This window comes from Kitasatospora sp. NPDC054768 (assembly GCF_053612025.1).
Genome location: NZ_JBSHBN010000016.1, coordinates 1 through 56,768, shown reverse-complemented (window position 1 = coordinate 56,768; position 56,768 = coordinate 1). Strand labels below are relative to the sequence as shown.

Genomic DNA, 56,768 nt, shown 5'->3' with positions numbered 1-56,768 from the left:
GCGGCGACAAGGTCTACCGCCACCCGACCTTCTACGACATCCCCGAGGATGTCCCGCACATCTGACGGGGGAGCCACCGTGCACGACCACACCACCTCCACCACCGGAACCACCACCGGCGCCGGCCCGGGCGGCGGCCAGGACGACCACGTCTACCTCAGCCTCGCCGACGCCGCCCCCGGACCCGAGGGCGAGGGCCGCTGGGCGTACGGGACGGGCTTCGCCGACCCGCTGCTCGGCGTGGACACCACGCTGCCCGCCGGTCTGGACGGCGCCGACCTCGCCGCCTACTGCCAGATGCTGGGCGACGACGCCCTGGTCCTCGCACAGCGGCTGATCGAGTGGTGCACCCGGGCGCCCGAGCTGGAGGAGGAGGTCGCGCTCGCCAACCTGGGCCTCGACCTGCTCGGCCAGGCCCGTCTGCTGCTCACCCGGGCCGGGCAGGCGGACGGCACCGGCCGTACCGAGGACGACCTGGCGTACTGGCGCGAGGAGCACGAGTTCCGCAACGTCCGCCTGGTGGAGACGTCGAACGGCGACTTCGCGTACTCGATCGCCCGGCTGTTGCTGTTCGCCACCGCGCGCGGCGCCCTGTACGAGGCGCTGAGCGCGCACCCCGATCCGGTGCTGGCCGCGGTCGCGACCCGGGGTGTCAAGGAGCTCGCCTACCACCGGGAGTACGCGACGGCCTGGACGCTTCGTCTCGGTGACGGCACGCCGTACTCGGCCGAGCGGATGCAGGCCGGGCTGGACGCGGTCTGGCCGCTGCTGGAGGAGCTGTTCACGGCGCACCCGGTGGAGCTGCGGGCGGGTGTCGACCCGGCGACCCTGCGCGAACCGGTGCTGCGCTCGCTCACCGCCGTCCTCGCCGAGGCCGGGCTGACCCTGCCGGACGCGCCGCCGCTGGCCACCGTCCTCGGCCGGGCCGGCCGGGACGGCGTGCACACCGAGGCGCTCGGCCCGCTGCTCGCCGAGCTCCAGGTGCTGGCCCGAGCCCACCCGGGGGCGACATGGTGACCAACGACGTGGTGACCAATGACGTGGCGACCGACGGCATCGTGACCGACGAGGTCGCGACGGGTACGGCGGGCAAGGCGGGCGCGGCGGAACCGACGACCCGCGACGTGGCCTGGGCCGTCGCCGCGGCCGTCCCGGACCCGGAGCTGCCCATGCTCACCCTGGCCGACCTGGGCGTCCTGGCCGGGGTCGAGGTGGACGGCGGCAGCGGTACCGTCACCGCCTGGCTGACCCCGACCTACTCGGGCTGCCCCGCCGTCGCCGAGATGGCCACCGACGTGGACCGCCGGCTGCGCGCGGCCGGCTACCCGGACGTCCGGGTGCGGCTGCGGCTGGACCCGCCGTGGTCCACCGACCTGATCACCGCCGAGGGCCGCCGCAAGCTCGCCGAGGCGGGCATCGCCCCACCGCGCCCGACCGCCGCCGTCGCGGCCGCGGCCGGACCGGTGGCGCTCACGCTGGGCCCGACCCGCTCCGGAGCCCCGATCACGGCCGGGCCGGGCACCGTTCCCCCCGTGCCGTGCCCGCAGTGCGGCGGGACCGACACGGAGGAGCTGTCCCGCTTCGGTTCCACCGCCTGCAAGGCGCTCTGGCGCTGCCGGGCCTGCCGCGAGCCGTTCGAACGCGTCAAGGAGATCTGAATGCCCGCCGCTTCCGCCGCCGCCGGCTCCGCCGTTCCCGCCGCCGCTGTTCCCACGCCCGTCGACACCGGGTCCGTCGACACCGGGTCCGTGGTCTCCGCGTCCGTCGACACCGGGTCCGCGACCGGCATCCGCCCCGCCCGCCGTCCGACCTTCCACCGGTTGCGGATCGACCGGGTCGAGCGGCTCTGCGAGGACGCCGTCGCGGTGACCTTCGCGGTGCCGGACGGGCTGGCGGAGGAGTACGCCTTCCGCCCCGGGCAGACCCTGACCCTGCGCAAGCTGGTGGACGGCGCCGACGAGCGCCGCTCGTACTCGATCTGCGCCCCGGTCGGCGGGCCGCTGCGGATCGCCGTCCGGGAGGTGCCCGGCGGGTTGTTCTCGCGCTGGCTGGTGCGCGAGGCGAAGCCCGGCGAGGAGGTGGAGGTGCTGACGCCGTCCGGTCTGTTCACCCCCGAGCTCGGGGTTCCGGCCGACCACGTGCTGCTCGCGGCGGGCTCCGGCATCACCCCGATGCTGTCGATCGCCGCCTCCGTGCTGGCCGCCGACCTCAGCTCCACCGTCACCCTGCTCTACGGCAACCGGCGCAGCGACACCGTGATGTTCGCGGACGAGCTGGCCGACCTCAAGGACCGCTACCTCGGCCGCTTCCAGCTGGTCCACGTGCTCTCCCGGGAGACCAGGGACGCCGAGCTGCTCAGCGGCCGGCTGGACCCGGAGCGGGTACGCGCGCTGCTGGCGGCGCTGGTGGACGTCGGGAGCGTCGGGCACTGGTGGCTGTGCGGCCCGTTCGGCATGGTCACCGGGGCCAAGGACCTGCTCGCCGAACTGGACGTGCCGGGCGAGCGGGTGCACCAGGAGCTGTTCCACGCCGAGGACGAGCCGCTCCCGGAGCGCGACGAGGACTGGGAACGGACGGACGCCTCGGCCGACGGCGGGTCGGGCCCGCAGAGCGAGGTGACCGTCGTGCTCGACGGCCGCGGCAGCACGCTCTGCCTCCCGCGCGACCGCTCGATCCTGGACGGCGCCCAGCGCTCCCGGCCCGACCTGCCGTTCGCCTGCAAGGGCGGAGTCTGCGGCACCTGCCGCGCCCTGGTCACCGAGGGCGAGGTGGAGATGCGCCGCAACTTCGCCCTGGAGGAGAAGGAGCTGGCCGCCGGGTACGTCCTGACCTGCCAGGCCCGCCCGCTCACCGACCGGGTGACCGTCGACTACGACCGCTGAGCGAGCTCAGACGGCGGCGGGCTCCGCGGTCCGGTCCGCGAGCGCCGGGTCCCCGAGCAGCTTGACCAGGTCGTTGACGGCCGCGCGGCCGGCCCGGTTGGCGCCGACGGTACTGGCGGACGGACCGTAGCCGACCAGGTGGACGCGCGGGTCGGCAGTGGCGCGGGTGCCGGTGAGGGCGATCCCGCCGCCGGGGGAGCGCAGCCCGAGCGGGGCGAGGTGCCCGACCTCGGGCCGGAAGCCGGTGGCCCAGACGATCGCGTCCACCGCCAGCTCCTCGTGGCCCCAGGCGACCCCGTGCTCGGTCAGGCGGTCGAACATCGGGCGGCGGCGCAGCGCGCCCAGCTCCTGGGCACGCCGGAGGGCGACGGACGGGCCGAGCCCGGTTACGCTGACCACGCTGCGCACCGGCAGGCCCTGCCGGACCCGCTCCTCGACCTTGGCGACCACCGCGCGCCCGTACTCCGGGGTGAACGGTCCGTCGTGGTACAGGGGTTCGGCGCGGGTGACCCACACCGTCTCGCCGACGGCGGCGACCTCCGACAGCACCTGCACGGCCGAGGCGCCACCACCGACCACCAGCACGCGCCGGCCCGCGAACTCCTCGGGACCGCGGTACTCGGCGTAGTGCAGCTGGCGGCCCGCGAAGTGACCGGGGTAGTGCGGGAGGAAGGGCCGGGTCCAGGTGCCGGTGGCGTTGATCAGTGCGCGGGTGGACCAGACACCGTGGTCGGTCTCGACCAGCAGCCGGGCGTCCGGTCGTTCGGACTCGGCGCGAACGGCACGCACCGTGACCGGGCGTACGACCGGGAGCGCGTGCCGGACCTCGTACGCTGCGAAGTACTCCGGCACCACCTCGCGCGCGGGGGCCCCGGGGTCCGGCGGCGGGAGTTCGGCGTCGGGGAGGTCGTGGACGCCGTGCACGGTGGCCATCCGCAGGGACGGCGAGCGGTGCGCCCAGGCGCCCCCGGGGACGGCGTTGGCGTCGAGGACGACGAAACCGCCGTCGACGCCCGCCCGGTACGGGGCGAAACCGCGGCGGCCCAGGTGGTAGGCGGCGGAAAGGCCTGCCTGCCCGGCACCCACCACCAGGACGTCCACGCGTTCCGGAACGCTGTTCGTTGCACCGTAAACAGTCACGCCGCTGAAACATCAGGGGGTCGACGGCTGTTCCCGTCGTCCCGCCGGGGCTCCGCCGGCGTCCGTGGAGGAGCGAACGGTGGTCGCGAACGGGAGTGCGCGGGCGGAGGCGCGAAGGCGCGGATGTGGAGGAGCAGGAGCAGGCGCTGAGGAGCGTCAGGAGAGCGGGGAGATGACCGCGGCGGTGCCGTAGGCGCAGACCTCGGTGCCGACGTCGGCCGCCTCCGTGACGTCGAAGCGCATCATCAGGACGGCGTTGCCGCCGCGCGCCTTGGTCTGCTCGACCAGCCGCTGCATGGCCTCGTTGCGGCTCTCGACCAGGGTCTTCGTCAGACCGCGCAGCTCGCCGCCGATCAGCGACTTCAGACCGGCACCGATCTGGCTCCCGAGGTGGCGGCTGCGCACGGTCAGCCCGAAGACCTCGCCGATCACGTGGTCGACCCGGAAGCCGGGGATGTCGTTGGTGGTCACGACCAGGACGTCGGCGTTCGGGCCCTGCCCGCCGCCGTACTCGTTGATGTCAGCCATGGGACGCATCCTGCCAGTTCCTGCGTCCGAGTGACCGAGGCGTGGCCGGGCGGTGGCCGAGAACGCTTCCGGAAGCTGGTCCGGACCGGTGATCGGGGGGCCGAAAGGCCGTACCGTTAGCCCCATGGGCGAGCGAAGCGATCATCCACAGGGGCCGGGCGCGGCGGAGGACTCCGGCGCGCAGGAGATCGAGGCGACGGTGGTGCTGGGCCTGCGGATCACCGACTGGCCGGCCCTGCGCGCGGCCGCGATCAGGGCCGTCGAGGAGCTGGACTTCGACGGCATCGACCCGGCCGGCCAGCGTCGCGAACTGCTGCGCGAGATCGCCGAGGACGCCAACGCGGCGCTCGGCGCGCTGCTGCATCCGGACCGGCTGGTGGCCGCCATCCCCGGGGTCGAGGCGATGGGCGGGACGCTGGAGATCAGCGTCACGGAGGACTTCACACCGGACTTCGCCGACCTGTTCCCGCTGGAGGGCGACGAGGAGGACGGCGGCGCGGGCGCGGACTGGACGCTCACCCCGCGCACCGCCTGCCTGCTCCACGCCCAGCTGATAGGCCTGGCCGACGCCGCGTACGACGACTTCGACGAGCACGGGGACGAGGCGATCGTCGACGGCGAGGACGCGGACTGGACGGTCTTCGCCCGGCTCCCCGAACGCACCTGGCGGATGCACCGGAGCTGGCGCCGCGCGATGGCCCGGGCCTTCGACGACCTCGCCGACGACCTCGCGCTCGGCGAGTGGCCGCTGCCACGCTGCCTGGCCGAGGACGTGGCGCTGCGGATGGCCCTGGTGGACGCCCGGACGCTGCTCGGCGCCCAGCCCGAGTCGGTGGCGGACATGATGGGCGACCTCCCGGCCGACCTGTACGACTACGACTGGGACGGCTGCCACGACGAACTGTTCGGGGTCTACGGGCCGGACGACGGCGATCCGGAGCTGGGGGCGGAGCAGCGCACGGAGGTGCTGCTGGCGGCCACCCACCCGGAGGGCTGGTTCCTGATGTACGAGGACGCCGAGGAGCGGGACCCGCAGCGCGGCTACCGGCGCTGACGGGGCGCTGCGCCGTAGGGCGGGCGTCGGGCACTGGGGCGTCGGGTACCGACGCATCGGACGTCGAGGCGTTGGACGTCGGGCGCAGGGTGTCGGCCGCCGGTTCCGTGGCTGTCGCTCGGGCCGGGCGGGTCCGATGGGTGGGCGGTTAGGCTGCGGGCATGTCCGATGTGCGTGGCATGCGAGGTCCGTCCCCCGACGATCCTCTCGATCTCGACGGTCCCGACGATCCGGGTGGTCCCGAAGGGGGCGAAGGGACGGGCGGCGAGCCGGGCCATGAGCCGGGCGATGAGGACGAACCGGCACTGGCCCGGATCGCGCTCGGGCTGGACGGGGCAAGGGCGGCGCAGCGCGGCCGGACGGCCGAGGCCCGGGCCGGCTTCGAGGCGCTCTGGGAGGCGCTGGGGGAACGGGACGTCTTCCACCGCTGCCTCGTCGCCCACTACCTGGCCGACCTGCAGGACGACCCGCGCGCGGAGCTGGCGTGGGACCGGCGGGCCCTGGCCGCCGCCGACTCGCTGAGCGCCGAGCGTGCCCGGACGTACGAGTCGGCCCTCCAGGTGCGCGCCTTCTACCCCTCGTTGCACCTCAACCTGGCCTCGGACCACCTCAAGCTCGGCGAGCCGGACCTCGCCCGTGAGCAGCTCGAACGCGCCGTGCGCAGTCTGGACGCGCTGCCGGAGGACGCGTACAGCGCGAGCATCCGGACGGCGGTGGACGAGCTGCGGCAGCGGCTGCGGTGAGCGCGGAGGTGGACGCTGCGGCGGTCGGGCCGGGCCGAGTCGTCCGGAGTGGGGCTGGCATCCTGGACGGGTGACTGATCCTTCCGATGCCCCGACCCCCACTGCCCCGACCTCCACTGCTTCGACCCCCACTGCTCCGACTCCGGCTGTGGTTCCTCCGGCTCCGGTCTCCGGGCCCCCGGCCCCTGCGGCCGACCCCGGCGAGGCCCCGGAGCGAGAGGACCGCGAGGACCGCGACGAGCGGCCGCAGTACGTGCTGCCGCTGGTCGTCCGGATGGAGCGGGCCACTCCGCCGGGCCGGACGGACGCGCTGGAGACCTCGGCCCGGGCGGTGCTCACCCTGCTCGCCGACCCCCGGGTGACCGGGGCGGACGGCGAGTGGGCGGAGCGGGTCGCGGCCTGGGAGGACGCCCGGATCCGCAAGGTGGTCCGGCGGGCCCGGGGTGGGGAGTGGCGTCGGGCGGGCGAGCTGCCGGGCCTCACGGTGCACGGCCGGGAGGCCGAGGTGCGGGTGTTCCCGCCGGTCCCGCTGGACGGGTGGCCGAAGGACCTCGCCAAGCTCCAGGTGTCCGGGACGGACCTTGAGGAGACGGTCGAGGTCACGGCGCCCGAGCCGGGGCTGCCGGTGCTGTGGCTCAACCCCGAGCTGGAGATGAGCGCGGGCAAGACGATGGCGCAGACCGGGCACGCCGCTCAGCTCGCGTGGTGGCGGCTGGAGGAGGCGCAGCGCAAGGAGTGGGCCGAGGCCGGCTTCGCGCTCGCGGTCCGAACGGCCTCGCCGCAGGCGTGGGAGGAACTCGTCCGCAGCGGGCTGCCGGTGGTCCAGGACGCGGGCTTCACCGAGATCGCGCCGGGCAGCTGCACGGTGATCGCGGAGCACCCGGCGCTGCGGTGACGGCGGGGGCCGGGCGGCTGCCGGGCGGCTGTCGGGCGACGGGTGGCGGCGACGAACGACGGCGAACAGATGACGGCTAACAGATAACAGCGGACGGATGACAGAGTTTGAAATCTGTTATCCGTCCGCTGTTCCCCGTCGCCCGTCAGCTCGGCTCGTACCGCCGCATCGCCCGCAGCCCGCCGTAGACCGCCAGGGCGGTCCAGAGCGCCATGATCAGCAGCCCGGTCCAGTGGCCGTAGTGGACGCCCGGCTCGGGCTGGGTGCGCATCGCGTACAGGCCGGCCCGGTCGGGCAGGAACTGGCCGAGTTCGCGGACACCGGGAATGGCGGCCAGCCAGGTGGTGCCCAGGAACACCATCGGGGTCAGCAGGCCGAGCGCGGCGCTGAAGTTGCCCAGCATCGCGGTCAGTCCGAGGCAGATCAGCACCATCATCGGGTGGTACAGCACACCGGCCAGGAAGCTGCGGGTCAGGCCCGGGGCGGAGAGGTCCAGGCCGACGGTGGCGCCGACGACCAGGAACGAACCCGCCGTTGAGGCCAGGCCGAGCAGCAGGCCCAGCCCGGTGCCGAGCGCGAGCTTGGCGCCGTACAGCCGGCCGCGCCGGGGGACGGCGGTGAGCGAGGTGCCGATCATGCGGGTGTTGAACTCCTGCCCCATCAGCAGGATCCCGAGGCAGGCCACCGCGACGTGCCCGAAGAGCAGTCCGTAGAAGATCCCCCCGGCCGGGTCCTCGCCGGCCGTGTGGTCCTTCGCCCCGTAGGCGGCGTTGACGGCCGCCGTGACGCCGACCGTCAGCGCCAGGGCGACCAGCGGGGCCGCCCATTGCGACGGCAGGGTGGTGAACTTGACCCGTTCGGCGCGTACCGCGTCGGCCATCGTGCTCATCGTCGCTCCCATGTCCCGTCTCCCATGTCCTTTTCGCCCGTGCTCACTTGGCGCGCCGCATCGCCCGCAGGCCGCCGTACGCCGCCAGGGCGGTCCAGAGCGCCATGATCAGCAGCCCGGTCCAGTGGCCGTAGGCGATCTGCGGGTCGTCGACGTACCGCAGGGCGTACTGGCCGGCCCGGTCGGGCAGGAACTGGACCACCCGGCGTACCCCCGGGACGCCGCCGAGCAGTGGTGAGAGCAGGAAGAGGGTCGGGACCAGCAGTCCCATGGCGGCGGTGAGGTTGCCCAGCATGGCGGTCGTTCCGAGGCAGAGCACCACCACCAGCGTCTGGTAGAGCACCCCGGAGACGGCGGTGCGGACGAAGGCGGGCCCGTCCCAGTCGGCGGGGACGGAGGCCGCGTACCCGGCGAAGGCGCCCGCCGTGCCGACGGCGCCGACCGCCAGGCCGACCAGTGCCCCGAGCGTGAGCTTGGTGCCGTAGAGCCGGCCGCGTCGCGGGACGGCGGTGAGCGAGGTGCCGATCATGCGGGTGTTGAACTCCTGCCCGATCAGCAGGATGCCGAAGCAGGTCAGCGCCGCCTGGCCGAAGTTGAGGCCGTAGAAGACGCCGACACCTGGGTCGTCGGTGATGTTGTGGTCCTTGCCGCCGAGGGCCGCGCCGACGGCGGCGGTGACGCCCGCGGTGAGTACCAGGGCGAGCAGTGGGGTGATCCAGAGCGAGCGGAGCGTGGTGAGCTTGATCCACTCGGCGCGCAGGGCGTTGACGGCAGGGGACCCGGAGGACGTCACGACGGATGTCGCGGCGGACGTCACGGCAAGGGGCGAAGCGTTCACGCGGCGGCCTCCGCACGGTACTCGACGCTGTCGGCCGTCATCCGCATGAACGCTTCCTCCAGGGAGTCCTGTTGCACGGCGATCTCGTACAGCACCACGCCGTCGGCGGCGGCGAGCGCGGCGATCCGCTCGGGTTCGGCGCCGCTCACCTCCCAGGCGCCGCCGTCGACTTCGGTGGCGTCGAGGCCGTGTCCGGGGTCGCGGAGCAGGGCGGCGAGCTTGGTCGGGTCGACGGCGCGGACCCTGATCCGGGTCCGGCCGTGGCGGTCGATGAACTCGGAGGTGGCGGCGTCGGCCAGCAGTCGGCCGAGCCCGATCACCACCAAGTGGTCGGCGGTGAGCGCCATTTCGGTCATCAGGTGGGAGGAGACCAGCACCGCCCGGCCCTCGGTGGCCAGATCGCGGAGCAGGGTGCGGATCCAGCGGATGCCTTCCGGGTCCAGGCCGTTCACGGGCTCGTCCAGCAGCAGCACCGGCGGGTCGCCGAGCAGTGCGGCGGCCACCCCGAGACGCTGGCGCATGCCGAGCGAGAAGCCCCGGATCCGCCGTCCGGCCGCGTCCGCCAGACCGACCTGGCCGAGCACCTCGTCCACCCGGCGGGCCGGCAGCCCGTTGCTCGCGGCGAGCCAACGCAGGTGGCCGTGCGCGGTCCGGCCGCCGTGCAGTGCCTGGGCGTCCAGCAGCGCTCCGACCGTCCTCAGCGGGTCGGGCAGTTCGACGTAGGGGCGGCCGTCGACCAGGGCGTGCCCGGCGGTCGGCCGGTCGAGGCCGAGGACCAGGCGCATGGTGGTGCTCTTGCCGGCGCCGTTCGGGCCGAGGAAGCCGGTCACCACGCCGGGTCGCACCTCGAAGGTCAGGTCGTCGACGACGCGCCGGCCGTCGTACTCCTTGGTCAGGCCCTGGATCTCGATCACGGCCCGCTCCCCTCGTCTCGTCGTCTTGGCGGTCTCCGCCGGTGCTCGCTGTGGTCGGCCCCGGGCGGTGGCTCCATTCGACCGGAGCGGGCCGGTGCGGCGGATCCCGCCGGGGCGGGGAGCCGCCTCCCTCCCGGGAGGGAGATCGCGGGCGACCGGCGCGGGAGCCGGGAGCCGGGGGCGGACTGGCAGGATGGCCCAATGTCCAAGATCGCAGTGCTGAAGAGCGCGGTGCCCGTGACCGCGGCGCCGCTGAGCGCGGTGTCCGGGCTCTTCGCGCCGCTGGTGGCCGGCGCCACGTACGCACGGATGCTGCACCTGCTGGTGGGGTGGTTCTTCGCGGGCATCGTGCTGATGGTCTATCCGGGGACGTACCACAAGGGCCTCGGCGAGATCCTGATGGCGGGCGTCTCGGTGGACGTCGTGCTGCTCGCGCTGGCCGCGCTCATACCGGCCGCGCGCCGGGCCGAGGGAGTGCAGGCGCGGCTGCTGCTGGTGCCCTACCGCGAGGAGGACATCGCCGCCGAGCCCTCCCGCACCTGGGCCGACCGGCGGCGGACGGCGGGCTGGCTGATCGGGCGGGTCGCGCTGGGTTCGGCGGTCGGGTTCCCGCTGGTCTTCGGGATCACCGGGGCCTTCGACCGGCTGACCGGCCCGGACGCTCTCTGGTACCTCCCGCTCGTACCGTTGGCAGTCCTCGGCTTCGGCTGGTTCCTGGTGTGCGCCGGCCGCCTCCAACTCGCCATGGCCATACGGCTGCTGGGCCCCTCCCCGGCCGAGCGGCTGGCCGAGGCGGAGCTGCGGGCCGAACGGCTCCTGGAACGCAACCGCTTGGCCCGCGAGCTGCACGACTCGATCGGCCACGCCCTGACGGTGACCGTCCTTCAGGCGGGCGCGGCGCGCGAGGTCGGGGACCGGGACTTCGTCGCCAAGGCGCTCGAAGTCATCGAGGAGACCGGCCGGCAGGCCATGGAGGACCTCGAACGCACCCTCGTGCTGCTGCGCGAGACCCCGGCCGGGGCGAACGGCGTGGCCACCGAACAGCCCGGGATCGACCAGCTGCCCACGCTGTTCGACACCGCCAGGGCGGCCGGCAGCCCGGTGGAGGCGCGGGTCGACGTGAAGCCCGGCACCCTGCCAGGGGTGCTCTCCCGCGAGTCGTACCGGATCGTCCAGGAGGGCGTCACCAACGCGCTCAAGTACGCACCGGGCGAGCCGATCGACATCCGGATCGCCGTGCGGGACGGCCGGTTGGAGCTGCGCTGCGCCAACCGGCTGCCCGGCGCCGGACGTTCAGCGAACGGAGCGGCGCGGCCTCCGGCGGGCGGGGCGGGCAGGGGTGCAACGCGCAAGGGCGGAAAGGGACTGCGCGGAATCCGCGAACGCGCCACGCTGCTCGGCGGGGAGGCGGAGACGGGGCCTTCGGCGGCGGGCACGGCGGCAGGGGCGGGAACGGCGGCGGTGGGCACGGCAGCGGCGGGAACGGTGACAGGGACGGGGGCGACCGGGTCGATCGAGGAGGGGAGCGGGGAGTGGGTGCTTGCCGTGCGCCTGCCCCTACGCTTGGGCTCGTGACGAACGATCTTGCGATGGCACGTCCGGCCGGAGGAGCCGCCGGGATGACGGACATCCTGCTCGCCGACGACGAGGAACTGGTCCGGGCCGGTCTGCGGGCCGTCCTGGAGGCGCAGGGGGACCTGCGGGTGGTCGGCGAGGCGTCCGACGGCGCGGAAGCGGTCGCCCTGGCCCGCGCGTTGCGTCCGCACGTCGTGCTGATGGACGTCCGGATGCCGGTGCTGGACGGCCTGGCCGCCACCCGCGAGCTGCTGCGCCCCGGCGCACCGGGTGAGCGCCCGCCGCGGATCCTGGTCGTGACCACCTTCGAGAACGACGACTACGTCTACCAGGCGCTTCGCGCGGGCGCGGACGGCTTCCTGCTCAAGCGCACCCGCCCGGCCGAGATCGCCCAGGCGGTACGGCTGGTGGCGGCGGGCGAGTCGCTGCTGTTCCCGGCCGCGATCCGCCGCCTGGCGGCCGGGCACGGCAACCCGACCGCCCGTGCGGCGATGGAGCGGGCGGCGCTGACCGAGCGCGAGACGGAGGTGCTGCGACTGGTCGCGCGCGGCCTCAGCAACGGGGAGATCGCCGAGCGGCTGTTCCTCGGCGTGCAGACCGTGAAGACGCACGTCAGCAGCGTGCTGGCGAAGCTGGGCGCGCGGGACCGCACCCAGGCGGTGATCGCGGCGTACGAGTCGGGGTTCGTCGAGCCGGCGGAGTGATCGCGTCGGGGTGAGACCGCGCCGGAGTGACTGCGTCGGGGTGGCCGCGCCGGGGGGATCGCGCCGGGGGCGCCGGGGTGAGACCGCCGTGGGGCGTCAGGCCGGGTAGGCGTGCGTCTGGGTGGCCTTGACCGAGGCCCAGACCGCGGTGCCGGGCGTCAGCTCCAGCTCGGCGACGGCGGTCGGGGTGAGGTCGGCGGCCATCGGCAGGTCGCCGGCGAGCTCGGCGCGGACCCGGTCGCCGTGCAGTTCCAGCCCGGTGACCTCGGCCTTCCACAGGTTGCGCGCGCTGGTCTGCGGGCGCTCCCGGTACAGCGTCACGGCGGAGGGCGGGAAGGCGACGAAGGCCGGGCCGTCCAGCTCCTCGGCGGTGGCCAGGACCGCCCCGTCCGGGAGCGTGACCCGGGTGCCCTCGGCCCGGCCCTGGTACAGGTTCAGCCCGACCAGCCGGGCGATGTAGTCGGTGCGCGGGTGCCGGGCGACCTCTGCCGGGCTGCCGGACTGCACCTGCCGGCCGTCCTCGATCACCACCAGCCGGTCGGCCAGCACCATGGCGTCCAGCGGGTCGTGCGTCACCAGCACCGCCACCGCCTCGAACTCGGCCAGATGGCGCCGCAGTTGGGACCGTACGTCGAGCCTGGTGCGGGCGTCCAGGGCGGCCAGCGGCTCGTCCAGCAGGAGCAGCCGGGGGCGCACGGCGAGAGCGCGGGCGAGCGCCACCCGCTGGGCCTGGCCGCCCGAGAGCCGGCCGGGACGGGCCGAGGCGTGGTCGGCCAGGCCCATCCGCTCCAGCCAGCCGGCCGCCTCCGCGCGCGCCTCGCGCTTGGGGCGGCCCTGGCAGCGCGGGCCGAACGCGACGTTGTCGAGCGCGCTGAGGTGCGGGAACAGCAGGTAGTCCTGGAACACCACCCCGACCGGACGCTCCTCGGCCGGGGTGTGCACACGCTGCGCCGGGTCCTCCAGGAGGCGGCCGTCCAGGCGCAGATGGCCGCCGGTGAGCGGGAGCAGTCCGGCGAGGGCGCGCAGGGCGGTGGACTTGCCGGCGCCGTTGGGGCCGAGCAGCGCGACCACCTCGCCGCGGGCGGCGGTGAGCGCGAGGTCGAGGGAGAACGCGGTGCGCTCGACCCGCAGGCGGGCGTCCAGGGCGGGGCCGGGGCGGCTGTCGGTGTTCATCGGGATGGCGTCCAGGTGTCCAGAGTGCCCGGGAGGTCGAGCGGGTCCATCGGGTCCCTCGGGTCCATTGCGTCCGCTGGGTCTGCCGGGTCCGCTGGGTCCGCAGGAGTGTCGCAGGAGGTGTGCGGGGAAGCGTCCGCAACGGTGTCCGAGGCCGTGCGCGCGGGCCGGGTCACGGAGTCGAAAGCCAGCGGTCGCGCAGGCCGACCAGGACGGCGACGGAGACCACCAGCAGCACCAGCGACAGCGCGATCGCCGCCTGCGGGTCGGACTCCATGGCCAGGTAGACGGCCAGCGGCATGGTCTGGGTGCGGCCCGGGAAGTTGCCCGCGAAGGTGATCGTCGCGCCGAACTCGCCGAGCGCCCGGGCCCAGGCCAGGACGGCACCGGCGGCGATCCCCGGGGCGATCAGTGGCAGGGTGACCCGCCGGAACGCGGTCAGCCGGGAGGCACCCAGGGTCGCGGCCGCCTCCTCGTAGCGGGGGTCGGCGGCCCGCAGCGCGCCCTCGACGCTGATCACCAGGAACGGCATCGCCACGAACGCCTCGGCGATCACGACCCCGGTGGTGGTGAACGGCAGCGTGATGCCGAAGGCCGAGTCCAGCCAGGAGCCGACGATGCCGCGCCGCCCGAGCACCAGCAGCAGCGCCACACCGCCGACCACCGGCGGCAGCACCAGTGGCAGGGTGACCAGCGCCCGGATGATCCGGCGGCCCGGCAGCTCGGTGCGGGCGAGCAGCCAGGCCAGCGGGACGCCGAGGACCAGCGACACCGCGGTGGCCGCGGTCGCGCTGATCAGCGACAGGCGCAGCGCGTCCCAGACGGCGGGGCTGGTGAGCTGCTCGGACAGGCCGCTCCAGGGGGCCCGGATCAGCAGACCGACCAGCGGCAGGATCAGGAAGGCCAGTCCGAGCAGCGCCGGGAGCAGCAGGGTGACCGGGACGCGGTGCGTGCGTGGCCGGCGGCTTCGCGGGCGCCGCCGCGGCAGGGCCTGCGCGGGTCCGGCCTGTGCGGGTCCGGCCTGTGCGGGTCCTGCCTGTGCGGACTCCGCCGGGTCGCCGTCGGCGGTACGGGCCGGGTGGTCCTGCTTCGGGTGGTCCTGGTCCGGGCGGTTCGGCCCGGAGCCGGTGGTGCGGTCGCTCACGGCGCCTGGAAGCCCGCCGCGGTCAGCACCTGCTTGGCCTCGGGCGACTGGACGTACGCGACGAAGGCGGCGGCGCCGTCCTTGTTCGGGGCCTTGGCGAGGGCGGCGATCGGGTAGTCGTTCACGGCCTTGGCGGCCTCGGGGAAGTCCACGCCGTCGATCTTCGCAGCATCGGCCTGGACATCGGTCCGGTACACCAGGGACGCGTCGACCTCGCCGAGTTCGACCTTGGTGAGCGCGCCCTTGACGTCCTGCTCCAGGGTGACCGGGGTGAGGTCGAGGCCGGCAGCCTTGAGCGCGGTCTGGGCGGCGGCGCCGCACGGCACCTCCTTTGCGCACAGGGCGACCTTCACGCCGGAGGCGGTGAGGTCCTTGAGGCCCGCGATGTGCTTGGGATTGCCCTTGGGGACGGCGATGGTGAGCGTGTTCTTGACGAAGGCCGTCGGCTGTCCGCTCGCGCCGCCCGCGTCCGTGACGGTCTTCATGGTGGCCGGGCTGGCGGCGGCGAACACGTCGGCCGGGGCGCCGGAGTTGATGCTGGTGGCGAGGCTGGAGCTGCCGCCGAAGTTGAAGGTGACCTTGGCGCCCGGGTTGGCGGCCTCGAACTTCTTGCCGAGCTCGGTGAAGGTCTCCTTGAGCGACGCGGCGGCGAAGACGGTGACGGTGCCGGAGGCCTTCGGGACGCCGCTGCCGGCGGCGGAGGCGTCCGGGGAGGTGGCCGAGGAGGCCGTGGAACCGGAGGACTTGCCGCCGTCGCTGCCGCAGGCGGTGACCCCGAGGGTGAGCGCGAGGGCCGCGGCGGCGGCGACGGCGAGCCTGCGGGTGGTGGGCGTGCGGGTGCTCATCGGTGGTTCCCCTCCAGGGTGCGCGCCGGAAGGGGCGCGAGGGACTGGCCGCAGCTGCGGCCATTACGGCGATCATAGTGCCGCATATGCGAGCGATAAATCCCCTGTCGGTTTGCACAGGCGGGAGCCGGCGCGGGCCTCCGGACTGCTGTGGGATGGCTCAAACAGGTCCGGGGGCCACATGGCGAGGGCACTTGACGGGGTGAGTCGCGCGGGTGTGAGGCGGGTCGTGCGGGTGGGGCGGGTCGCGCGGGTCATGTCGGCGGGGCCGGAAGGGGCGCGCGGAAATTGCGTCGCGCCGTAGGTGGTCGAACGGACAGAGTGGTGGCCGTCCGTACACGCGGCCGGGTTGGTCGCAAGCACCGCCGCGGCCGAACCAAGGGGAGGAGTCCTTCCATGTCCACGCTGCGCGTCACCGCGGAGAAGCTGACCGTCCTGGAGCACCCGAACGCCGATGCCCTGGAGCTGGCGCAGGTCGGCCTCTACCGGGCGGTGGTCGCCAAGGGCATGTACCGGACCGGGGACCACGCCGTATACATCCCCGAACAGTCCGTCCTGCCCGATGAGTTGATCGATGAGCTCGGCCTGACCGGCAAGCTGGCCGGCGCCCGGGCGAACCGGGTGAAGGCGGTACGGCTGCGCGGCGAGCTGTCCCAGGGCATCGTCTGCCGGCCCGCCGCGCTCGCCGGCACCGACCTGGCCGCCGCGGCCGAGCGCGGCGAGGACTTCGCCGAACTGCTCGGGGTCGTCAAGTGGCAGCCGCCGGTGCCCACGTCGATGAGCGGCGACGTGGTCAGCGCGCCCGACCTGCTGCCCTGGGTGGACATCGAGAACCTCAAGCGCTACCCCGACGCCTTCGAGCCGGGCGAGCCTGTGGTGCTGACCGAGAAGCTGCACGGCAGCTGCTGCCTGGTCACGTACGTCGCCGCCACCGGCGAGGTGCAGGTGTCGTCCAAGGGCATCGGCGCGCAGGGGCTGGCGCTGGTCGAGGACGAGCGAAACCTCTACTGGCGGGCGGTGCGCGCCTACGGCATCCCGGCGGCCGCCGCCCGGCTGGCGGAGCGCCTCGGGGCCGAGCGGGTCGGCGTCTTCGGCGAGGTCTTCGGCGAGGGCGTGCAGGACCTGGGCTACGGCTCCTCGGCGCGCACCGAGCGGCCCGGCTACGCCGCCTTCGACGTCTCGGCCGTGGTGGACGGGCAGCTGAACTGGTTCTCGGCGGCCGAACTTCTGGACGGCGAGCTTCCGTTGGTGCCGGAGCTGTGGCGCGGGCCGTTCGACCCGGAGACCGTCCTGGGGTTCGCCCGGGGCAAGGAGAGCGTCTCCGGGCGTGAACTGCACCTGCGCGAGGGCGTGGTGGTGCGGCCGGTCACCGAGCGCTGGAGCCCGGTGCTCGGCGGGCGGGCGATCGCCAAGGTGGTCAGCGACGCTTACCTGACCCGCAAGGGGGGCACCGAATACGAGTGAGACGGGTCCGGATCCGGCCGGGCAGGTCGGCCCGTCGGTGGGTCCGGACACGGCTCCTTTCGGTGCTGACCGCCCGTCGGAAGCGGCGGCGGGCACACCCCTGTACAGAAGGAGTGCCGATGACCATCGAACTCGTCCCCGTTCGGGCCCCCGGGCTCGCGCCCGCCCCCACCTCCGCGATACCCGTCCCGGCGGGGAACCGCCTGGTCGGCTCGCTGTTCGACCTCACCCGCCGCCCGCTGCGCAGCTACCTCGCGGCCCGCCGCGACCACGGCGACGTGGTGCGCTTCCAGGCCGGGCCGCCCGGGCTGCGCGCCGACTTCTACGGGGTGTTCTCGCCGGAGGGCGTCCGGCAGGTGCTGGCCGTCGAAGCGGCCAACTTCCGCAAGGAGGACCCCTTCTACGACGAGTTGCGGACCAGTGTCGGCAACGGGCTGCTGACCAGCCAGGACGCCGAGTACCAGCGCCAACGCCGCATGGTGCAGCCGCTGTTCACCCGGCGCCGGGTGGACGGCTACGCGGACGCGCTCGCGCAGGAGGCGCAGTCGCTCGCCGAGCGCTGGCGGGCGGTGCCCGGCGGGGTGGTGGACGCGGCGGAGGAGACGTCCCGGTTCGCCCTGCGGGCGGTCGCGCGGATCCTCTTCGGCGCCGACGTGGAGGAGGCGATAGCGGTGGTGCACCGCAGCTTCCCGGTGCTCGGCGAGTACGTGAAGGAGCGCGGCTACGCCCCGGTCCGCCTCCCACGCACCTGGCCGACCCCGGCCAACCGGCGCGGTGCCGAGGCCCAGCGGGCGCTGTACGGGGTCTGCGACCGGATCATCGCCGAACGGGCCGCGCGGGGCGGCGGCGACGAGGACGCGGACGACCTGCTCACCCTGCTCGGACGGGCCCGCGACGAGGACGGCGGGCGGCTGGACCCGGCCGAACTCCGCGACCAGGTCCTGGTGTTCCTGCTCGCCGGGCACGAGACCACGGCCACCGCGCTGGCCTTCGCGCTGCACCTGCTGGCGATGCACCCCGAGCAGCGGCGGCTCGCCCGGGAGGAGGCGCGGACCGTCCTGGCGGGGCGGGCGCCGACGGCGGCGGACCTGGAGGCGCTGCCCTACATCACCCGGGTGCTGAAGGAGGCGATGCGGCTCTACCCGTCGGCGGCCCTGGGCGGGCGGCGGGCGGTCGCGGAGACCGTCATCGACGGGTACGTGATCCCTGCCGGGGCGCAGGTCGTGGTCGCGCCGCTGGTCACCCACCGGCACCCGGACCACTGGGTGGACCCGGAGCGCTTCGACCCGGACCGCTTCCTCCCGGAGGCGGAACGGGCCCGGCACCGCTATGCCTGGTTCCCGTTCGGGGGCGGACCGCGGGCCTGCATCGGGCAGCACTTCTCGATGCTGGAGGCGGTGCTGGCGTTGGGGGTGCTCCTGCGGGACTTCGAGGTGGAGGCGGTGGACCGGCGGGTGGCGCTCGCCCAGGGGATCACGCTGCGGGCGGCGAGCCCGATGCGGATCCGGGTGACGGCGAGCCGCTGACGGCCGGCGGCTGACAGCGTGCGGCCGACAGCCGACAGCCGACAGCCGACAGAGTTCAGCGGACAGATGACAGATTTCAAACTCTGTCATCTGTCCGCTGTCGTTTGTGCGCAGCCCCCGCACGCCGTCCGCCGCTCTGGCCGTCCTCTGGGTACACGACAGGGCCATCGGAACACATCACCCGCTTCCTGCGGGCAGCTTTTCAGATCTTTGTCTGACCGATTCCGGCTGCTCGGTAGCGTCCCACGCACCCCAGGCCGGAAGCGCACATGCGGTTGGCATATGCCATTCGTGTGCAGTCCGCCCGGCCCGGGGCGCCCGGGCGCACCGCGTACCGCCCCCGGGCCCGACCGGTCGACCGGAGGTCCCATGGGCACTCTCAACCATCTCAGCCTCGGCTGGCTGACCCCCGCCCTCTCGTACCTGATGGCCTGCACCGGCGCCGCCCTCGGCCTGCGCTGCACGCTGCGGGGACTGGCCGCGAGCGGTCCGGCCCGGCGGAACTGGCTGATCACGGCCGCCGCCGCGATCGGCTCCGGCATCTGGACCATGCACTTCGTCGCCATGTTCGGCTTCACCGTCGACGGCACCGAGCTGCGCTACAACGTGCCGCTGACCGTCCTCAGCCTCGTGGTCGCGGTGCTGGTCACCGGCCTCGGCCTGACCGTGGTCTGCTACGGCCGGCACCGCGGCCTCTCCCTGCTCTCCGGCGGCGTCACCACCGGTCTCGGCGTCGCCGCGATGCACTACCTGGGCATGGCCGCCCTGCGGATGCACGGGGGCCTGCACTACGACGCCGGGACGGTCGCGCTGTCCGTGCTGATCGCGGTCGGCGCCGCGACCGCCGCGCTCTGGGCCGCCGTCACCATCCGCAACGTGTACACGGCCGCGGCCGCCGCGATGGCCATGGGCCTCGCTGTCAGCTGCATGCACTACACCGGCATGGCCGCCGTCCACGTCCGGCTGGAGCCGACCCGGACCGTTCTCGGCGGGGTCAGCCCGATGGAGTTCGTCTTCCCGCTCGCCGTCGGCCTCGGCTCGTTCCTCTTCCTCGCCTCGGCCTTCGTGGCACTCTCACCGACCGCCCAGGAGCGGGCCGGCTACCGGGAGGCGGGCGAACCGGCCGTGGAGGAGTCCCCCGCCGCGCCCCCGCACCCCGAGCGCGCGTGGCACGAGCCCACCCCGGCAGCGGACGGGCGGCGCGACGCCGAGCGGCACGACCGCGCAGCCTGAGCCGCGCCCGCTCCCCGCCCGTTCCCCGCCCGCTCGCTCCCGGTCCGGCCCCGCAGCCTCCGCCCACCCGGCCTCCGCCCACCCGGCCTCCGCCCACCCCGCCCGAAAGGCTCCTCACCCATGCGAGAAGACCGCGGTACCGCCCCCGGTACCCGCCGGGGTGCCCATGCCGGGCCGCCCGCCCGTCCGCCGCGCCCCGGCCCGTGGTTGCGCGGGCTGCGCCCCCGGACCGTCCGCGCCCGGATCATCGCCCTACTGATGGTCCCGGTCGTCTCCGTCATCGCCCTGTGGGGGTTCGCCACCGTCACCACCGCCCAGGGCGTCTGGGGCCTGATGCGCCAGCGCGACGCCCAGCGCACGCTGCTCACGCCGGTCGCGGAGACGGTCGCCGGGCTGCAGGCCGAACGCACCGCTGTCGGTCAGCTGCTGGCGGCCCCAGCAGCCCCGGCGGCGACCCCGGCGACCCCGGCGACCGCCCCCAGCGCCGCCCGGGAGAGCGCCCTGCGCGAGGCGGCGGCGGCCACCGACCGGGCGCTCGCCCCGCTCTTCCCGGACCCCCGCCGACCCGACCGGGGCTACAACCGCGCCGACGCCCAGGGCCTGGGCGATGAGGCGGCCGCCCGGCTGGACGCCCTCGGCGGTTCGCTCGCGGCCCTGCCCGCACTGCGCGACCGGGCCCTGGCCAGGAGCGTCGGCTGGCCCGAGGCGTACGCGGCGTACGGCGAGGCGGTGGACCGGGCGCTCGCCGCCGCCGGAGCCGTCGCTCCCTTCCAGGAGCGCCAGGCGGCCGCCGACGCGCGGGTGCTGCTGGAGCTGGCCCGGTCCCGCGAACTGCTCTCCCGTGAGGACGCGTTGCTGCGCGCCGCCCAGCTGTCGGGCGGGCTCGGTGACGACCAGCTGCGGGAGTTCTCCGGCGCGGCCTTCGCCCGACGCGAGTTCGAGCGGGGCGCCGCCGCCGACCTGCGCTCCGTCGACCGGGCGGAGCTGCTCGCCGTCACCGGGGGCCAGGACCACCGCGAGCTGGCCGGGTACGAGGACAGGATGCGGACGGCCGCCGACGGTCGATCGGCGGTCGCGGCGGTGCCGGCCGACCGCTGGGCGATGGTCGCGGGCAACGTGGCCGGCGCGCTGCGGGGCGTCGAGGACCGGGCCGGAAGGCTCGCCGCCGAGCGTCAGGACCCTTACGCGCTGGGCCTGTTCACTCCGGCCGGGATGGCCGTGCTGCTCGGTCTGGTCGGCGTGGTGGCCTCGCTGGTGATCTCGGTGCAGATCGGGCGCGGGCTGGTCACCGAGCTGATCGGCCTGCGCAACTCGGCACTTGAGCTGGCCGGACGCAAACTCCCCGCGACCATGCGGAAGTTGCGTGCGGGTGAGGAGGTTGACATCGAGGCCGAGGCGCCCCGGCCGGTGGGGCGGGGCGACGAGATCGGCCAGGTGCACCGGGCGCTGGGGACCGTCCAGCGGGCGGCGGTCACGGCGGCGGTCGAACGGGCCGAGGTGCTCTCCGGAGTCTCCGGGGTGTTCGTCAACCTCGCGCGCCGCAGCCAGGTCCTGGTGCACCGCCAACTCACCCTGCTGGACGCGATGGAGCGCCGCACCGACGACCCGTCCGAGCTCGCCGACCTGTTCCGGCTGGACCACCTCACCACCCGGATGCGCCGCCACGCCGAGGGCCTGATCATCCTCTCCGGGGCCGCCCCCGGTCGGGGCTGGCGCCGTCCCGTTCCCCTGGTGGACGTGGTGCGCGCGGCCGTCTCGGAGGTCGAGGAGTACGCCCGGGTCGAGGTCCACCCGCTGCCGCGCGCCGCGGTGGTCGGTCACGCCGTCGCCGACCTCACCCACCTGGTGGCCGAACTGGTCGAGAACGCCACCGGGTTCTCGCCGCCGCACACCCGGGTGCACATCCGGGGCGAACGGGTCGGCAACGGCTTCGCGCTGGAGATCGAGGACCGCGGCCTCGGCATGGGCCCGGAGGTGCTGGCCGCGGCCAACCGCCGGATCGCCGCCGCCGAGCAGACCGACCTCTTCGACAGCGACCGGCTCGGCCTGTTCGTGGTCAGCCGGCTCGCCCGGCGGCAGGACGTCAAGGTCTCGCTGGTCACCTCCGCGTACGGCGGCACCACGGCGGTGGTCCTGCTGTCGACCGCGCTGCTGGCCGACGAGGCGGCGGTGGGGGCCGAGGACGTGTGGTACGGCTTCGAGCCGGTCGCGCCTCCGCTGCCCTCGGCGGCGTCGGGTGACACGACGTCGGGTGACATGGCGTCGGGCGGCATGGCGTCGGGTGGCGCGGTGGCGTCGGGTGCTGCCCCGACCGCCGCGTCGGGTGCCGCGGCGGTCGGCCCGGGGCCGGTGGAGCCGGTGCTCGCCGATCCGGCGGATCACCGCGCTGTCCCGGAGCGGGAGTTCACCCCGGAGCACGGCCACGCGGAGCGGCCGGCGGGCGGTCCGGGCGGTGGCCCGAACGGTGGCTCACCGGGTCTCCCGACCGGCGTCTCGGGACACCCGGGGCACCCCGGGCGCCGGGATGACCCGGGGCACCGGGAGCACCCGCAGGGCGGGACGAGTGACGGGCTTCCGGCGGCGGGTGGGCCGCCGCCGGAGGGTGGGGCGCTGCTGCCGTTCGGTGTCCGGGGCAGTGCCCCCGGGCCGGTGCGCCGCACCCCCTTCCGGGCCTCCGGCGCCCGGGAGGCCGGTCCGGCTGCGGACGGGCGCGCGGGTGCGGCCGCCCGTCCGCAGTCCGGGCCGCCGCAGCCGTACGGCGCGGAACCGTACGGTCAGGGCTTCCCCGCGGAGCCGGTACCCGGACCGGCCACGGACGGTTCCGGCTCGGACGGCGTCCGCTCGCGCGGCCCCGGCTCGGACGGTGTCCGTTCGGGCGGTCACCAACTTGGTCAGGGGCCGGAGGAGTTGCCGCGCCGGACCCGCCAGGCGAGCCTCGCACCGCAGCTGCGCGAGGCCCCGGCCCGTCCGCCTGCGCACAGGCGCCGTACGGCTGCCTCCTCCTCCGTCTTCGCCTCCGCCGGGCCGGGTTCCGGGGACGGGTCCGGCGACGGCTTCGGTGCGGCGGGCCGCAGCCCCGAGGAGGCGCGGGCGGCGATGTCCGCGTTCCAGAACGGATGGGCGCGCGGTCTGCACCCGGAAGGCCGGCGGGACGGGAAGCCCGCCGACCCTCCGCAGCCGCCGCGGGCGCACCACCCCCAATCCCCGTCCCGATCCGAAGGAGAGCGTCCGTGATCGCCACCACCCACCGCGCGGGAGCGCTGAACTGGCTCCTGGACGAGCTGGTCCAGCGCGCCCCCGAGCTCCGCTTCGCCGTGATGCTCTCCGCCGACGGCCTGGCCATGGGCACCTCGGCCGGGCTGGCGCGGGAGGACGGAGAGCACCTGGCGGCCGTCGCCTCCGGATTCCACAGCCTGGCCAAGGGGGCCGGCCGGCACTTCGGTGCGGGCGAAGTCCGCCAGACCATGGTCGAGTTGGAGGGCGGCTACCTGCTGGTCGCGGCGGCCGGGGAGGGCACCTGCCTCGCCGTGTTCGCCACGTCCCGGGCCGACCTCGGCCTGATCGCCTACGAGATGGCCAGGCTGGTCCGCCGGGTCGGGGAGCATCTGAGCGCCCCGCCGCGGGCGGTGGGCGGCCGGTGAATCCGGTGCCCCGCCCGTACCGCGGGGGACATCCGGAGCACCCGAGGGCCGACCCCGACGGGCAGCCCCGCAACCCGCTCGCCGCCGCCCACCGGGCGCACTGGTACGACGACGAGGCCGGGCCGATGGTCCGCCCGTACGCGATGACCCGGGGGCGCACCGGGGCCGGGGAGCAGCAGTTCGACCTGATCGCCGTGGTGGTCACCGAGCCGCCCGACCCGACGTTCCTGCCCGGCGTGCCCGAGCCGCCGGTCGGCCCGGAACAGGCGCACATCCTGGCGCTGTGCCGGGGTACCCCGCTGTCCGTGGCCGAGCTGGCCGCCGACCTCGACCTGCCGGTGGGTGTCGTGCGGGTGCTGCTCGGCGATCTGCTGACGGCCGGGCTCATCCGGGTCCGCCGTCCCGTCCCGCCCGCCCTGCTCCCCGACGAGCGCATCCTCCAGGAGGTCATCCGTGGACTCCGCGCACTCTGACCACCCGTCCGCATCGTCCGCCCCGCGCGTACCGTCCGGACCGTCCGACCCCCTCGGCCTGTCCGATCCGTACGGCGGGCCGGATCCGTACGGCGGGCCGGATCCGTACGGCGGGCCGGATCCGTACGGCGGGTCGGATCCGTTCGACGCCGAGGACCCCGACGGCACCGTGCTCGCGCTCAAGATCCTGGTGGCGGGCGGCTTCGGGGTCGGCAAGACGACGCTGGTCGGCGCGGTCAGCGAGATTAGGCCGCTGCGCACCGAGGAGCGGCTGACCGAGGCCGGGCGCGAGGTGGACGACCTGGACGGTGTGGAGCGGAAGACCACCACCACGGTGGCGATGGACTTCGGGCGGATCACCATCCGCGAGGGGCTGGCGGTCTACCTGTTCGGCACCCCCGGGCAGGACCGGTTCTGGTTCCTCTGGGACGAGTTGGCCCAGGGGGCGCTCGGCGCGGTGGTGCTCGCCGACACCCGCCGGCTGACCGACTGCTTCCCGGCCGTCGACTTCTTCGAGCACCGGGGCATCCCGTTCGTGGTCGCGGTGAATCGTTTCGCCGGGACGCGGGAGTTCGGCCCGGAGGACGTCGCCCGCGCGTTGGACCTGGATGCCGGGACGCCCGTGCTGCTGTGCGACGCGCGCCGCCGGGCCTCGGGCAAGGAGGTGCTGATCAACCTGGTCGAGCACGCGGGCCGGGTGCACGCCGCCCGGCTGCTCGCGGACGCCTCGCCGGTGGGCTGAGACGGTGGCGGCGGAGGTGCAGCGGGCGGGCGACGGACAAATGACGGATGACAGATGACAGATGACAGCTTTCGAAATCTGTCAGCCGTCATCTGTCAGCAGTCGACCGCCGGTTCTGTCAGCGGTTCAACCGTGCCTCAGCTGTGCCACTGGAACACGATCCGCGTCCAGGTGGACCCGGGACACTTGCCCCAGACCGCCCAGGCCTCCGGTCGCGCGCCGATCCACAGGCCGGTGGTGTGCGAGCCGTCGGCGCAGTAGGTGATGGTGCGCAGTCGCCCGGAGTAGACGTTGCAGTAGCCCTCCCAGCGCCAGCCGTAGTTGCCCGTGATGACGCAGTGGTAGGCCTCGGACGTGATGGTGTTCCAGGCCTCGGCGGCCCCGGGGGTGACGGAGCGGGTCCCGGTCGTCGCCGCGGCGGCCGGCAGGGCGGTGGCCCCGAGTGCGCCGAGGGCGGCCGTGGCGGCCAGCCCGAACGTGGCGATCTTCCTGGCGATGCAGCCTCGCACGGTGGTTCTCCTTGCTGAGGGGTTCTCGTCGGGCGGGTGTCCCGGCCGTCGGGATGTCCGCGCGGTCCGACCGCGGATCGCGCGGTCCGAGCGAAGGTGAATTCCCGCCTCCCGTACGACTGGTGACGTGTTGCACACGAATGACTGCGCACAGTGAGACGACGAACTATGATGTGACCTGTGTCACAAGTAATCCGGTTGGCTCATGGTTCCTGCGGCCAGGACCGACCGGGTTCTCGGGGTGCCGATTTCCGGGGAGAGCGGCATGGCGGATTGCAGCGGTCGGAATGAGGGCGGCGGCGGACAGGAAAGGGACTTCGGTCCCAACGGGAGCGGCGGTCAATCGGCCGAATTCAACCAGGTGTTCACGGATCTGCTGCCCAGACTCCAGCAGGCGGCGGCCTCGCTCGCCGGCGGTCCGGCCGGTGCGGGGGACGTCGTCCACGACGCGTACCTCAGGATCGCCCGTCGGCCGGAGCGCTTCCTCGGCCATCCACAGCCGTACGCCTACGCGTTCACCACGATGGTGAACATCCTGCGCGACCAGTGGCGCCGGGAGCGCCGGCGGGTGTCGATGCCCGAGGTGCCGGAGACGGGCGACATCGGCGAGCGGGACCGGGGGCTGCCCGACCTCCGGGCCGGTGGGATGGCCGAGTTGCAGGCGCGGTGGGAGGTGATGCGGCTGCTCGGCTTCCTGACCGTCAAGCAGGCCCGTGCGGTGGTGCTGGTCGACCTCGACGGCTACAGCGTCGACGAGGCCGCCGAGCTGCTCGGGCTGCACCGCAGCACGCTGGCGGTCACCCGGCGCCGCGCCCACGGTCGGCTGCGCGCTGTCGTCCAGCGGGAGCGCGAGCGCGAGGGGGAGCGTGGTCGGGAGCACGATCGGGAACACGCGCGGGAGCGGGAGCGGAGCTGAGGGCGTGGCGGCGGGCGGGCGACCGCCGCGCCACCCCGACGCACCGAACCGTCGGCAAGTCGGCTCGGGCGCTGCCCCGGCCCGTACCCTGCGAATCGTGATCACGTACGAGGACGGCGGCCTGCGCGCACTGGCCGAGGACGGCCGCTGGCCCGAGCTGCTCGCCGCCTACCGGCAGGGCCGCGCGGCTGCCGTGACGGAGGCGGGGGAGCAGACCGCGGCGGCGCTGACGGCTCCGCTCGGCCACCTGATCGCCTACGCGGCGCCGCCCGAGCTGGCCGTCCGGCTGTTCGACCGGGAGGGTGGCGCGGGGACGGCCGCCGGGGTGGCCGATCACGACGCCGGTCCGCTCTGGGAGGTGCTGGCGACCAGGCACTCCTGGCTGCGGCTGGCCCCGCTGCTCGGTCCGGCCCCGGTGCGACGACTGGTCGCACACACCAGGGCGCTGCTCGGCGAGGACCTCTCGTACGCGGCCGAGCCCGATCCGGAGGGCGTGCCACTGCGTCTGGAGCCGTGGGAGGCGGCGGGCTGGGGCGAGACGGCCCGGGTGCGGGAGTACCTGCCCGGCGGGGGCGCGCGCAGTGCGCTGCTGACCCTGCCGGCCAGCCGGGAGGGCCTGGGCGAGGTGGAACTGCCCCCGGCGGCGCAGCCGGGTGGCCGGCCGGCCGGACCGCGGGTCGCCCGGGCGCTGGCCGGGCTGGGCGCGCTCGCGCCGTGGGTGCAGACGGCCTGCGTCCGCGGCCAGGCCCCGGCGGCGGCCGCCCTGCTGGCCCGCGACCGGCGGGTGGTCGGAGGCTATCTGCCGTTCGCGCTCGCCTACCCGGCGCTGGTGCGGGCCGCCGCCGTGGGGCGGTCGCGGGGCTGTGCGCACGGGCGGCTGGGGCTGTGGCGGGCGCTGGCGGCGATGGCCGGGGCGGACGGTCAGGGCGGTGCGGGCCGTACGGACGGTGCGGGCGGGACGGACGGTGCGGGCGGGACGGGCGGCGCGGGCGGCGCGGACGGCGCGGACGGCGCGGATCGTGCGGGCGGGATGGACCGGGACGAGGTGAACGCGCTGGTGGCCCGGATGCGCTGCTTCACCTGGCAGGAACCGTCGGCCGGGCTGCACCATCTGCACATCGCGCTGGAGGACCCGGCCCGTGGGGTGGCCTGGGTGGTCAGCGGCTCGCAGGAGTTGTGACGCGCAGGCCGGACTGCCACCGGACTGCTGCTGGACAGCCGTCGGACGGAAAACCGGACCGAAAGCCGGACAGCCACTGGACAGAAAGCCGGACCGAAAGCCGGACAGAAAGCCGGGCGGAAAGACGAAACCCTGGTCCGGCGCCGATTCCGGGGGTTGGTGGGAGGCGCCGGACCAGGGAGTGCGGGGGTGCCGCCGGGCTCAGACGCCGACGGGGGAGGTCCCCTGAGGGGTTCCCTGCGGGGTTCCGTGGCCGGTTCCCTGGGCAGGGATGTCCTCCGGGGCGTCGGTCGTGGAGCCGTCCGCCGCGCCGGCGGGCCCGGCAGGCGCACCGTGGGCGTGGGCGTCGACCAGCGTCAGCTCGTCGAACGGCAGCTCGCCGGCCAGCACCCGCCGGGCACGTTCGGCGTCGAGCTCGCCGGTCCAGTGTCCGATGAGCACGGTCGCGACGGCGTTGCCCGCGAAGTTGGTGAGCGCGCGGGCCTCCGACATGAAGCGGTCGATGCCGACGATCAGTCCCACGCCGTCCACCAGCGCGGGCTTGTGCGACTGGAGTCCGCCCGCGAGGGTGGCCAGTCCGGCGCCGGTGACCCCGGCCGCGCCCTTGCTCGCGATCACCATGAAGACCAGCAGTGAGAGCTGCTCGCCGAGCGACATCGGCTTGTCCATCGCCTCGGAGATGAAGATCGAGGCCATGGTCAGGTAGATGGCGGTGCCGTCGAGGTTGAAGCTGTAGCCGGTCGGCACGGTGATGCCGACGACGGGGCGGCTGACGCCCAGGTGCTCCATCTTGGCGATCAGGCGGGGCAGCGCGCTCTCGGACGAGGAGGTGGAGAGGATCAGCAGGAACTCGCGGCCGAGGTACTTCAGCAGCGCGAAGACGTTGACCCCGGCGACCAGGCGCAGCAGCGTGCCCAGCACCACGACGACGAACAGCACGCAGGTGACGTAGAAGCCGATCATGATGACGGCCAGGCTCTTCAGCGCGGCGGTGCCGGTGGCGCCGACGACCGCGGCCATCGCCCCGAAGGCGCCGATCGGCGCGACCCACATGATCATCGACATGATCCGGAAGACCAGGCGCTGCACGTGCTCGATCCCGCGCAGCACCGGCGCGCCGGCCGCGCCCATCGCCTGCAGCGCGAAGCCGGTGAACAGGGCGACCAGCAGGGTCTGGAGGACCTTGCCCTGGGTGAGGGCGGAGAACAGGGTCTCGGGGATCATCCCGAGCAGGAAGTCGGTGGTCGCCTGGGCGCCGCCGGCGGCCGCCTGGGCGTGGCCGGACTTGGCGAGCGCGGCGGTCAGGTGCAGGCCGCCGCCGGGTTCCAGGAGGTTGCCGACGACCATGCCGATGGCCAGCGCGACGGTCGACATGGCGAGGAAGTAGCCGATGGCGAGGCCGCCGACCTTGCCGACCTTCGCGGCCTTGGTCACCGAGCCGATGCCCAGGACGATGGTGCAGAAGATCACCGGGCTGATCATCATCTTGATCAGGTTGACGAAGCCCGTGCCGACCGGCTTCAGCTCCACGGCGAACCCGGGGGCGGCCAGGCCGACCACGACGCCCGCGACCACCGCGGCGATCACCGCGATGTAGAGGTAGTGGGTCCGGTCCTTGCGTCTGGGTCCCGCCGCCGGGGCGGCTCCAGCGATCGACATCTGCGGCTCCTTTGCCGTGCAGTCCTGGTGGCCCCGGGGGATGGGCCGCTCCGACTATGGGCCCCGAAGTGACGGAGGTCACGTTTGCGTTCATAGAGTTCACGAACGTGGCGGACGGCCCGGACGGCGGGCCCGCGAACGGTGCGGGCCGGGCGGGGCCCCGGGGTGTCCGGGGGCGTGGTGCACACTGGCAGGCATGTCCGAGCGCACCGCCCCCACCGCCCCGCGCCGCCGCTCGCACCGGCCGGCGGGCCGCGGAGTCCGGCGGCTGCCTCCGGGTCCACCCGGGCATCCGGCCCGCCGACTGCCCCGCCGACTGCCCCGCGGGCTGTCCCGGAACCTGGTCCGATGGCTGGTCCGACGCCTGCCCCGGCGCCTGGTCCGCAGTCTGGCCGGGCAGCTGTTCGTCGTCCAGGTGGTGATCGTCGCCGCCGTGGTCGCCGGTGGCGCGGTGCTCGCGTACCTCTTCACCGCCGATCGCGCCGAGGACGCCGCCCGCCGCCAGGTCACCGCGGTCGCGCATGCCGTCGCGGACTCGCCGTCCGTCCGGGCCGCGGTCGCCGGTCCGGACCCGACCTCGGTGCTCCAGCCGTACGTGGAGCAGGTGCGGGCGGACACCGGGGTCTCCTTCATCACCGTCATGGACACCGACGGCGTGCGCTGGACCCACCCGCTGCCCGAGCAGATCGGGAGGACCTACCTCGGGCACATCGACTGGGCGCTCGCCGGGCAGACCCGCAGTGAGACGTACACGGGCACGCTCGGCCCGTCCGTGCGGGTGGTCGCCCCGGTGTGGGACGACCGGCACCGGGTGGTCGCGCTGGTCAGCGCGGGTCTCACGGTGGAGTCGATCTCCGCGCAGCTGAGCGGCCCGCTGCTCGCCCTGGTCGGCGTGGCGGTGGCCGCGCTCGCGGTCGGTGGCGTCGGCACCTACCTCGCCAACTCCCGGCTGCGGCGGCACACCCACGGGATGGGGCCGGACGAGCTGAGCCACCTCTACGAGTACCACCAGGCCACCCTGCACGCGGTGCGCGAGGGACTGGTGCTGCTGGACCGCTCGCACCGGGTGGTGCTGTGCAACGACGCGGCCCGGGAACTGCTCGGCCTGGCAGGCGAGTTGGACGGCCGTCCGGTGGCGGGGCTGGGGCTTCCTGAGGCTCTGCTGGCGGCCGTACTGGGGGAGGAGCCGGTCCGGGACGAGGTGCACCTGACCGCCGAGCGGGTCGTGGTGCTGAACACCTCCACCATCGGAACCGGCACCGGGCTCGGCCGGGTGGTCACCCTCCGGGACCACACCGAACTCCAGGCGCTCAGCGGCGAGTTGGACTCGGTTCGCGATTTCACCGAGGCGCTCGGCGCGCAGGCGCACGAGGCCGCCAACCGCCTGCACGCGGTGGTCTCGCTGATCGAACTCGGCCGCCACGAACAGGCGGTGGAGTTCGCCACCGCCGAGCTCGAACTCGCCCAGCAGCTCACCGACCGGGTGGTCGCGGCGGTGAGCGAGCCGGTCCTGGCCGCCCTGCTGCTCGGCAAGGCGGCGCAGGCCGCCGAACGAGGAGTGGAGTTGACCCTCACCGAGGACAGCCGGATCGACGACGGAGTGCTGCCGCCCGGGCTCCCCGCACGGGACCTGATCACCGTGCTCGGCAACCTGATCGACAACGCCGTGGACGCCGCCATCGCCGGTGCGGCCGAGAGTCCCGTCCCGCCGGAGGTCACCGTCACGGCGCGGGTCGCCCGCGGCCGGGACTGCGAAGGGCCGGGCCGCAGCGTCCATGGCGACGGGAGCGGGAGCGGGAGCGGGAGCGGGGACGGGGATGGCAACGGCGTCAGCGGCGATGGCGCGGCGGCGGCCGGTGACTTCCTGCTGCTGCGGGTCGCCGACACCGGTGCGGGCATCGACCCGGGCGCGGTCGAGGACGTCTTCCGGCGCGGCTGGAGCACCAAGCAGGACGGCCGCGGGCACGGGCTCGGGCTGGCGCTGGTCGCCCAGGCCGCCCGGCGCAACGGCGGCACCGTCGAGGTCGGGCGGGAGCGAGGCGCCGTGCTCACGGTGCGACTGCCGCTGGCAGGACGGCCGGGAGAGGCCGTCGGCGACCGGGGGGAGTCCACCCGGCGGCCGGGGGAGTCCCCCGGCCGGGAGCAGGAAGGGGCGCTGGTGTGACCGGCACCGCCGACACCCCCGCCGCGGCGGGCATCTCGGTCCTGGTGGTCGAGGACGACCCGGTGGCCGCCGCCGCGCACACCCTGTACGTCCGGCGCGAGCCCGGCTTCCACGCCGCGGGGACCGTCCACAGCTGCGCCGACGCGCTGCGCTTCCTGGACCGGGCCCGCGCCGCCGGCACGCCCGTCGACCTCACCCTGCTCGACCTCTACCTCCCGGACGGCCACGGGCTCCAGCTCTGCCGCACGCTGCGCGCGGCCGGTCACAGCACCGACGTCATCGCGGTGACCTCGGCCCGCGACCTCGCCATGGTCCGGCAGGCGGTCTCCGCGGGTGTCGTGCAGTACCTGCTGAAACCGTTCAGCGCGGCCGCGCTGCACGACCGCCTGGAGCGCTACGCCCGCTACCGCGACAGCCTCGGGCGCACCGGGGAGGCGACCGGGCAGGAGGAGGTCGACCAGGCGTTCGCCCTGCTCCGCACGCCGGAGCGCAGCACCCTGCCCAAGGGGCTGAGCGCGCCCACCCTGGACACCGTCGCCTCGGTGCTGCGCGAGGCGGCCGCCGGGCTGTCGGCCGCGGCCGCGGGCGCCGCCGCCGGGGTCTCGCGGATCACTGCGCGGCGCTACCTGGAGCACCTGGTGGAGACCGGGTGCGCGGTGCGGGAGCCCCAGTACGGGAGTGTCGGGCGGCCGGAGCTCTGCTACCGCTGGAGGGGGCGGGCCTGACGGCGGCCGGGGGTGAGGCGGCATGGGTCGGTGGCCGGGGGCGGACGGTCGGCGAAGGCCCGGCCCCGGGCCGTGACCCTTCCGCGCGATGCTCGTTGGATGAACCGGGGGAGGTTCACTCACTCGGGTGGTTCCGGAGGCCCCTGGGCGTTCCTCCAGGTCAAGGGCAGTAAAGTTAGGCTAACCTAACTTCCCCTGGGGGTTTCTCGTGTCACTCGCTGCCGTACCCGTCCAGGCCGCCTCCGGAGCCCCGGCCGCCGGTGAAGCCATCCTGCGCCGTCAGCGCGTCCGCGAGTCCGCCGCCAGAACGTACGCCCGCTCCTTCCCGATCGTCCCGGTCCGCGCCCACGGCATGACCGTCGAGGGCGCCGACGGGAGGCGCTACCTCGACTGCCTCTCCGGCGCCGGCACGCTCGCCCTCGGACACAACCACCCGGTGGTGCTGGAGGCGATCCGCCGCACCCTCGACAGCGGTGCCCCGCTGCACCTGCTCGACCTCGCCACCGCGGAGAAGGACGACTTCACCAGCGCGCTGTTCGAGAGCCTGCCCGCGGAGTTCGCCGCCCGCGCCCGGGTGCACTTCTGCGGACCGGCCGGGACGGACGCCGTCGAGGCCGCCCTCAAGCTGATGCAGACCGCCACCGGCCGCTCCGGCGCGCTCGCCTTCACCGGCGCGTACCACGGCATGACCGCCGGCGCCCTGGCACTCACCGGCAACGTGGCCGTCAAGGAGCCGCTGCCGAGCGGCGGCGAAGTCGCCCGGCTGCCCTTCCCCTACGGCTACCGCTGCCCGTTCGGGGTCGGCGGCGACGCGGGCGCCGGCCTCGCCGCGACCTACGTGGAGCGGCTGCTGGACGACCCCTCGGGCGGCGTGGTCGCGCCGGCCGCGATGATCCTGGAGGCCGTCCAGGGCGAGGGCGGGGTCGTCCCCGCGCCCGACGGCTGGCTGCGCGAGGTGCGCCGGATCACCGCCGAGCGCGGCATCCCGCTGATCGTCGACGAGGTGCAGACCGGAGTCGGCCGCACCGGCGCGATGTGGGCGATCGAGCACAGCGGCATCGTCCCGGACGCCATGGTCCTCTCCAAGGCCATCGGCGGCAGCCTGCCGCTCGCCGTCGTCGTCTACCGCGAGGACTACGACGGCTGGCGGCCCGGCGCCCACACCGGCACCTTCCGCGGCAACACCCTCGCCATGGCCGCCGGCGCCGCGACGCTGCGCCACGTCGCGGCGAACGGGCTGGCCGAGCGGGCCGCCGCCGTCGGCGAGCGGATGACGGCCCGGCTGCGCGAACTCGCCGTCGAACTGCCGGTGATCGGCGACGTGCGCGGCCGGGGGCTGATGCTCGGCGTCGAACTGGTCGACCCGGCGGCCGAGCCCGACGCCTGCGGCGCCCGGCCGGCCGACCCGGCGCTCGCGGTGCGGGTCCGGGAGGCCTGCCTGGCGCGGGGTCTGATCGTCGAGCTCGGCGGACGCCACGACGCGGTGCTGCGACTGCTTCCGCCGCTCACCATCACGGACGAGCAGGTGGCGGCGGTCCTGGAGCGGCTGGCGGAGGCGATCGCGGCGGCCTCCACGGCCGGGCGGCCGGGTGGATCGGCGGGTGGATCGGCGGGCGGGTCGGCGGGCGGATCGCCGAGCGGATCGGCGGGCGGATCGGGGCAGGCGGTGGCAGGTGCGTCCGCGGGCGCGCCGGCGGCTCGGGGCCGGCGGTGAGCGGCCCCGGACCGGACCCCGGAACCGACCCCGGAACCGACCCCGGAACCGACCCCGGAACCGACCCCGGCACCGACCCCGGCACCGACCCCGTCGGGCTCCCCGGGGAGGGCGTCGCGACGGACGCCCTGGCGGGCGGCGCCGCCGGGCCGGGCGCGCTCGGACCGCTGCTGGCCACCGTCCTCGACTCCCTGGAGACGGGCACCGCCATGCGCTCCGGACCGCTGCCGGCCGGCAGTCCGGCCGAGATCGCCGCACTCGTCGACGACGCGCTGGCCAGCGACGACGGACCGGGCGCGCTCGCCCGGCTCACCGAACTGCTCGCCTACGGCGCCGCCGACCCCGCCGACCCGGCCTGCGCCGCGCACCTGCACTGCCCGCCGCTCGCCGTCGCCGCCGCGGCGGACCTGGCGGTCAGCGCCCTCAACCCCTCCCAGGACTCCTGGGACCAGGCCCCCGCCGCCACCGCCCTGGAGAGCGCACTGCTCGCCGAGATCGCCGGACTGGTCAGCTACGACCCGGCGCGCGCCGCCGGCGTCTTCACCTCCGGCGGCACCGAGTCCAACCTCATGGGGCTCATGCTGGCGCGCGACCAGAAGCTCGACGGCATCGTGGAGCTGGACGGCATCCCGGCCGGAGTCCGGCCGTGCATCCTCGCCTCCGAGGCCGCGCACTTCTCCGTCCAGCGCGCCGCCGCCCTGCTCGGCCTCGGCGAGCGGGCCGTCATCCCCGTCCCGGTCGACCGCGGGCTGCGGATGCGGGAGGACGAACTGGAACGGGCGATGGCCGAGGCCAGTTGGGCCGGCCGGACCCCGATCGCCGTGGTCGCCACCGCCGGCACCACCGACACCGGAGCCGTCGACCCGTTGTCCGCCGCCGCCGACCTCGCCGGCCGCTACGGTGCCTGGCTGCACGTGGACGCCGCGTACGGCGGCGGCGCGCTGCTCTCCGACCGGCTCGCCCCGCTGCTCGACGGCATCGCCCGCGCCGACTCGGTCTCGCTCGACTGGCACAAGCTCGGCTGGCAGCCGGCCGCGGCCGGGGTCTTCCTGGTCCGCCGCGCGGAGACCTACGTCTCGCTCGCCCGCCGCGCCGAGTACCTCAACCCGGTCGACGACGAGCAGGCCGGGTACCCCAGTCTGCTCGGCCGCTCGCTGCGCACCACCCGCCGGGCCGACGCCTTCAAGCTCGCCGTCACCCTGCGCACCCTCGGCCGCGACGGTCTGGGCCGGCTGGTCGACGCCTGCCACGACCTCGCCCGCACCGCCGCCGACGCCGTGCGCGCCGACCCGGCGCTCGAACTCCACGCCGAGCCCGTGCTCACCGTCATCCTCTTCCGCTACCGGCCGCCCGGGGTGACGGACGAGGCGGCGTTGGACGAGGTGAACGGCCGGCTGCGGCGCCTGCTGCTGCGCACCGGCCGGGCGGTGGTCGGCCGCACCGAACTCCCGGGCGACGGCCCGGGTCGGGTCCGGCTGAAGCTCACGCTGCTGAACCCCCATGCCACGGTGGGGGAGGTCGGCGCGTTGCTGCGTGAGGTGGTGGGTGCCGGGCGCAAGGTGGCGGGCGAGCGGGCGGGGTAGAGCGGACGGCTCTGGGCGGGCCGGGCGCTCCGGGCGGGTCGGCCTTCCGGTCGGGCCGGGTTTCCGGGCGGGCTGGGCCTCGGGATCAGCCGCCCAGGAGGATCGACCGGGCGAGCTCCCAGGTGTCGGGGTCGGCGGCGACCAGGAGACCGTCCTCGCAGCCGGGGGCCTCCGGGCGGTACGGGGTGCCGTCCGGGCGGGCGGAGACGCCGCCGGCCTCGGTGACCAGGAGCGAGCCGGGGGCGTGGTCCCAGGGAAGGGTGCGCCAGTAGAGGATGAAGTCGAAGCGGCCCTCGACGACGTCCGGGTACTCGATCCCGGCGGCGTGCCGGCCGGGGGAGATCTCGCCGAAGGACGCGATGTTCTCCTGGAGCCGGCGGCGGTGCTCGGCGTCGAGGTAGCGGCTCTTCACCGAGCCGCGCAGCTTCGCGACGTCCTGGGGTGCCGGTGGACGGGTCAGGCGCTCGCCGTCGCGCCAGGCGCCGGAGCCCAGTTCGGCGCAGTAGGCGGTGGCGGTGGAGGGCTGCCAGATCCAGGAGGCGACGGTCCGGCCGGAGCGGACCAGGGAGCACATCACGGCGTACTCGGGTCTACCGGCGACGAAGTTGGCGGTGCCGTCCACCGGGTCGACCAGCCAGGCGGCGGGCTCGTCGCGAAGGGCCAGGGCGAGCGACGGGTCGGCGGAGACCGCCTCCTCGCCGACCACGGGGACGGGCAGCAGCTCGTGCAGTCGGCGGGCGATGATCGTCTCGGCCTCGCGGTCGGCGACCGTCACGACCTCGCCGGGGGCCTTCTCCATCACCTCGCCGGCGGCCAGCGCCCGGAAGCGCGGCTCCACCGCCTCGGCCGACGCCTCGGCGAGTATCTCCGCCACCTTGTCCATCAGCACGTTCGCGCTCCCTTCGCTGCATACCACTCTCCCACGAGTGGAGGAACGGGTCGGCGGCGGACCGGGGGCGGTGGGACGGTCGACGGCCGGGAGGCGACGGTCGACAGCTCACGACTGACAACTGACAGCTGACAGATTTCGAAATCTGTCAGCTGTCAGCTGTCAGCTGTCGGCTGTCACGCGTCGGCCGTCCTTCGTCCTCCGTCACCCCTCCGCCGGGTTCGGTCCATCGCCGCCCAGGTAGTGGAAGCCCGGGCGAGGGTGCATCAGGAACTCGTGGTGCGAGATGTTCCACGCGTACGCGCCCGCCATCGCGAACAGCACGCGATCGCCCGTCCGCAGGCCGTCCGCGCCCTCGGCCGCGTGGGCGAGGACGTCCTTCGGGGTGCAGAGCTGTCCGGCCAGGGTGGCCCGGCCGCCGGTGACGGCCGGGCGCGGCCAGGGGTGCGGCCAGGGGTGCGGCCAGGCGTCCACCGGGAGCACTGCGAAGGGCTGGGAGTGCCCCCGGGTCGCGGGCGTGCGCAGGTGGTGGGTGCCGCCGCGGACCACCGCGAAGTCCTCGCCGTGGCTCGCCTTCACGTCCAGCGCCTCGGTCGCGTACCAGCCGCAGTGGGCGGTCAGCGCCCGGCCGGGCTCGATCCGCAGGGTCAGCCCGGGGTGGGCGTCGAGCAGCTCGGCCAGGCCCTCGCCGAAGGCCGTCCGGTCGAAGCGGGAGGAGGGGTCCGCGTAGTCCACGGCCCCGCCGCCGATGTTGACCTCCGCCAGCGGGAAGCCGTGCCGCTCGGCCAGTGCGGCCGACCAGGCGACGATCCGCGCCGCGACCGACAGCTGCTCCGCCGCCGGGAGCCCGCTGGCCAGGTGGGCGTGCACGCCGCGCAGCCGCAGCCGGCGCGCCGACGGACCGCCGCCGGTGAGCAGCCGGACGCACTCCTCGGCCCGGTCCGGGTCCAGCCCGAACGGCGTCGGACGGCCGCCCATCGCGAGCGGCACCGCGTCGAGCGCTGCCGTCTCGACCGCGAGGTTGACCCGCAGCAGCACGTCCACGACCGCGCCGGGCCGGTCCGCGAGGACGGCGGCCAGCCGGTGCAGCTCCTGCTCGCTCTCGACGTGCCAGCGGTGCACCCCGGCGTCCACCGCCGCGGTGATCTCGGCCGGAGTCTTGCCCGGCCCGCCGAAGGCCAGAGGAGCGTCCGGCACGACGGCCCGGACGTGGGCCAACTCCCCGCCGCTGGAGACCTCGTAGCCGTCCACCACCGAGCGCAGCGCGGTCAGCAGCGGCGCCTCCGGGTTGGCCTTGGCGGCGTAGTACAGCTCGACCCGCTCGGGCAGCGCGGCCCGGACGGCGGCGGCGTGCTCCCGAAGGGCTGCCAAGTCGTAGACGTAGGAGGGAAGTTCATCGGGAGTGAGGCCGGCGGTGAAGCTGCGGACGGCCTCGGTGGGTCGGACGGCCTCGGCGGGCCGGGCGGTCTCGGTCGTCATCGGGCGGTGCTCCCGGCGGGTAGGCGGGCGGGCGTGTGCGCCGGCGGGCGGGCGGACGCGCGGTCCGATGTGCGGGCGGGCATGCGGGCGGCCCCGGCGAGGACGGAGCCGGCCAGCGGGGAGGGCAGCCGGACGTAGCCGGCCTCGCGGTCGGCCTTGCGCTCCCAGCGGGTCAACAGGTTGGCCTTGGCGGGCAGTGGCACACCGGCGAGCAGAGCGCGCAGCCGGGGCGGGCAGCCGTGCGCGGCGGCGTACTCCTCCAGGGTGTCCCGGACGGCCTGCCAGAGCGCGCACTCCAGCTCGGGGTGGCGGTCGGCGAGCGCGGCGAGCAGTTCGGCGACGTGGTTGACCAGCAGGCAGTACACCACCCGGTCCCAGCCGCGTTCCGCGTCGTAGGTCATCGGGCCGGCCACCTCGGGTGGGAGTGCGGCGAGGATGTCGGCGTTCTGCTCGGGGACGAGCTTGGTGCCCTCCAGATCGCGGAAGAGCACCTGGACGGGGTGGCCGGAGGCGTCCACGCCGATCAGCACGTTCTGCAGGTGCGGTTCGAGCACCACACCGTGGTCGAAGTAGGCGGACAGGACCGGCGGGAGGAGCAGCCGCAGGTAGTCGCGCCACCAGTCGAGCGCCGCCGCGCCGTCCGGACTCACGCCCAGCAGGCGGGAGATGTGCGCGGAACTGGTCGGGTGCTCGTCGGCGACGGCGGCCGCGAGCAGCGGGGTGACGCCGGGCCGCAGCACGCCGCCGAAGCCCTCCCGGACGATCAGGCCGAAGCCCTCGTACAGTGCCCGGTCGGGCCGGCCGTCGGTGCCGGGCAGCGCGAGGGTGCGGAAGGCCGGTTCGCGCAACACGGCCGAGGCCGGGAAGCGCCGGGCGAGGTCGGCCAGGGCCAGGGCGAGCAGCCGGGTGAGCGCGACGGCGCCGGTGAGCTCGTACGCGGCGTTCTTGCGCAGGCAGTTGGTGATGCGAACGTTCAGGCTGAACTTGAGGAAGGCGTCGGCGCCGTGCAGGGTGCGCACCGAGGCGGTGGCGGTGAAACGCTCGCCGCGCGGGCCCAGGTCGAGGACGTCGCCCCGGGCCAGGGCGGCGCGCAACAGCGGCTGTTCACCGATGAGTTGATACTGCCACGGGTGCGCGGGCAGCAGCCGGTAGCCGTCCGGCACCTCGCCGAGGCCGTCCAGCAGTGCGGTCGCGCTCTCGTCCAGCGACTCCTCGGCCAGCAGGTCCGCGCGGACGGCGAGGTGGCGCAGCGGGAAGGAGGCGCGGGACTCGGGGGCGTAGCCGCGCCAGTCGCCGCGGGCGGCGGATCGGGACTTGGGGGCCGGGTGGAAGCGGTGGCCGAACAGCAGTGCCTGCTCGGACTCCAGGTAGCGGTCGGCGCCTGGGGCCGGCCGGTCGTCCAGGCCCTGGCGGACGCCCTGGTGGCTGGACGCGACCTGGTCGAGGAACTCCTCGTTCACCGTGCCGGTACGCAGCTCCAGTTCGTGCTGGACGTACTCGGCCAACGCCTGCCAGCCCAACTCGACCCAGTCTCCGTCCTGTTCGACCTCGACCGGCCCGGTGAAGCGGTGCGCGCCGAGCAGCGAGGTGCGGCGCAGGGCGACCCGCAGCAGGGCGCCGCGGCGCGGTAGCCGCAGCAGCAGGCGGCCGCTGTCGGCGGCGGTCTGGTGCTCGGGCGCGGAGACCTCGCGCAGCAGGCAGTTCGGCAGGGTGCGGACCATCGCCTCGTCGGCGGTGGGAAATTCGTCGCCGCCGCCGGGCCGGCCGATGGGGTCGACGGGTCGACCGGCAGGCCGGCCCGCGGTCACCGGGTGCCGTGAGGCGTTGTAAGGTGAGCCTCACCTTAATCGATCATGCAGAATCGATCTCGGGAGTGCCAATGGTTCCCGGAACACCCATGCCCGTCGCGCCCTCGGTGCGTGCCGGGGCCCCGGCGCTCGTCGCCGACTACCGGCGGCTGGTGGAGCTCTGCCCAGTGCTGGAGCTGCGCCTCCTGGACAGCGGCGAGCCCGACCCGCGCGCCGCCGACGGCTGGCACTCCGGAGCCCAACTCGCCGCCGACGAAAGCGCGCTGGCCGCCGTCCTGGCCGGAGCGGAGGCCCGCATCGCCGACGAGCACGGCAGTGCCCCGCGACCGCACGTCACCGCCTCCCGGCTGCTCCACCACTACGCCTGGTCGGCCTGCCTGCTGATCGCCGGCCCCTGGCACCTCTCCCGCCGAGTGCCGGCCGTCGACCCCGCCGACCTCTGGCTGCACGCCCCCACCGGTGCGCTCGCCCTGCGCCCGCGCGGTCACGTCGCCCTGCCCGGCGACGTGACCATGCCCGGCCACGTCACCATGCCCGGCGACGACGGACTGCGCGCCGAACTGCGGGCCGCCGTGGTCGCGCACCTCGGGCCGGTGCTCGCCGCGTTCGCCGGGCCCACCCGGCGCCGCGACCGCGCCCTCTGGGGCATGGTGACGGACGACCTGGCCTCCGCCCTCTGGTACCTCGGCCGGATGCTCGGCGAGGAGGACGCCTCCGTCGCCGCCGCCGAGGCCGTCCTGCCCGGGTGGCACCCTGCCGCTCCCCGGCGGCGCCGACTTCCGCTGCCTGCACACCCCCGACGGGCGCGCCCACCACACCCGCACCCGGCTCGGCTGCTGCCTCTACTACGCGGTCGGGCCCGCGGCGACCGCCTGCCTGACCTGCCCCCGGACCTCCGACGAGGAACGCCTGCGGCGGTTCTGACGGTCCGTCCGCGAACCCGTCGCACCGCGGGGTTCGCTGTCGGTGGCATGGGCTATGGTCGCCGGCATGATCGATTCCACCGTGCGGGTCCGGATCGCCCGCCCCTCGCGCGACCTCGCGGCGGCCGAGCGCTTCTACGTCGGCGGCCTCGGCCTCGCCGTGCTGTGGCGCAGCACCGAGCGGGTGTCCGGCGAGCACGACCTGCTGATGGTCGGCCCGTCCGGCGGCAGCTGGCACTTCGAGCTGACGCACGACCCGGAGCGGCCGCTGGAGCCCACACCGACGGTGGACGACCTGTTCGTCGTCTACCTCGGCGCCCCGGTGGACGAGGCCCTGGCCGCCCGGCTGGAGGAGGCCGGCGGCACCCGGGTCGAGTCCCACAACCCGTACTGGGACGAGTACGGCGTGACGGTGGCCGACCCGGACGGCTACCGGCTGGTGCTCTGCTCCCGCACCTGGGGCGCCTGAGCCCCCGGCGTCCGGGGCGCCGGGCCGGCCGTAGCCGTCGGGCCCTCCTCGCGCGGTGCGGGAGGGGACGTCCGTCCCGCGGCCCCGGCCGGCATCACCGCCACGCCCCGGTCCAGGTCCACGCCCAGGTGCGGCGGCCCGCCGGCCTGCGCGTCGTCCCGCAGCACGAGCTGCTCCCGCTTCTGCTCGATCTGCACCTGCTTGCCCGGGCTGAACAGGGCGTGCAGCTCGTCCAGCCCACCGGCGCCCATCCCGGCCCCGGGCCCGCGGCGCCGCGGGCGCGACGAGGACTCGTCCTGAACCTGCCACGCCGCCAGCAGCACCATCCCCAGCACCGCCACCACCGCCGCCGCCACACCCACGATCCACCCCATGCCCGCTCAACGCGGCCGCAGGGCCGTCGCGTTCCCGGGGGCTGGGCCGGGCTGGGCCGGGCTGAGCCGGGCTGAGCCGGGCTGAGCCGGGTCGGGCCGGGCCCAGGACGCGGGCGCGCCGTGGCGCAGTGCGGGCGCAGGCGCGGGCGCAGTGTGGCGAAAACCGCATGGGCGGGCGACGGGCCCACCGGATACGCTGCCGGACGAACCGGAAGGAGCGCTCTGATCATGCCCGTGCGCGGAACCCTCGTGGACATTCCGACGGCGGACGGCACCGCCGACGCCTACCTCGCCCACCCCGACGACGGCCGGGCCCACCCGGGTGTCATCCTCTACATGGACGCCTTCGGGCTCCGACCGCACCTTGAGCGCATGGCCGACCGGCTGGCCGCGGCCGGGTACACCGTGCTCGTCCCCAACGCCTTCTACCGGGCGGGGCGCGCGCCGGTCGTCGAACTGCCGGAGCTCATCGACCTGGACCAGGCCGACGAACTCTTCGCCCGGATCGTCCCGCTGCTCGACACGCTCACCCCGGAGGCGACCGCGCGCGACGCGGACGCGTATCTGCGCTGGCTCGGCGAGTCCCCGCTGGTCCAGGACGGCCCGGTCGGCCTGACCGGCTACTGCCGCGGGGCCCTGCTGGCGCTGCGCACGGCCGCCAGCCACCCGGACCGGATCGCCGTCGCGGCCGGATTCCACGGCGGCAGCCTCGCCACCGACAGCCCGGACAGCCCGCACCTGGGCGCCGACCGGATCACCGCCGAGCTGTACTTCGGCCACGCGGACGCCGACCCCGCGCTGCCGCCCGAGCAGATCGACCGGCTCGCCGCGGCCCTCACCGCCGCCGGCGTCCGGTACCGGGCCGAGGTCTACGCCGGCGCCCCGCACGGCTACACCCAGGCGGACACCAGCCGCTACGACGCCGCGGCCGCCGAGCGGCACTGGGAGGCGCTGCTCGGCCTGCTGAAGAGGGTCCTGCCGGCCTGAGGCCGTACCTGTTGACCGGGTCGCCCGTTCGGCCACGCACAGGTCGGCACAGGTCGGCACAGGTCGGCACAGGTCGGCACAGGTCGGCACAGGTCGGCACAGGTCCGCGCGGGTCCGCGCGAGTCCGCACAGGTCCGCGCGGACCCGCGCGGGTCATCGGAACCGGCCCCGGGGGAGGGGCCGGACCACGATCCAGGGGGGACGGCACATGAACGCCAGCCAGGGAGAGCGGGCGAAGCCCGCCGGGCCGGATCTGCGGAGCGTCCAGGAGGCCGTCGCGCGGGCGCTCGGGGAGCACCTGCCCGGCGGAGTGCGCAGCGGTGAACTGGACCGCGATGGGCGGGCGTTGCGCTGGGTGGAGGCCGGTCGGGGCGGTGTCGCACCGATGGTCCTGATCGCGGGTTGCGGCACCACGGCGCTCGGCTGGTCGGCCGTCTTGCCCGAACTCGCCCGGTACGGGCGGGTCGTGGCGTACGACCGGGCGGGGCTGGGCGCCAGCGAGCCCGGTCGGGCCGCCGCCCCGACGCTGGACGGCCAGATCGCCGACCTGGCCGCCCTCGTTCAGCACCTGGAAGCCGGACCGGCGCTCCTGATCGGGCACAGCTGGGGCGGCCAGCTGGCCCAACTCCTCGCCTGGCAGCGGCCGGAGCTGGTGGCCGGGCTGGTCCTGGTGGACCCGGCGCACGAGGAGTTCCAGCCATGGTCCATCCGGGCCGCCGAGGCGGTGCTGAACCGGCTGTGGCTGTACCGGGCTGGATCGGCGCCGACGGCGTCGGCACCGGCGTCCCTCGATGCGGAGGTGCCGCTCGATCGGGCGACGCCGCTCGATCCGGCGACGTCGCTCGACCGGGCCGAGGCGGCCGTGATCGCGCACCGGCACCAGCGGCGGGCCGTCCTCGCCGAGCAGCGGCTGACCTCCGTCGCCGTTCCGGAGATCCGGCGACGCCGCTCCACCGCGCGACCGTTCGAGATGCCGGTGACGGTCCTGAGCGCGACCCGGGGACTGCCCGGTGCGATGCGCGTCCGCTGGACCGCCCTGCAGGCGGGCATCGCGAGGAACGCCGTCCGGGGAACCCACAGCACGGTCCACGGTGCCGGTCACGCCATTCAGGCCGACCGGCCCCGGGCGGTCGTCGCGGCCGTCCGAGAGGTTTCGGATCACGCCCGATACTTCCTTATGGACTGATGATTCGTGCTCAATTCCTGTCCGGACCTGATCAACTGAGCCTGTAACCCGCTCTGGCACACTGTGTGCCGATGACCCGTCGGGGCGGGGCACGGAACACGGGGGGGCAGGGGTATGAGCGGGGCGGGCACCGTGCTCGGCGGGCGGTACGAGCTGGTCGAGAAGATCGGCGGCGGCGCGATGGGTTCGGTCTGGAGGGCCGAGGACACCGTGCTGGCACGCCGGGTCGCGGTCAAGATCCTGCGCTCGGAGCTGCTGGAGGACGACACCTCCGCCCAGCGCTTCCGCCGCGAGGCCCAGCTCGTCGCCGCGGTCGACCACCCCGGCGTGGTGGGCGTCCACGACTACGGCGAGAGCGGCGGGGACGGCGAGGAACGCTGCGCCTACATCGTCATGGAGCTGATCGACGGCCGTCCGCTGGACAGGGTGCTCAAGGACACCGGCCGGATGAGCGTCGAGCGCACCCTCGACCTGGTGGCCGGCGCCCTGGACGCGCTGCACGCCGCGCACCGGCGGGAGATCGTGCACCGGGACATCAAGCCGTCCAACCTGATGGTGCGGGTCGACGGGCGGGTGGCCATCACCGACTTCGGCATCGCTCGGGCACTCGCCAGCACCAAGCTGACCGCCCCGTTCGCGATCATCGGCACCGCGCTCTACATGTCCCCCGAGCAGGCCGAGGGCGCGAACCTCGGACCGGCCACCGACCTCTACTCGATCGGCGTGGTCTGCTACGAGCTGCTGGTCGGCGCGCCGCCGTACTCCGGTGACGGGCCGCTCCAGATCGCGCTCAAGCACGTCAACCAGCCGGTGCCGGAACTGCCGGACACCTTCCCGGTGTCGGTGCGGGCGCTGGTGGCCAGGGCGCTCGCCAAGAAGCCCGAGGAACGGTACGCGGACGCCGCCGCGATGGCGGCGGCGGCCCGAGCGGCTCGTGCGGCACTCGTGAGGGACGGCGGCGCGGGCGGCGCGCAGGCACCCGGGAAGGCAGGCCCCGAGGGCAGCGGGACCATCCCGCTCGGGGCCGGCGCGGGCTCGGCGGACAAGAACGGTGCGGCGGCCGATGGCGGTGCGGGGGCCAAGGGCGGTGCGGCGGACAAGGGCGGTGCTGTCGAACTGATCAAGGGCGGCGCCGGGGCGGACCCGGCCGAGGCGGGGGCCGTGGTGGTCCCCGCCGTGGGCGGCGCCCCGGCGGCGGACGAGGTCGCGAAGGTGGAGCCGCAGGCTCCCACCGAGCCCGGCCGCAAGCGGTCGCGGCGCGCCCTGCTGGTGCCCATCGTCATCCCCGTCGTCATCTCGATGGGCACGGCGACCGTGCTGCTGGTCGACCGCGGGGCGGGCGGCTCCGACGCGGCCCTGACACCCGGCGCCCAGCCGACCGTGGTGGTCACCGTGCCGGCGAACCCGGGCACCGCCACCGCGGCGCCCGCGACCACCACCGCGCCGGTCACCTCGGCGCCGACCGACACTCCGGCGGCCACCCCGGGCCCCGACCAGTCGGCTCCCGCCGCCGGCCAGGGCCAGCCGCAGGCCCCGGTGCCCCCGGTGCCGGCCGCCGGACAGGGCGGCAGCGGCGGTGCGGGCGGTGCGGGCGGTTCGAGCGGTGCGGGCGGCGGCCGGAGCGGTGGTACGGGCGCGGGTACGGGTACGGCTGCGGGCGGATCACCGGCCGATCAGGCGAACAAGCCCGGCGGTGGCAACCCGCCCAACCCGCCCGCCGACCAGAACCCGCAGCCCCCGGCCCAGACCACGAGCGGCACCGGCAACACCTCGTCAGGTGCGAACAGGCCGCCGTCCTGCGGCGGCAACAGCTGGAGCACCATCGTCAGCGTGAAGGACGGCCGCACGATCGGGATGCGCGACGACAACCTGAGCGGGGACAACCCGATCCTGGTCGGCGGTCACTCGCAGTACGGCTGGGTGCGCTCGACCAATCCCGGCGCGTGGATCCTCTTCAACGCCTGCAACAACGGCGGCCCGCAGCTGGTCCAGACGATGGACGGGAAGGTCGTGCTGAGCAACGGGTTCAGCTTCCTCACCAACTGGACGGTCCGCAGCGGAAGTTCGGCCGGCTCGTACACGCTCGGCGACTACCAGAACCAGGTCTGCATGACCAACAACGGCCCCGGCAGCGCGGTCACCATGGTCGCCTGCACCGCCGGCAACGCCGCCCAGGAGTGGCGGCTCCAGTGACGGCCCCGGCCGACCCGGGCCGGTAGCAGCCTCCCTTCCGGCGGGCAAGGGGGGCAGGTGGCGGAACCTCGCCACCCGGGTGTCAAGGGACTGTATGGAATCTTCTACACACATGTAAAAGTCGATCGACGGTCGGCCTGCCAGGTGCTCCGGGCCCGCGTTCGGTGAGCGAGTGCCCGTAGGTGCAGGCGATCGGCCGTCGCTCTGCTCGAAGCCCTTGGCGGGATGCGGTGAATTGCCCCGATTCATCTGCCGATTGGACGCTCTTTACCCAATGGCGGGACCTGGCCAATCAATGAAGCAGACCTGTCAATTCATCTGCTGGATTGTCATGCTTCTGGTCACCCCCTGGCGGTAGCCCCACCCCCACCCCTTGGTGGCGAGCCGCTCGACTGCACGGGGTTCCCGCACGCCAGCACCCGTCCCGCCCCACAGGGCCGACCCGGCCCCCGGGACGCGGTGCGACCGCGCCCTGACGCGGTTTCCCGGAAGGACTCGTTCGTGAAGCGTAAGCTCGCAGCCGTCGCCGTGCTCTCGGCCACGGCCCTGTTGACCGGTGTGATCCAGGTGAGCACCGCCGCCCAGGCCGCTCCCACCCCCTCGCTGCGGGTGCAGGCCGCCCAGCAGCACGCGACCGCGCTCAAGCTGGCGGCCGGTCAGGCCGGCCCGCTGGCCAAGGCGCTCAAGCTCGGCGACAAGGAGCAACTGGTCGCCAAGGACGCCGCGGTGGACAAGGACGGCACTCGCCACCTGCGCTTCGAGCGCATCTACGCCGGCCTGCCGGTGATCGGTGGAGACCTGGTCGTCCACCAGAAGGCCGACGGCTCGGTGAAGTCGGTCGACAAGGCGGTCGCCGCCCGGATCGCGCTGCCGAGCCTGACCCCGAAGATCGCCGCCGACCAGGCCGTCGCCCAGGTCACCGCGGGAGTCAAGGCCACCGTCGGGGTGAGCGCCGACGCCGACGAGTCGCCGCTCACCGAGGTCCACCGGGCCGGTCAGGCCGAGCTGGTGGTCTGGGCCACCGACGGCACCCCGCGCCTGGCGTACCGCACCACGGTCGAGGGCCTGCGCGCCGACGGCACCCCGAGCCGCCAGATCCTCGTCACCGACGCCGCCGACGGCCGGGTCCTCGCCACGCACGAGACGATCGAGACCGCGGCCGGCACCGGCAACGGCGTCTTCGTCGGCCAGGTCCCGCTGACCACCACCCAGAGCGGTTCGAGCTACTCGCTCAAGGACGCGAGCCGCGGCGACCAGTCCACCAGCGACCTCAACGGCGGCACCGACGGAACCGGATCGCTGTTCGCCAACACCAGCAACAACTTCGGTGACGGAACGGTCAACAGCCGCGAATCCGCCGCCGTGGACGCCCAGTTCGGCGCCGCCACCACCTGGGACTTCTACAAGAACACCTTCGGCCGCAGCGGCATCCGCAACGACGGCGTCGGCGCCCTGAGCCGGGTGCACTACGGCTCCAACTACGTCAACGCCTTCTGGGACGACAGCTGCTTCTGCATGTCGTACGGCGACGGCAACAACGACACCGCGCCGCTCACCGAGATCGACGTGGCCGGGCACGAGATGAGCCACGGCGTCACCGCCGCGACCGCCAACCTCAACTACTCCGGTGAGTCCGGCGGCCTCAACGAGGCCACCTCGGACATCATGGGCACGATGGTCGAGTGGTACGCCAACCTGCCCTCCAACCCGCCGAACTACTGGATCGGCGAGCTGATCAACCTGCGCGGCGACGGCAGCCCGCTGCGCTACATGGACCAGCCGAGCAAGGACGGCGCCTCGGCGGACTACTGGGACGCGAACGTCGGCAACCTGGACGTGCACTACTCGTCCGGAGTGGCGAACCACTTCTTCTACCTGCTGTCCGAGGGCAGCGGCGCGAAGACGGTCAACGGGTTCAGCTACAACAGCCCGACGTACGACAACTCCACGCTCGCGGGCATCGGGCGGGACAAGGCCGCGCAGATCTGGTACCGCGCGCTGACCACCTACTTCACCTCGACCACCGACTACGCGGGCGCCCGGGCGGGCACCCTCAGCGCGGCGGCGGACCTGTACGGATCGGGCAGCGCGGAGTACAACGCCGTCGCCGCCACCTGGACGGCCGTCAACGTCAACTGAGCCGAGTCCGGCGCCGGTTCCGGTGAGACCTCGGGCATGAGCCGAGCCCGGAACCGGGTCGGAACCGGGCCGGCCCGGGCCTGGACCGATCAGGCCCGGGCCCGGGAAGGAGTCGAGGCCCCGCCGGGCCGTGGGTGCCGGCCGGCGGGGGAGTACGGCGGGGGAGTACGGAGGGGGAGTACGGCGGGAGCGACGGTGAGCGGACCACCGTCGCTCCCGCTGTATGGCGCCTGACGATACGTCAATTTTCCTTCTCGTGCAGCTTCGGAGGAGGTTCGCGGAACGGCCGGTGGCGGGCGGCGGAGCGCGGGGCGCGAAGTAGCACCTCCACCGGGCCTCCGTACACCCAGAAAACTCGACCATCGCGGTGGTAGTGGACAACCCTCGGTAACGGCAGTGAACTTGGTTCCGGGGCGAACCCCCGGGTCCGTAGCGTCCCCGGCATGACGCTACTGAAGCAAAACCCGCCGAGCGCCGTCCGATGGCGCGGCCTGCTGGTCTACCTGGTGCTCGCCTACGCCGGGATGTGGGCGGCCATGACACCACTGCTCGCCGGCGGCTACCGGCGCGCCGACGCCCGTGAGGAGGTCGGCGCCCTGGAACAACTCTGCATCGGGGCCGCCATGCTGGCCCCGGCGCTGGCGGCCCTGCTCGTGGTCCGCTTCGTCGAGCGCGGCGGCGGGGTGCGGGAGGCGCTCGCGTTGCGGTGGCCCCGACCGCGGGCCCGCGCGGTCCGGGCCTGTCTGCTGCCGCTCGGGGTGCTCGGCGGACTGACGGCCGCGACGCTGGTGCTCGGTGCGGTGGCGGGCGGCTACCCGTTCGCCGGCTTCGGATCGCTGGACGCCGGGCGGATCGGATCGTGGGCGCTCCAGGGCTCGATCGGGATGGTGCTGTCGCTGCCGCTGTTCTTCGGTGAGGAGATCGGCTGGCAGGGCTTCCTCTTCCCCCGGTTGCTGCGACTCGGCCGGGGCGAGGGCGGAGGCGGTGGCGGTACGGCGGCCTTGGTGCGGGCGTACGTGCTCACCGGAACGGCCTTCGCGCTCTGGCACCTGCCGACGCTGCTGATGGGCGGCCAGTACCCGGGGCGGCCCTGGTACCTGGCGGTGCCCGCGCTGACGGTGAGCTGTGTGCTCGTCCTGCCGGTCTTCACCTGGCTGAGGCTGCGTTCGGGGTCGGTGGTCCCGGCGGTGCTGGCGCACGCCTTCGCGAGCAGCATGAGCGTGTCGATGGTGCGGGAGTTCGCCGCCCCGGGCGCCGAGCTGGACCCGCTCACCATGTCGCTGGCCGGCTGGCCCGGCTGGATCGTCCTCGGTGGGTTCGTGGCCTTCCTCGCATGCACCGGGCGGCTGCGGCCGGAGCGGTACGGGCAGTGGTGACCGCCCGGGCGGCGGGCGGATGACGGGTGACGGGCGACGGATGACGGATAACGAATGACAGATTTCATCATCTGTTATCCGTCATCAGGCATCTGTCGTCCGTCACCCGCCCGCCGGCGCCAGGTCCCTGCGGATCTCGTCCAGGATCAGCCCGGCCCCGGTGTAGCCGATGCCGAGCATCCACAGGCTGTCGTCCACGCCGAACACCCGCCCGCTGCGTACGGCGTCCAGGCTCTTCCAGAGCGCGCCCTCGGTGATCCTTCCCCGGTCCGACTTGGCCGCGTCCCCGTACACGGAATAGAAGATGACGTCGGCCGCCGCCTGGTCCACCTGCTCGGGGCTGATCTCCATCGAGAAGCCGGGCTTGTCCTGGTTGGCGGGCCGGCCGAGCCCGAGGTCCTTGAACAGCGAGCCGACGAAGGTGTCGTTGAGGTAGAGCCTGGTCGGTGCGCCCGCCAGGAAGCGGGCCATCTCGACCCGGGTGGCCGCCGCCCTGGCCGGCCCGCCGAGTGCGGTCACGAGGTCCCGCAGCCTGGTCCGGTACGCCGCGTCCGCGGCCTCGGCCTCGGTCTGGCGGCCCAGTGCCTCGGCGTGCAGCCGGACGTTCTCCTTCCAGGTCGGGCCGGTGGTCCTGGAGAGCACCGTCGGCGCGATCTTCGAGAGCTCGTCGTAGCGCTTGTCGTCGCGGACCTGGTTGCTCAGGATGAGGTCCGGCCGCAGTGCCGCGATCGTCTCCAGGCCGGGCTGGCCGATCGCCCCGACGGGCTTCGTCCCGGACAGCCGCTCCGCCGGCAGGTAAGCGGGGAAGGGGGCGCCCGCGGTGACGGTGGTGGCGCCGACCGGGCTGAGGCCGAGGGTGACCACCGAGTCCAGCGCGTCGGTGTCCAGGACCACCACCCGGCTCGCCCGCGCCGGCACGGTGCTCTCGCCTCGCGCGTGCCGGACCGTCCGCGTTCCGCCTGCCGAGCCGCCGCCGGTCGAACCGGTCGAACCGGTCGAACCGGTCGAACCGGTCGAACCGGTCGAGCCCGCCGAGCCGACACCCGGCGCCGGGGAGCCGGACCCGCAGGCGGTGAGCACGACCCCGGGGGCGAGCCCGGCGGCGAGGCCGAGGGCGGCGCGGCGGCTGAGCGGTCGGGGCATCGGCGGTACCTCCAACGTGCGGGCGGGACGCGGGGATCCCTGCCCGGACAGTGGCCCGGTTACGCCTCGGAGCCGTTCTCCCGTCGCTGGCGCAGGAGTTCGGTGTACTCGACGTGCACCCGACGGTCCATCGCGAGGGCGAACTGGGCGTCCGCGACCGTACGCGCCAGCGGCCGGACGCGCAGGATGCGCTCGGTGAGCCGGGCCGCCGCTCCGGGCGGCAGCGGGGCGTCGGCGGCCAGCGCGCTGAGCAGGTGCTCGCTGACCACCTCGATGAAGATCTCGGCGATGGCGTCCACGTGCTCCTGGGTGCGCCGGCTGGCCTCCAGTACGGCCGAGAGCGGCACCCCCTCCGCCACGAGCTCGGTGGTGGCGTCCATCAGCCGGCGGCTGACGTGGGTGATGCCGTCCTCCTCGACGGTGATGTAGCCCTGGGCGATCGACTCGGCGGTGTTCTCCTCGGTGAGCTGGTCGCCGAACGCGGTCTTCAGTTCGTCCCAGTCCAGGCGCACCGGGGTCTCGTCGGACCACGGCGCGACGATCGCCGCCTCCAGTCCGATCAGCTCGGCGACGTCCCGCCCGCTCTCGCCGGCACCGATCAGCTCGGCGATGCCACCCAGGGTGTGGCCGCGTTCGAGCAGTTCACCGATCATCCGCAGCCGGGCCAGGTGCTCCTCGCCGTACCAGGCGATGCGGCCCTCCCTGCGGGGTGGCTGAAGCAGTTTGCGCTCGCGGTAGAAGCGCAGGGTGCGGGTGGTGATGCCGGCGGCCTCGGCCAGTTCCTCCACCCGGTACTCGCGTTTTCTGTCGCCCGCAGCAGCTCTGACCTTGTCCACGGCGATCAGCATAGGACCGCCGGCCCGGAAGGTTCCCCGAACCGGAGCCGTCGTGCTTCTTCCATCCGGTGTCAGCAAGGGCTACCCTGCCAACCATGCCAGTGATTACTGGCGCGATTGGCAGGGTCCCGGAGGCGAGCCCCCGGGAGGTTCCGGGGCCGCGACCCCGGGAGAGCGCGACGATCACCGTCCCACCCTCAGGAGGTTTGCCGCATGGCACCCAGCAGCAAGCGCCCCCGCTCCGGCGCGTCCGCAGCGACCGACACCGCCGCTGCGCAGGAGCCCGCCCCGCACGTCCGGGTGGCGGTGATCGGCTCCGGCTTCGGCGGCCTCGGCGCCGCGGTCCGACTGCGTCGCGCCGGGATCACCGACTTCGTGGTGCTGGAACGGGCGGACTCCGTCGGCGGCACCTGGCGGGACAACAGCTACCCCGGCTGCGCCTGCGACGTTCCCTCGCACCTCTACTCCTTCTCCTTCGCGCCCAACCCCGACTGGCCGCGCAGCTTCTCCGGCCAGCCGGACATCCGCGCCTACCTGGAAAAGGTCGCCACCGTCTTCGGTCTCCGCCCCCACCTGCGCTTCAACACCGAAGTACTGGAAGCCCGCTGGGAGAGCGAGCAGACCCGCTGGCGGATCACCACCTCGGCCGGCCAGTGGACCGCCGACGCCGTCGTCTCCGCCGCCGGACCGCTCGCCGACCCGCAGATCCCCGACCTGCCCGGACTGAGCGGCTTCCCCGGCAAGGTCTTCCACTCCTCCCGCTGGGACCACGACTTCGACCTGACCGGCAAGCGCGTGGCGATGGTCGGCACCGGCGCCTCCGCCGCCCAGATCATCCCGTCGATCCAGCCCGGGGTCGGCAAGCTGACGGTCTTCCAGCGCACCCCGGCGTGGGTGCTTCCCCGTCGCGACCGCGAGATCACCCAGCTGGAGAGGTGGCTGCACGGCCGCCTGCCGGTCACCACGAAGATCCGCCGCGGCACGCTCTTCGCCCTCCGGGAGATCCAGGTCGACGCCTTCGTGCGCCGCCCCGGGCTGCTGCGCCTGGTCCAGCGGCTCGCCGAGCGGCACATCGCCCAGGGCGTCCGCGACCCGGAGCTGCGCGCCAGGCTCACCCCGGACTACCGGATCGGCTGCAAGCGCATCCTGCTCAGCAACACCTACTACCCGGCCCTCGCGGCGGCCAACACCGAGGTCGTCTCCTCCGGCCTGCGCGAACTGCGCGGCTCCACCCTGGTCGCGGCCGACGGCAGCGAGCACGAAGTGGACGCCATCGTCTTCGGCACCGGCTTCCACGTCACCGACATGCCCATCGGCGCCCGGGTGTTCGGCGCCAACGGCACCAGCCTGGCCGAGGAGTGGAAGGACGGCATGGAGGCGCTGCGCGGCTCGACCGTGCACGGCTTCCCGAACCTCTTCTTCGTCATCGGGCCCAACACCGGCCTCGGCAACAGCTCGATGATCCTCATGATCGAGTCCCAACTGAACTACATGATCGACGCGTTGACCACACTCGGCTCGATCGGTGCCGCCGCGATGCAGCCCACCGCGCGCGCCCAGCGGCAGTGGAACCTCGAACTCCAGCACCGGATGGACCGCACCGTCTGGACCACCGGCGGCTGCCTCAGCTGGTACCTCGACCCGAACGGCAAGAACACCGTGCTCTGGCCCGGCTCCACCACCTCGTTCCGCCGGGCCACCCGCAAGGTCGACCTCGGCGAGTACGAGCTGATCATGCGCGCCGCACCGGCCGCCACCCGCACCACCGCCCAGGAGGTCTCCGCGTGAGCGCCCGGCTGCCCGAGGACTACGAACCGCCGCGTCCGGTGGAGGAGTTGAGCGTCCGGTCGGCGGACGGCATCCGGCTGCACGTCGAGGTGCACGGCCGGCCCGGAGCGCCCACCGTGGTGCTCGCCCACGGCTGGACCTGCTCCACCGCCTTCTGGGCCCCGGTGATCCGCCGGCTGTCCGACCGCTACCGGGTGGTGGCCTACGACCAGCGCGGCCACGGGAACAGCGAGATCCCGCCGAGCCGGGCCCGCTACTCGACCCGGGCGCTGGCCGAGGACCTGTCCGCCGTACTCGCGCGGACCGTTCCGGCGGGCGAGCGGGCCGTGCTCGCCGGGCACAGCATGGGCGGGATGACCATCATGGCCGCCGGCGGCCGCCCCGAGGTCGCCGACCGCACCGCGGCGGCCGTCCTGATCTCCACCGGGCCGGGCGACCTCGTGGCCGAACTCACCGTCCTGCCACCGGCCGTACGACCCCGGGGCCTGCGGCGCTTCCTGCACCGGCAGCTGCTGCGCTCCCGGATGCCGCTCGGGCCGGTCTCGCCGGTCAGCCGGGTGGCGCTCAAGTACGCCACCATGGGACCCGGTTCGTCCGCCGGCCAGGTCGAGGCGACGGCCCGGATCGTGCACGCCTGCCCGACCGCCGTCCGCGCCAACTGGGCCGCGGTGCTGGACCGGCTGGACGTCCACGCCGGGCTCGCCCGGCTCGCCGCGCCCACGGCGGTGGTGGTCGGCACCGGCGACCGGCTGACCCCGCCGGTGCACGCCCACCGGATCGTCGCCGAACTCCAGGACGCGCAGGGGCTGTTGCTGCTGCCCGGGGTCGGCCACATGTCGCCGCTGGAGCGCCCGGACGAGGTCGCCGCCGAGATCCACCGGATGGCCGCCGCGTACCTGGCGTCCGCGCCGGCCGGTGCCGCTTCGGCCGGCGCTGCTTCGGCCGGTGGTGCTCCCGCCGGTGCTGCTTCCGCTTCCGTCGATGAGAGGACCGCCGTCGCATGAACGCCATCCCGCCGTTGTCCGCGCAGGTCGTCGTCGTCACCGGTGCCGCGCGCGGCGTCGGTGCGTCGCTGGCCCGCAAGCTCGCCCGGCGCGGGGCCAAGGTCGCCCTGCTGGGACTGGAGCCGGAGGAGCTGAAGGCCGCCGCCGCGCAGTGCGGGCCGTCCGCGAGCAGCTGGGAGGTGGACGTCACCGACCTCGACGCGCTGGAGGACACCGCCCGGCGGATCAAGGAGCACTACGGTCGGATCGACGCCGTCGTCGCCAATGCCGGGATCGCCATCGGCGGTCCGCTGGCCGACAGCGACCACAAGGCGTTCAGCCGGGTCATCGAGGTCAACCTGCTCGGCAGCGTGGCCACCGCGCGGGCGTTCCTGCCGGCGCTCGCCGAGAGCCGCGGCTACCTGCTCCAGATCGCCTCGCTCGCGGCGCTGACCCCTGCGCCGCTGATGAGCGCGTACTGCGCCAGCAAGTCCGGGGTGGAGGCCTTCGCCCACTCGATCCGTGCGGAGGTGGCCTACCAGGGGGTCAAGGTCGGTGTCGGGTACCTGAGTTGGACCGACACGGACATGGTGCGCGGGGCCGACCAGGACGCCGTGCTGAAGCAGATGCGCTCCCGGCTGCCGTGGCCGGCGAACAAGACGTATCCGCTGGAGCCCGCGGTGGACCGGATCGTCGCCGGGATCGCCCGCCGGTCCGCCCACGTCTACGCGCAGGCCTGGCTGCGCGGGATGCAGCCGGTCCGCTGGCTGCTGCCGTCCCTGATCGCGGTGGTCGGCTCCCGGGACGTGGCCCGGATCGCACCCCAGCTCGCCGCCACCGCGGCGAGCCGCCTGCGCGCCGTCGGCGCCGGGGGCGCGGCGGACACCGCGGTCCGGGGGAGCCGGAGCGGCGCGGGCGACTGACGGGTGAGGACTGAGGACTGAGGACTGAGGGCGAAGGGCCTACGGCGGACAGCTGACAGCCGACGGACGACAGCGAACAGATGACGGCTGACAGCCGACAGATTTTGAAATCTGTCAGCTGTCGTCCGTTCGCCGCTCACCCGCCCCCTCCGCGATCCCCGCCAGCGTCTCCAGCGCCCGCGCGAGCACCGGCAGCGGCGGGGACGCGAGCCCGACCCGGACGGCGGAGGGCGAGCGCCGGGGGTCGACGGCGAAGGCCGCCGCGGGCGTCACCGAGATCCCGGCACGCGCCGCCTCCGCGACGAAGGCCTCCGCCCGTCGGCCCGTCGGCAGCTCCCACCACAGGTAGTACGAGCAGGGGTCGGACCGCAGCCGTCGTCCCGTCAGCACCTCGCGGGCCAGCAGCTGCCGGGCCCTCGCGTCGGCCCGCTTCGCCGCCTCCACCGCGGCCAGCGTGCCGTCCCCGATCCAGCGCACCGCCGCCTCCAGCGCGAAACCGCTCGGCGTCCACCCGCCCGAGCGCAGCGCCCCCGCCACCCGCTCGCGCAACGCCGCCGGGACGACCGCGAACCCGGTGGTCAGCCCCGGGGCGAGCCGCTTGGAGAGGCTGTCCACGAGCACGGTGCGCTCCGGCGCGAGCGCGGCCAGCGGCGCGAGCTCGGGCCGCAGGAAGGACCAGATGGCGTCCTCGACCACCGGCAGGTCGAGCCGTCGCAGCACCGCGACGAGTGCCACCGCCCGCTCCTGCGGCAGGCTCGCGCCGAGTGGGTTCTGCAGGCGCGGCTGGACGTACACCGCGCGCAGCGGCCCGGCCCGGTGGGCGGCGGCCACGGCCTCCGGCAGCAGTCCGTGCTCGTCCACGGCCAGCGGCACCAGTACGATGCCCAGCCGATCCGCCACCGCCTTGACCACCGGATAGGTCAGCTCCTCCACGCCCAGCCGCTGCCCGGGCGGCACCAGCGCGGACAGGGCCCCGGCGATGGCCTGCCGCCCGTTGCCGGCGAACAGCAGTCGCTCCGCCCCGACCTCCCAGGAGCCGGCCGACACCAGGCCCGCGAACGCCCGCCGGGCCGCGACCGTCCCGGCCGCGCCGACCGGCCGCAAGGCGTCGCCCAGCGCGTCCGGACGCAGCAGCGGCGCCAGGGCGCCCGCCAGCAGCTCGGCCTGCCCGGGGACGGAGGGGTAGCTGAGCTCCAGGTCCACGGGGGCGGAGGCCGGCTCCGCGAGCGGCACCCGGGTGCCGTCCGGTGCGCGCCCGGCCCGGACGAACGTCCCGCGCCCGACCTCCCCGACGGTCAGCCCGCGCCGGGCCAGTTCCCGGTAGACGCGTCCGGCGGTCGAGTTGGCGATGCCCCGGCTGCGCGCGAAGGCGCGCTGGGTGGGCAGCTGCTGGCCGGGCCGCAGTCGCCCGTCCGCGATCTCGGCGGCGATCCGGTCGGCGATCAGGCGGTAGTCGTCCATCGGCGGTCGGCCTCCAGAGGTCCCTCGTTGCTCGCGGACTCGCGCGCCGGCCAAGCGCCGGCCCACGCGACGGCCCATGCGCCGGCTCACGCGGGGCCCCGGCCCACATTGCACCGAGTGCAAAGTCATCATTGCATCGACCCAATGGTCCGTCCTAGCCTCCTCGCATGGACGCGTTGACATCGGCCGTGGACGGCCGGGCCGTACTCGGGATCGCCGCCGTGGCCCTGGGCATGGTGCTGTCGCCCGGGCCCAACATGATCTACCTGGTCTCGCGCTCGATCGCGCAGGGCCGCCGCGCCGGGCTGATCTCGCTGACCGGGGTCGCGGCCGGCTTCCTGGTCTACCTGGTCGCGGTGACGGCGGGAGTGGCCGCGGTGTTCTCCGTGGTGCCCGCCCTCTACACCGTGATCAAGCTGGCCGGCGCCGGGTACCTGCTCTGGCTGGCCTGGAAGGCGGTCAAGCCGGGCGGCACGGCGGTCTTCGCCCCGCAGCAGCTGCCGCCGGACCCGCCGCGCCGGCTGTTCGCGATGGGCTTCCTGACCTGCCTGCTCAACCCCAAGATCGCCATCATGTACATCTCGCTGCTGCCCCAGTTCGTGGCCCCGGAGCGCGGCCACGTCGCGGTGCAGAGCCTGCTGCTGGGCCTGGTTCAGATCGCGATCGCGATCACCGTCAACGGCCTGATCGCGGTGAGCGCGGGCGGCATCGCCGCCTTCCTCAACCGCCGCCCCGGCTGGCTGCGAATCCAGCGCTACGCGATGGGCACCGTCCTCGCCGGCCTCGCCGTGCACATCGCCGCCGACCGCGCCAAGGCCGTGGCGGTCTGAGAGCCGAGGCCGTAGCGGTCCAGGTGCGAGATGCTAGTGTCCTGCGCCTGAAATCCGCTTCATATCTGTAGCCTGTTCCCATGGCACGCATGGGTCGGCCGATGGCCGAGTTGACCTTGACCGGTGAC

The 56,768-nt window shown here is 74.4% G+C and carries 51 protein-coding genes (1 of these 51 running past the window's edge); 33 read left to right on the top strand and 18 right to left on the bottom strand.

The genetic code is table 11. The features are described 5' to 3' along the window. The 4 genes in view from paaB to paaE are tightly spaced (at most 13 nt apart) and all read left to right on the top strand, a layout consistent with a single transcriptional unit that may run on beyond the window. Positions 1-65: the 3' end of a 1,2-phenylacetyl-CoA epoxidase subunit PaaB gene (paaB, locus tag ACWGKU_RS07400; RefSeq protein ID WP_359900510.1), read on the top strand. 253 nt of this gene lie to the left of the window's left edge; only the last 65 of its 318 coding nucleotides appear in the window; the start codon falls outside the window, past its left edge; it ends in the stop codon at positions 63-65. A gap of 13 nt (positions 66-78) precedes the next feature. After that, positions 79-1,017: a 1,2-phenylacetyl-CoA epoxidase subunit PaaC gene (paaC, locus tag ACWGKU_RS07395; RefSeq protein WP_380537955.1), complete on the top strand. Its 939-nt coding sequence runs from the start codon at positions 79-81 to the stop codon at positions 1,015-1,017. Then, positions 1,011-1,658 (top strand): 1,2-phenylacetyl-CoA epoxidase subunit PaaD, encoded by a 648-nt coding sequence (paaD, locus tag ACWGKU_RS07390; protein WP_452177939.1) that lies wholly within the window; start codon positions 1,011-1,013, stop codon positions 1,656-1,658. Before paaC ends, paaD begins: the two co-directional genes overlap by 7 nt. Continuing rightward, complete coding sequence (gene paaE, locus ACWGKU_RS07385) at positions 1,659-2,882, top strand: 1,2-phenylacetyl-CoA epoxidase subunit PaaE (protein ID WP_452177938.1); 1,224 nt, start codon at positions 1,659-1,661, stop codon at positions 2,880-2,882. 6 nt (positions 2,883-2,888) lie between these two features. Here the strand turns inward: paaE and ACWGKU_RS07380 are convergent, their stop codons facing one another. Together ACWGKU_RS07380 and ACWGKU_RS07375 are read right to left on the bottom strand one after the other, a co-directional pair. Then, positions 2,889-4,022, bottom strand: a complete 1,134-nt coding sequence (locus ACWGKU_RS07380; RefSeq protein ID WP_452177937.1) for an NAD(P)-binding domain-containing protein — start codon at positions 4,020-4,022, stop codon at positions 2,889-2,891. A 156-nt stretch (positions 4,023-4,178) separates the two neighbouring features. Then, positions 4,179-4,550, bottom strand: a complete 372-nt coding sequence (locus ACWGKU_RS07375; protein ID WP_359900518.1) for a YbjQ family protein — start codon at positions 4,548-4,550, stop codon at positions 4,179-4,181. 124 nt (positions 4,551-4,674) lie between these two features. Here ACWGKU_RS07375 and ACWGKU_RS07370 point away from each other — a divergent pair, with 124 nt between their 5' ends. The 3 genes from ACWGKU_RS07370 to ACWGKU_RS07360 all read left to right on the top strand — a co-directional run bounded on the left by ACWGKU_RS07370 (position 4,675) and on the right by ACWGKU_RS07360 (position 7,242). After that, entirely contained in the window at positions 4,675-5,604 is a 930-nt protein-coding gene (locus ACWGKU_RS07370) for a hypothetical protein (RefSeq protein WP_452177936.1), read from the top strand. Between the two features lie 161 nt (positions 5,605-5,765). Continuing rightward, positions 5,766-6,347, top strand: coding sequence for a hypothetical protein (locus tag ACWGKU_RS07365; RefSeq protein ID WP_401047489.1), 582 nt, complete (start codon positions 5,766-5,768; stop codon positions 6,345-6,347). A gap of 148 nt (positions 6,348-6,495) precedes the next feature. After that, entirely contained in the window at positions 6,496-7,242 is a 747-nt protein-coding gene (locus ACWGKU_RS07360; RefSeq protein WP_452177935.1) for a peptidyl-tRNA hydrolase, read from the top strand. A gap of 145 nt (positions 7,243-7,387) precedes the next feature. On the opposite strand, the gene ACWGKU_RS07355 is transcribed toward ACWGKU_RS07360, so the two are convergent. The 3 genes from ACWGKU_RS07355 to ACWGKU_RS07345 are packed head-to-tail and all read right to left on the bottom strand — an operon-like array spanning position 7,388 to position 9,883. Then, complete coding sequence (locus tag ACWGKU_RS07355) at positions 7,388-8,131, bottom strand: hypothetical protein (RefSeq protein WP_401047629.1); 744 nt, start codon at positions 8,129-8,131, stop codon at positions 7,388-7,390. A gap of 43 nt (positions 8,132-8,174) precedes the next feature. Continuing rightward, positions 8,175-8,969 carry an ABC transporter permease gene (locus ACWGKU_RS07350; RefSeq protein WP_452191378.1) on the bottom strand — a complete coding sequence of 265 codons (795 nt, stop codon included), beginning with the start codon at positions 8,967-8,969 and terminating at the stop codon, positions 8,175-8,177. Beyond that, positions 8,966-9,883 carry an ATP-binding cassette domain-containing protein gene (locus ACWGKU_RS07345; RefSeq protein ID WP_452177933.1) on the bottom strand — a complete coding sequence of 306 codons (918 nt, stop codon included), beginning with the start codon at positions 9,881-9,883 and terminating at the stop codon, positions 8,966-8,968. Before ACWGKU_RS07345 ends, ACWGKU_RS07350 begins: the two co-directional genes overlap by 4 nt. Before the next feature lie 201 nt (positions 9,884-10,084). Between ACWGKU_RS07345 and ACWGKU_RS07340 the strand changes: the two genes are divergently transcribed. Both ACWGKU_RS07340 and ACWGKU_RS07335 read left to right on the top strand, forming a co-directional pair. Then, positions 10,085-11,458, top strand: a complete 1,374-nt coding sequence (locus ACWGKU_RS07340; protein WP_452177932.1) for a sensor histidine kinase — start codon at positions 10,085-10,087, stop codon at positions 11,456-11,458. A 44-nt stretch (positions 11,459-11,502) separates the two neighbouring features. Next, the gene (locus ACWGKU_RS07335) at positions 11,503-12,162 is read left to right on the top strand and encodes a response regulator (RefSeq protein WP_452177956.1); all 660 of its coding nucleotides are present in this window, start codon (positions 11,503-11,505) and stop codon (positions 12,160-12,162) included. A 96-nt stretch (positions 12,163-12,258) separates the two neighbouring features. On the opposite strand, the gene ACWGKU_RS07330 is transcribed toward ACWGKU_RS07335, so the two are convergent. The 3 genes from ACWGKU_RS07330 to modA form a co-directional block, all read right to left on the bottom strand. Next, a complete protein-coding gene (locus ACWGKU_RS07330; RefSeq protein ID WP_452177931.1) occupies positions 12,259-13,335 on the bottom strand; it encodes an ABC transporter ATP-binding protein in 1,077 nt (358 codons plus the stop codon). A gap of 172 nt (positions 13,336-13,507) precedes the next feature. After that, positions 13,508-14,323, bottom strand: a complete 816-nt coding sequence (locus tag ACWGKU_RS07325) for an ABC transporter permease (RefSeq protein WP_380349367.1) — start codon at positions 14,321-14,323, stop codon at positions 13,508-13,510. A 152-nt stretch (positions 14,324-14,475) separates the two neighbouring features. Then, positions 14,476-15,324 (bottom strand): molybdate ABC transporter substrate-binding protein, encoded by an 849-nt coding sequence (modA, locus tag ACWGKU_RS07320; protein ID WP_401047615.1) that lies wholly within the window; start codon positions 15,322-15,324, stop codon positions 14,476-14,478. Between the two features lie 396 nt (positions 15,325-15,720). Between modA and ACWGKU_RS07315 the strand changes: the two genes are divergently transcribed. The 7 genes from ACWGKU_RS07315 to ACWGKU_RS07285 all read left to right on the top strand — a co-directional run bounded on the left by ACWGKU_RS07315 (position 15,721) and on the right by ACWGKU_RS07285 (position 24,403). Next, positions 15,721-16,788, top strand: coding sequence for an RNA ligase (ATP) (locus ACWGKU_RS07315; RefSeq protein ID WP_452177930.1), 1,068 nt, complete (start codon positions 15,721-15,723; stop codon positions 16,786-16,788). A 119-nt stretch (positions 16,789-16,907) separates the two neighbouring features. After that, positions 16,908-18,314: a cytochrome P450 gene (locus tag ACWGKU_RS07310; protein WP_359898621.1), complete on the top strand. Its 1,407-nt coding sequence runs from the start codon at positions 16,908-16,910 to the stop codon at positions 18,312-18,314. A 369-nt stretch (positions 18,315-18,683) separates the two neighbouring features. Then, positions 18,684-19,547, top strand: a complete 864-nt coding sequence (locus tag ACWGKU_RS07305; RefSeq protein ID WP_401055078.1) for an MHYT domain-containing protein — start codon at positions 18,684-18,686, stop codon at positions 19,545-19,547. A gap of 120 nt (positions 19,548-19,667) precedes the next feature. Continuing rightward, on the top strand, positions 19,668-22,781 hold the full coding sequence (locus ACWGKU_RS07300) for a nitrate- and nitrite sensing domain-containing protein (protein ID WP_452177929.1): 3,114 nt from the start codon (positions 19,668-19,670) through the stop codon (positions 22,779-22,781). Beyond that, positions 22,778-23,188 (top strand): roadblock/LC7 domain-containing protein, encoded by a 411-nt coding sequence (locus ACWGKU_RS07295; RefSeq protein ID WP_387684924.1) that lies wholly within the window; start codon positions 22,778-22,780, stop codon positions 23,186-23,188. The genes ACWGKU_RS07300 and ACWGKU_RS07295 overlap by 4 nt, the downstream gene beginning before the upstream one ends. 125 nt (positions 23,189-23,313) lie before the next feature. Beyond that, entirely contained in the window at positions 23,314-23,661 is a 348-nt protein-coding gene (locus ACWGKU_RS07290; RefSeq protein ID WP_387727801.1) for a DUF742 domain-containing protein, read from the top strand. A gap of 169 nt (positions 23,662-23,830) precedes the next feature. Next, positions 23,831-24,403 carry a GTP-binding protein gene (locus ACWGKU_RS07285; protein ID WP_401048668.1) on the top strand — a complete coding sequence of 191 codons (573 nt, stop codon included), beginning with the start codon at positions 23,831-23,833 and terminating at the stop codon, positions 24,401-24,403. A 137-nt stretch (positions 24,404-24,540) separates the two neighbouring features. On the opposite strand, the gene ACWGKU_RS07280 is transcribed toward ACWGKU_RS07285, so the two are convergent. Beyond that, positions 24,541-24,912: a hypothetical protein gene (locus ACWGKU_RS07280; protein ID WP_401048662.1), complete on the bottom strand. Its 372-nt coding sequence runs from the start codon at positions 24,910-24,912 to the stop codon at positions 24,541-24,543. Positions 24,913-25,273: 361 nt separating this feature from the next. On the opposite strand from ACWGKU_RS07280, the gene ACWGKU_RS07275 reads away from it, so the two are divergent. Continuing rightward, the gene (locus tag ACWGKU_RS07275; protein ID WP_401048663.1) at positions 25,274-25,828 is read left to right on the top strand and encodes an RNA polymerase sigma factor; all 555 of its coding nucleotides are present in this window, start codon (positions 25,274-25,276) and stop codon (positions 25,826-25,828) included. A gap of 97 nt (positions 25,829-25,925) precedes the next feature. Continuing rightward, complete coding sequence (locus ACWGKU_RS07270) at positions 25,926-27,008, top strand: hypothetical protein (RefSeq protein ID WP_452177928.1); 1,083 nt, start codon at positions 25,926-25,928, stop codon at positions 27,006-27,008. A gap of 201 nt (positions 27,009-27,209) precedes the next feature. Here the strand turns inward: ACWGKU_RS07270 and ACWGKU_RS07265 are convergent, their stop codons facing one another. Next, the gene (locus ACWGKU_RS07265; protein ID WP_452177927.1) at positions 27,210-28,667 is read right to left on the bottom strand and encodes a cation:dicarboxylate symporter family transporter; all 1,458 of its coding nucleotides are present in this window, start codon (positions 28,665-28,667) and stop codon (positions 27,210-27,212) included. A 196-nt stretch (positions 28,668-28,863) separates the two neighbouring features. On the opposite strand from ACWGKU_RS07265, the gene ACWGKU_RS07260 reads away from it, so the two are divergent. The 4 genes from ACWGKU_RS07260 (at position 28,864) to ACWGKU_RS07245 (ending at position 34,853) form a co-directional block, all read left to right on the top strand. Further along, the gene (locus ACWGKU_RS07260) at positions 28,864-30,831 is read left to right on the top strand and encodes a sensor histidine kinase (protein ID WP_452177926.1); all 1,968 of its coding nucleotides are present in this window, start codon (positions 28,864-28,866) and stop codon (positions 30,829-30,831) included. After that, entirely contained in the window at positions 30,828-31,556 is a 729-nt protein-coding gene (locus ACWGKU_RS07255; protein WP_380537997.1) for a response regulator, read from the top strand. The genes ACWGKU_RS07260 and ACWGKU_RS07255 overlap by 4 nt, the downstream gene beginning before the upstream one ends. 208 nt (positions 31,557-31,764) lie before the next feature. Next, a complete protein-coding gene (locus ACWGKU_RS07250; protein ID WP_452177925.1) occupies positions 31,765-33,270 on the top strand; it encodes a diaminobutyrate--2-oxoglutarate transaminase in 1,506 nt (501 codons plus the stop codon). A gap of 128 nt (positions 33,271-33,398) precedes the next feature. Continuing rightward, entirely contained in the window at positions 33,399-34,853 is a 1,455-nt protein-coding gene (locus ACWGKU_RS07245; protein ID WP_452177955.1) for a pyridoxal phosphate-dependent decarboxylase family protein, read from the top strand. 85 nt (positions 34,854-34,938) lie between these two features. On the opposite strand, the gene ACWGKU_RS07240 is transcribed toward ACWGKU_RS07245, so the two are convergent. The 4 genes from ACWGKU_RS07240 to ACWGKU_RS07225 form a co-directional block, all read right to left on the bottom strand. Next, positions 34,939-35,736, bottom strand: coding sequence for an inositol monophosphatase family protein (locus ACWGKU_RS07240; RefSeq protein ID WP_452177954.1), 798 nt, complete (start codon positions 35,734-35,736; stop codon positions 34,939-34,941). A gap of 210 nt (positions 35,737-35,946) precedes the next feature. Continuing rightward, on the bottom strand, positions 35,947-37,221 hold the full coding sequence (locus ACWGKU_RS07235) for a type III PLP-dependent enzyme (RefSeq protein ID WP_452177924.1): 1,275 nt from the start codon (positions 37,219-37,221) through the stop codon (positions 35,947-35,949). Next, complete coding sequence (locus ACWGKU_RS07230) at positions 37,218-38,942, bottom strand: IucA/IucC family protein (protein ID WP_452177923.1); 1,725 nt, start codon at positions 38,940-38,942, stop codon at positions 37,218-37,220. The genes ACWGKU_RS07235 and ACWGKU_RS07230 overlap by 4 nt, the downstream gene beginning before the upstream one ends. A gap of 122 nt (positions 38,943-39,064) precedes the next feature. Continuing rightward, positions 39,065-39,781 carry a hypothetical protein gene (locus tag ACWGKU_RS07225; protein WP_452177922.1) on the bottom strand — a complete coding sequence of 239 codons (717 nt, stop codon included), beginning with the start codon at positions 39,779-39,781 and terminating at the stop codon, positions 39,065-39,067. Between the two features lies 1 nt (position 39,782). Between ACWGKU_RS07225 and ACWGKU_RS07220 the strand changes: the two genes are divergently transcribed. Together ACWGKU_RS07220 and ACWGKU_RS07215 are read left to right on the top strand one after the other, a co-directional pair. Continuing rightward, on the top strand, positions 39,783-39,953 hold the full coding sequence (locus ACWGKU_RS07220; protein WP_452177953.1) for a (2Fe-2S)-binding protein: 171 nt from the start codon (positions 39,783-39,785) through the stop codon (positions 39,951-39,953). A gap of 66 nt (positions 39,954-40,019) precedes the next feature. Continuing rightward, positions 40,020-40,421: a VOC family protein gene (locus ACWGKU_RS07215; RefSeq protein WP_452177921.1), complete on the top strand. Its 402-nt coding sequence runs from the start codon at positions 40,020-40,022 to the stop codon at positions 40,419-40,421. On the opposite strand, the gene ACWGKU_RS07210 is transcribed toward ACWGKU_RS07215, so the two are convergent. Then, positions 40,382-40,795 (bottom strand): DUF6191 domain-containing protein, encoded by a 414-nt coding sequence (locus ACWGKU_RS07210; protein ID WP_452177920.1) that lies wholly within the window; start codon positions 40,793-40,795, stop codon positions 40,382-40,384. The genes ACWGKU_RS07215 and ACWGKU_RS07210 overlap by 40 nt on opposite strands. Positions 40,796-41,020: 225 nt before the next feature. On the opposite strand from ACWGKU_RS07210, the gene ACWGKU_RS07205 reads away from it, so the two are divergent. The 5 genes from ACWGKU_RS07205 (at position 41,021) to ACWGKU_RS07185 (ending at position 48,676) form a co-directional block, all read left to right on the top strand. After that, complete coding sequence (locus ACWGKU_RS07205; protein WP_452177952.1) at positions 41,021-41,782, top strand: dienelactone hydrolase family protein; 762 nt, start codon at positions 41,021-41,023, stop codon at positions 41,780-41,782. A 208-nt stretch (positions 41,783-41,990) separates the two neighbouring features. Beyond that, complete coding sequence (locus ACWGKU_RS07200) at positions 41,991-42,968, top strand: alpha/beta fold hydrolase (RefSeq protein WP_452177919.1); 978 nt, start codon at positions 41,991-41,993, stop codon at positions 42,966-42,968. A gap of 114 nt (positions 42,969-43,082) precedes the next feature. Next, positions 43,083-45,161, top strand: coding sequence for a serine/threonine-protein kinase (locus ACWGKU_RS07195; RefSeq protein ID WP_452177918.1), 2,079 nt, complete (start codon positions 43,083-43,085; stop codon positions 45,159-45,161). A gap of 501 nt (positions 45,162-45,662) precedes the next feature. Continuing rightward, positions 45,663-47,300 (top strand): M4 family metallopeptidase, encoded by a 1,638-nt coding sequence (locus ACWGKU_RS07190; RefSeq protein WP_452177917.1) that lies wholly within the window; start codon positions 45,663-45,665, stop codon positions 47,298-47,300. Positions 47,301-47,743: 443 nt separating this feature from the next. After that, positions 47,744-48,676, top strand: a complete 933-nt coding sequence (locus ACWGKU_RS07185) for a CPBP family intramembrane glutamic endopeptidase (RefSeq protein WP_401053321.1) — start codon at positions 47,744-47,746, stop codon at positions 48,674-48,676. A 102-nt stretch (positions 48,677-48,778) separates the two neighbouring features. On the opposite strand, the gene ACWGKU_RS07180 is transcribed toward ACWGKU_RS07185, so the two are convergent. Then, on the bottom strand, positions 48,779-49,819 hold the full coding sequence (locus tag ACWGKU_RS07180) for an ABC transporter substrate-binding protein (RefSeq protein ID WP_452177916.1): 1,041 nt from the start codon (positions 49,817-49,819) through the stop codon (positions 48,779-48,781). 59 nt (positions 49,820-49,878) lie between these two features. After that, positions 49,879-50,655, bottom strand: coding sequence for a MerR family transcriptional regulator (locus ACWGKU_RS07175; RefSeq protein WP_452177915.1), 777 nt, complete (start codon positions 50,653-50,655; stop codon positions 49,879-49,881). Positions 50,656-50,868: 213 nt separating this feature from the next. Here ACWGKU_RS07175 and ACWGKU_RS07170 point away from each other — a divergent pair, with 213 nt between their 5' ends. Genes ACWGKU_RS07170 through ACWGKU_RS07160 form a run of 3 tightly spaced genes read left to right on the top strand, consistent with a single transcriptional unit; the run spans position 50,869 to position 54,349 of the window. Further along, positions 50,869-52,443 (top strand): flavin-containing monooxygenase, encoded by a 1,575-nt coding sequence (locus tag ACWGKU_RS07170; RefSeq protein ID WP_401049030.1) that lies wholly within the window; start codon positions 50,869-50,871, stop codon positions 52,441-52,443. After that, positions 52,440-53,447: an alpha/beta fold hydrolase gene (locus ACWGKU_RS07165; RefSeq protein ID WP_401049028.1), complete on the top strand. Its 1,008-nt coding sequence runs from the start codon at positions 52,440-52,442 to the stop codon at positions 53,445-53,447. The genes ACWGKU_RS07170 and ACWGKU_RS07165 overlap by 4 nt, the downstream gene beginning before the upstream one ends. Further along, positions 53,444-54,349 carry an SDR family oxidoreductase gene (locus ACWGKU_RS07160; RefSeq protein ID WP_452177914.1) on the top strand — a complete coding sequence of 302 codons (906 nt, stop codon included), beginning with the start codon at positions 53,444-53,446 and terminating at the stop codon, positions 54,347-54,349. The genes ACWGKU_RS07165 and ACWGKU_RS07160 overlap by 4 nt, the downstream gene beginning before the upstream one ends. A gap of 114 nt (positions 54,350-54,463) precedes the next feature. On the opposite strand, the gene ACWGKU_RS07155 is transcribed toward ACWGKU_RS07160, so the two are convergent. Further along, positions 54,464-55,810 carry an aminotransferase-like domain-containing protein gene (locus tag ACWGKU_RS07155; protein ID WP_452177913.1) on the bottom strand — a complete coding sequence of 449 codons (1,347 nt, stop codon included), beginning with the start codon at positions 55,808-55,810 and terminating at the stop codon, positions 54,464-54,466. Positions 55,811-55,977: 167 nt separating this feature from the next. On the opposite strand from ACWGKU_RS07155, the gene ACWGKU_RS07150 reads away from it, so the two are divergent. Then, positions 55,978-56,640 carry a LysE family translocator gene (locus ACWGKU_RS07150; RefSeq protein ID WP_401049022.1) on the top strand — a complete coding sequence of 221 codons (663 nt, stop codon included), beginning with the start codon at positions 55,978-55,980 and terminating at the stop codon, positions 56,638-56,640. Positions 56,641-56,768: the final 128 nt, after the last annotated feature.

Coding starts and splice junctions, on each gene's coding strand:
- paaE (WP_452177938.1), top strand. CDS start 1,659: ATGCCCGCCGCTTCCGCCGCCGCCGGCTCCGCCGTTCCCGCCGCCGCT.
- ACWGKU_RS07340 (WP_452177932.1), top strand. CDS start 10,085: ATGTCCAAGATCGCAGTGCTGAAGAGCGCGGTGCCCGTGACCGCGGCG.
- ACWGKU_RS07215 (WP_452177921.1), top strand. CDS start 40,020: ATGATCGATTCCACCGTGCGGGTCCGGATCGCCCGCCCCTCGCGCGAC.
- ACWGKU_RS07210 (WP_452177920.1), bottom strand. CDS start 40,795: ATGGGGTGGATCGTGGGTGTGGCGGCGGCGGTGGTGGCGGTGCTGGGG.
- ACWGKU_RS07240 (WP_452177954.1), bottom strand. CDS start 35,736: ATGGACAAGGTGGCGGAGATACTCGCCGAGGCGTCGGCCGAGGCGGTG.
- ACWGKU_RS07170 (WP_401049030.1), top strand. CDS start 50,869: ATGGCACCCAGCAGCAAGCGCCCCCGCTCCGGCGCGTCCGCAGCGACC.
- ACWGKU_RS07200 (WP_452177919.1), top strand. CDS start 41,991: ATGAACGCCAGCCAGGGAGAGCGGGCGAAGCCCGCCGGGCCGGATCTG.
- ACWGKU_RS07330 (WP_452177931.1), bottom strand. CDS start 13,335: ATGAACACCGACAGCCGCCCCGGCCCCGCCCTGGACGCCCGCCTGCGG.
- ACWGKU_RS07305 (WP_401055078.1), top strand. CDS start 18,684: ATGGGCACTCTCAACCATCTCAGCCTCGGCTGGCTGACCCCCGCCCTC.
- ACWGKU_RS07315 (WP_452177930.1), top strand. CDS start 15,721: ATGTCCACGCTGCGCGTCACCGCGGAGAAGCTGACCGTCCTGGAGCAC.
- ACWGKU_RS07300 (WP_452177929.1), top strand. CDS start 19,668: ATGCGAGAAGACCGCGGTACCGCCCCCGGTACCCGCCGGGGTGCCCAT.
- ACWGKU_RS07150 (WP_401049022.1), top strand. CDS start 55,978: ATGGACGCGTTGACATCGGCCGTGGACGGCCGGGCCGTACTCGGGATC.
- ACWGKU_RS07365 (WP_401047489.1), top strand. CDS start 5,766: ATGTCCGATGTGCGTGGCATGCGAGGTCCGTCCCCCGACGATCCTCTC.
- ACWGKU_RS07310 (WP_359898621.1), top strand. CDS start 16,908: ATGACCATCGAACTCGTCCCCGTTCGGGCCCCCGGGCTCGCGCCCGCC.
- ACWGKU_RS07355 (WP_401047629.1), bottom strand. CDS start 8,131: ATGAGCACGATGGCCGACGCGGTACGCGCCGAACGGGTCAAGTTCACC.
- modA (WP_401047615.1), bottom strand. CDS start 15,324: ATGAGCACCCGCACGCCCACCACCCGCAGGCTCGCCGTCGCCGCCGCC.
- ACWGKU_RS07180 (WP_452177916.1), bottom strand. CDS start 49,819: ATGCCCCGACCGCTCAGCCGCCGCGCCGCCCTCGGCCTCGCCGCCGGG.
- ACWGKU_RS07235 (WP_452177924.1), bottom strand. CDS start 37,221: ATGACGACCGAGACCGCCCGGCCCGCCGAGGCCGTCCGACCCACCGAG.
- ACWGKU_RS07260 (WP_452177926.1), top strand. CDS start 28,864: ATGTCCGAGCGCACCGCCCCCACCGCCCCGCGCCGCCGCTCGCACCGG.
- ACWGKU_RS07375 (WP_359900518.1), bottom strand. CDS start 4,550: ATGGCTGACATCAACGAGTACGGCGGCGGGCAGGGCCCGAACGCCGAC.
- ACWGKU_RS07195 (WP_452177918.1), top strand. CDS start 43,083: ATGAGCGGGGCGGGCACCGTGCTCGGCGGGCGGTACGAGCTGGTCGAG.
- ACWGKU_RS07290 (WP_387727801.1), top strand. CDS start 23,314: ATGGTCCGCCCGTACGCGATGACCCGGGGGCGCACCGGGGCCGGGGAG.
- ACWGKU_RS07265 (WP_452177927.1), bottom strand. CDS start 28,667: ATGTCGATCGCTGGAGCCGCCCCGGCGGCGGGACCCAGACGCAAGGAC.
- paaD (WP_452177939.1), top strand. CDS start 1,011: ATGGTGACCAACGACGTGGTGACCAATGACGTGGCGACCGACGGCATC.
- ACWGKU_RS07155 (WP_452177913.1), bottom strand. CDS start 55,810: ATGGACGACTACCGCCTGATCGCCGACCGGATCGCCGCCGAGATCGCG.
- ACWGKU_RS07185 (WP_401053321.1), top strand. CDS start 47,744: ATGACGCTACTGAAGCAAAACCCGCCGAGCGCCGTCCGATGGCGCGGC.
- ACWGKU_RS07160 (WP_452177914.1), top strand. CDS start 53,444: ATGAACGCCATCCCGCCGTTGTCCGCGCAGGTCGTCGTCGTCACCGGT.
- ACWGKU_RS07230 (WP_452177923.1), bottom strand. CDS start 38,942: ATGGTCCGCACCCTGCCGAACTGCCTGCTGCGCGAGGTCTCCGCGCCC.
- ACWGKU_RS07335 (WP_452177956.1), top strand. CDS start 11,503: ATGACGGACATCCTGCTCGCCGACGACGAGGAACTGGTCCGGGCCGGT.
- ACWGKU_RS07370 (WP_452177936.1), top strand. CDS start 4,675: ATGGGCGAGCGAAGCGATCATCCACAGGGGCCGGGCGCGGCGGAGGAC.